The organism is Nostoc sp. (assembly GCF_036916985.1).
Lineage (GTDB): Bacteria > Cyanobacteriota > Cyanobacteriia > Cyanobacteriales > Nostocaceae > Nostoc.
Genome location: NZ_JBALFD010000095.1, coordinates 115,343 through 173,013, shown reverse-complemented (window position 1 = coordinate 173,013; position 57,671 = coordinate 115,343). Strand labels below are relative to the sequence as shown.

The 57,671-nt window shown below is 42.0% G+C and carries 46 protein-coding genes and 1 pseudogene (2 of these 47 running past the window's edge); 26 read left to right on the top strand and 21 right to left on the bottom strand.

All coding sequences use genetic code 11. From position 1 onward, the window contains the following. On the top strand, positions 1-616 hold the 3' portion of the coding sequence (gene modB, locus V7L07_RS30935; protein ID WP_335063201.1) for a molybdate ABC transporter permease subunit. It extends 1,208 nt beyond the left edge of the window; the window shows 616 of its 1,824 coding nt (coding positions 1,209-1,824); its start codon lies beyond the left edge, outside the window; the stop codon is at positions 614-616. 415 nt (positions 617-1,031) lie between these two features. On the opposite strand, the gene V7L07_RS30930 is transcribed toward modB, so the two are convergent. The 3 genes from V7L07_RS30930 to V7L07_RS30920 all read right to left on the bottom strand — a co-directional run bounded on the left by V7L07_RS30930 (position 1,032) and on the right by V7L07_RS30920 (position 4,254). Beyond that, complete coding sequence (locus V7L07_RS30930) at positions 1,032-1,697, bottom strand: hypothetical protein (protein ID WP_335063199.1); 666 nt, start codon at positions 1,695-1,697, stop codon at positions 1,032-1,034. Between the two features lie 542 nt (positions 1,698-2,239). Beyond that, positions 2,240-2,602 (bottom strand): four-helix bundle copper-binding protein, encoded by a 363-nt coding sequence (locus V7L07_RS30925; RefSeq protein ID WP_335063207.1) that lies wholly within the window; start codon positions 2,600-2,602, stop codon positions 2,240-2,242. 464 nt (positions 2,603-3,066) lie between these two features. Next, entirely contained in the window at positions 3,067-4,254 is a 1,188-nt protein-coding gene (locus V7L07_RS30920; RefSeq protein WP_335063198.1) for a pyridoxal phosphate-dependent aminotransferase, read from the bottom strand. 366 nt (positions 4,255-4,620) lie between these two features. Between V7L07_RS30920 and V7L07_RS30915 the strand changes: the two genes are divergently transcribed. Beyond that, a complete protein-coding gene (locus V7L07_RS30915; protein ID WP_179067061.1) occupies positions 4,621-5,220 on the top strand; it encodes an MBL fold metallo-hydrolase in 600 nt (199 codons plus the stop codon). A gap of 373 nt (positions 5,221-5,593) precedes the next feature. On the opposite strand, the gene msrB is transcribed toward V7L07_RS30915, so the two are convergent. Beyond that, positions 5,594-6,088 (bottom strand): peptide-methionine (R)-S-oxide reductase MsrB, encoded by a 495-nt coding sequence (gene msrB, locus V7L07_RS30910; protein WP_179067060.1) that lies wholly within the window; start codon positions 6,086-6,088, stop codon positions 5,594-5,596. Positions 6,089-6,573: 485 nt separating this feature from the next. Continuing rightward, positions 6,574-7,107: an MgtC/SapB family protein gene (locus V7L07_RS30905; RefSeq protein WP_335063196.1), complete on the bottom strand. Its 534-nt coding sequence runs from the start codon at positions 7,105-7,107 to the stop codon at positions 6,574-6,576. A 443-nt stretch (positions 7,108-7,550) separates the two neighbouring features. On the opposite strand from V7L07_RS30905, the gene ssuD reads away from it, so the two are divergent. From ssuD to V7L07_RS30855, 10 genes are all read left to right on the top strand, one after another. Next, a complete protein-coding gene (ssuD, locus tag V7L07_RS30900) occupies positions 7,551-8,711 on the top strand; it encodes an FMNH2-dependent alkanesulfonate monooxygenase (RefSeq protein WP_335063195.1) in 1,161 nt (386 codons plus the stop codon). Positions 8,712-8,738: 27 nt separating this feature from the next. Continuing rightward, positions 8,739-9,377 (top strand): beta-class carbonic anhydrase, encoded by a 639-nt coding sequence (locus tag V7L07_RS30895; RefSeq protein WP_335063194.1) that lies wholly within the window; start codon positions 8,739-8,741, stop codon positions 9,375-9,377. Further along, on the top strand, positions 9,374-9,940 hold the full coding sequence (gene ssuE, locus V7L07_RS30890; RefSeq protein WP_335063192.1) for an NADPH-dependent FMN reductase: 567 nt from the start codon (positions 9,374-9,376) through the stop codon (positions 9,938-9,940). Before V7L07_RS30895 ends, ssuE begins: the two co-directional genes overlap by 4 nt. Before the next feature lie 763 nt (positions 9,941-10,703). Further along, complete coding sequence (locus V7L07_RS30885; RefSeq protein ID WP_335063190.1) at positions 10,704-12,017, top strand: FAD-binding oxidoreductase; 1,314 nt, start codon at positions 10,704-10,706, stop codon at positions 12,015-12,017. 63 nt (positions 12,018-12,080) lie between these two features. Next, the gene (locus V7L07_RS30880) at positions 12,081-13,436 is read left to right on the top strand and encodes a (Fe-S)-binding protein (RefSeq protein WP_335063188.1); all 1,356 of its coding nucleotides are present in this window, start codon (positions 12,081-12,083) and stop codon (positions 13,434-13,436) included. Positions 13,437-13,621: 185 nt separating this feature from the next. Then, positions 13,622-14,917 (top strand): P-loop NTPase fold protein, encoded by a 1,296-nt coding sequence (locus V7L07_RS30875; RefSeq protein WP_335063187.1) that lies wholly within the window; start codon positions 13,622-13,624, stop codon positions 14,915-14,917. Next, positions 14,914-19,806, top strand: coding sequence for an nSTAND1 domain-containing NTPase (locus V7L07_RS30870; RefSeq protein ID WP_335063185.1), 4,893 nt, complete (start codon positions 14,914-14,916; stop codon positions 19,804-19,806). The genes V7L07_RS30875 and V7L07_RS30870 overlap by 4 nt, the downstream gene beginning before the upstream one ends. 351 nt (positions 19,807-20,157) lie before the next feature. Then, entirely contained in the window at positions 20,158-20,403 is a 246-nt protein-coding gene (locus tag V7L07_RS30865; protein ID WP_335063184.1) for a ribbon-helix-helix domain-containing protein, read from the top strand. After that, on the top strand, positions 20,382-20,753 hold the full coding sequence (locus V7L07_RS30860; RefSeq protein ID WP_335063183.1) for a type II toxin-antitoxin system PemK/MazF family toxin: 372 nt from the start codon (positions 20,382-20,384) through the stop codon (positions 20,751-20,753). Before V7L07_RS30865 ends, V7L07_RS30860 begins: the two co-directional genes overlap by 22 nt. A gap of 189 nt (positions 20,754-20,942) precedes the next feature. Next, the gene (locus V7L07_RS30855) at positions 20,943-21,611 is read left to right on the top strand and encodes an HAD family hydrolase (protein WP_335063181.1); all 669 of its coding nucleotides are present in this window, start codon (positions 20,943-20,945) and stop codon (positions 21,609-21,611) included. Positions 21,612-21,982: 371 nt separating this feature from the next. On the opposite strand, the gene V7L07_RS30850 is transcribed toward V7L07_RS30855, so the two are convergent. After that, positions 21,983-22,420 carry a DUF6918 family protein gene (locus tag V7L07_RS30850; protein WP_335063179.1) on the bottom strand — a complete coding sequence of 146 codons (438 nt, stop codon included), beginning with the start codon at positions 22,418-22,420 and terminating at the stop codon, positions 21,983-21,985. A 111-nt stretch (positions 22,421-22,531) separates the two neighbouring features. Between V7L07_RS30850 and V7L07_RS30845 the strand changes: the two genes are divergently transcribed. After that, the gene (locus V7L07_RS30845; protein ID WP_335063178.1) at positions 22,532-22,759 is read left to right on the top strand and encodes a hypothetical protein; all 228 of its coding nucleotides are present in this window, start codon (positions 22,532-22,534) and stop codon (positions 22,757-22,759) included. 103 nt (positions 22,760-22,862) lie between these two features. On the opposite strand, the gene V7L07_RS30840 is transcribed toward V7L07_RS30845, so the two are convergent. Beyond that, entirely contained in the window at positions 22,863-26,207 is a 3,345-nt protein-coding gene (locus V7L07_RS30840) for an efflux RND transporter permease subunit (RefSeq protein ID WP_335063176.1), read from the bottom strand. Between the two features lie 388 nt (positions 26,208-26,595). Beyond that, on the bottom strand, positions 26,596-27,267 hold the full coding sequence (locus V7L07_RS30835; protein ID WP_335063174.1) for a DUF1997 domain-containing protein: 672 nt from the start codon (positions 27,265-27,267) through the stop codon (positions 26,596-26,598). Between the two features lie 178 nt (positions 27,268-27,445). On the opposite strand from V7L07_RS30835, the gene V7L07_RS30830 reads away from it, so the two are divergent. Together V7L07_RS30830 and V7L07_RS30825 are read left to right on the top strand one after the other, a co-directional pair. After that, positions 27,446-28,102, top strand: a complete 657-nt coding sequence (locus V7L07_RS30830; protein ID WP_335063173.1) for an NAD(P)H-binding protein — start codon at positions 27,446-27,448, stop codon at positions 28,100-28,102. Between the two features lie 398 nt (positions 28,103-28,500). Further along, positions 28,501-29,142 carry a glycoside hydrolase family 24 protein gene (locus tag V7L07_RS30825; RefSeq protein WP_335063171.1) on the top strand — a complete coding sequence of 214 codons (642 nt, stop codon included), beginning with the start codon at positions 28,501-28,503 and terminating at the stop codon, positions 29,140-29,142. Positions 29,143-29,380: 238 nt separating this feature from the next. Here V7L07_RS30825 and menH read toward each other — a convergent pair whose 3' ends face one another. The 3 genes from menH to V7L07_RS30810 all read right to left on the bottom strand — a co-directional run bounded on the left by menH (position 29,381) and on the right by V7L07_RS30810 (position 31,528). Continuing rightward, positions 29,381-30,199, bottom strand: a complete 819-nt coding sequence (menH, locus tag V7L07_RS30820) for a 2-succinyl-6-hydroxy-2,4-cyclohexadiene-1-carboxylate synthase (protein ID WP_335063205.1) — start codon at positions 30,197-30,199, stop codon at positions 29,381-29,383. 142 nt (positions 30,200-30,341) lie between these two features. After that, positions 30,342-30,743, bottom strand: a complete 402-nt coding sequence (locus tag V7L07_RS30815) for a metal-sensitive transcriptional regulator (protein WP_335063170.1) — start codon at positions 30,741-30,743, stop codon at positions 30,342-30,344. Positions 30,744-31,309: 566 nt separating this feature from the next. Next, complete coding sequence (locus tag V7L07_RS30810; protein WP_335063169.1) at positions 31,310-31,528, bottom strand: hypothetical protein; 219 nt, start codon at positions 31,526-31,528, stop codon at positions 31,310-31,312. Between the two features lie 25 nt (positions 31,529-31,553). Here V7L07_RS30810 and V7L07_RS30805 point away from each other — a divergent pair, with 25 nt between their 5' ends. Continuing rightward, positions 31,554-32,357 carry a PEP-CTERM sorting domain-containing protein gene (locus tag V7L07_RS30805; protein WP_335063167.1) on the top strand — a complete coding sequence of 268 codons (804 nt, stop codon included), beginning with the start codon at positions 31,554-31,556 and terminating at the stop codon, positions 32,355-32,357. Positions 32,358-32,549: 192 nt separating this feature from the next. Here the strand turns inward: V7L07_RS30805 and ebsA are convergent, their stop codons facing one another. Beyond that, entirely contained in the window at positions 32,550-32,924 is a 375-nt protein-coding gene (gene ebsA / locus V7L07_RS30800) for a type IV pilus biogenesis protein EbsA (protein ID WP_104905290.1), read from the bottom strand. A 647-nt stretch (positions 32,925-33,571) separates the two neighbouring features. Here ebsA and V7L07_RS30795 point away from each other — a divergent pair. Continuing rightward, a complete protein-coding gene (locus V7L07_RS30795) occupies positions 33,572-34,978 on the top strand; it encodes a glycosyltransferase (RefSeq protein ID WP_335063165.1) in 1,407 nt (468 codons plus the stop codon). A 94-nt stretch (positions 34,979-35,072) separates the two neighbouring features. On the opposite strand, the gene dnaX is transcribed toward V7L07_RS30795, so the two are convergent. The 4 genes from dnaX to V7L07_RS30775 all read right to left on the bottom strand — a co-directional run bounded on the left by dnaX (position 35,073) and on the right by V7L07_RS30775 (position 42,370). Beyond that, positions 35,073-38,066 (bottom strand): DNA polymerase III subunit gamma/tau, encoded by a 2,994-nt coding sequence (gene dnaX, locus V7L07_RS30790; RefSeq protein WP_335063163.1) that lies wholly within the window; start codon positions 38,064-38,066, stop codon positions 35,073-35,075. 528 nt (positions 38,067-38,594) lie between these two features. Further along, entirely contained in the window at positions 38,595-38,900 is a 306-nt protein-coding gene (locus V7L07_RS30785) for a hypothetical protein (RefSeq protein ID WP_334776756.1), read from the bottom strand. Positions 38,901-39,178: 278 nt separating this feature from the next. Beyond that, on the bottom strand, positions 39,179-41,425 hold the full coding sequence (locus tag V7L07_RS30780; RefSeq protein WP_335063162.1) for a CHASE2 domain-containing protein: 2,247 nt from the start codon (positions 41,423-41,425) through the stop codon (positions 39,179-39,181). 192 nt (positions 41,426-41,617) lie between these two features. Beyond that, positions 41,618-42,370, bottom strand: coding sequence for a DUF928 domain-containing protein (locus V7L07_RS30775; RefSeq protein WP_335063160.1), 753 nt, complete (start codon positions 42,368-42,370; stop codon positions 41,618-41,620). Between the two features lie 465 nt (positions 42,371-42,835). On the opposite strand from V7L07_RS30775, the pseudogene V7L07_RS30770 reads away from it, so the two are divergent. Together V7L07_RS30770 and aroA are read left to right on the top strand one after the other, a co-directional pair. Then, positions 42,836-43,499 (top strand): annotated as a pseudogene (locus tag V7L07_RS30770) (RNA-guided endonuclease InsQ/TnpB family protein); the annotation flags it as partial. A 183-nt stretch (positions 43,500-43,682) separates the two neighbouring features. Continuing rightward, entirely contained in the window at positions 43,683-44,963 is a 1,281-nt protein-coding gene (gene aroA / locus V7L07_RS30765) for a 3-phosphoshikimate 1-carboxyvinyltransferase (RefSeq protein ID WP_335063159.1), read from the top strand. Between the two features lie 56 nt (positions 44,964-45,019). On the opposite strand, the gene V7L07_RS30760 is transcribed toward aroA, so the two are convergent. Continuing rightward, the gene (locus V7L07_RS30760) at positions 45,020-47,146 is read right to left on the bottom strand and encodes an ATP-binding protein (protein ID WP_335063158.1); all 2,127 of its coding nucleotides are present in this window, start codon (positions 47,144-47,146) and stop codon (positions 45,020-45,022) included. A gap of 293 nt (positions 47,147-47,439) precedes the next feature. Between V7L07_RS30760 and V7L07_RS30755 the strand changes: the two genes are divergently transcribed. The 3 genes from V7L07_RS30755 (at position 47,440) to V7L07_RS30745 (ending at position 49,993) form a co-directional block, all read left to right on the top strand. Continuing rightward, positions 47,440-48,180: a RibD family protein gene (locus V7L07_RS30755; RefSeq protein WP_335063156.1), complete on the top strand. Its 741-nt coding sequence runs from the start codon at positions 47,440-47,442 to the stop codon at positions 48,178-48,180. Between the two features lie 160 nt (positions 48,181-48,340). Then, positions 48,341-49,519 carry a GNAT family N-acetyltransferase gene (locus tag V7L07_RS30750; protein ID WP_335063155.1) on the top strand — a complete coding sequence of 393 codons (1,179 nt, stop codon included), beginning with the start codon at positions 48,341-48,343 and terminating at the stop codon, positions 49,517-49,519. 90 nt (positions 49,520-49,609) lie between these two features. Beyond that, positions 49,610-49,993, top strand: coding sequence for a DUF4346 domain-containing protein (locus tag V7L07_RS30745; RefSeq protein WP_335063153.1), 384 nt, complete (start codon positions 49,610-49,612; stop codon positions 49,991-49,993). Positions 49,994-50,081: 88 nt separating this feature from the next. Here V7L07_RS30745 and psb32 read toward each other — a convergent pair whose 3' ends face one another. Together psb32 and V7L07_RS30735 are read right to left on the bottom strand one after the other, a co-directional pair. Then, a complete protein-coding gene (psb32, locus tag V7L07_RS30740; RefSeq protein WP_335063151.1) occupies positions 50,082-50,822 on the bottom strand; it encodes a photosystem II repair protein Psb32 in 741 nt (246 codons plus the stop codon). 347 nt (positions 50,823-51,169) lie between these two features. Next, positions 51,170-51,310: a hypothetical protein gene (locus V7L07_RS30735; RefSeq protein WP_335063150.1), complete on the bottom strand. Its 141-nt coding sequence runs from the start codon at positions 51,308-51,310 to the stop codon at positions 51,170-51,172. A gap of 232 nt (positions 51,311-51,542) precedes the next feature. On the opposite strand from V7L07_RS30735, the gene surE reads away from it, so the two are divergent. Together surE and V7L07_RS30725 are read left to right on the top strand one after the other, a co-directional pair. Further along, positions 51,543-52,223, top strand: a complete 681-nt coding sequence (gene surE, locus V7L07_RS30730; protein ID WP_335063148.1) for a 5'/3'-nucleotidase SurE — start codon at positions 51,543-51,545, stop codon at positions 52,221-52,223. Between the two features lie 134 nt (positions 52,224-52,357). Further along, on the top strand, positions 52,358-52,981 hold the full coding sequence (locus V7L07_RS30725) for a hypothetical protein (RefSeq protein WP_179067129.1): 624 nt from the start codon (positions 52,358-52,360) through the stop codon (positions 52,979-52,981). A gap of 210 nt (positions 52,982-53,191) precedes the next feature. Here the strand turns inward: V7L07_RS30725 and V7L07_RS30720 are convergent, their stop codons facing one another. After that, positions 53,192-53,485, bottom strand: a complete 294-nt coding sequence (locus tag V7L07_RS30720; protein WP_335063147.1) for a hypothetical protein — start codon at positions 53,483-53,485, stop codon at positions 53,192-53,194. Between V7L07_RS30720 and V7L07_RS30715 the strand changes: the two genes are divergently transcribed. Beyond that, the gene (locus V7L07_RS30715; protein ID WP_335063146.1) at positions 53,485-54,153 is read left to right on the top strand and encodes a PAP/fibrillin family protein; all 669 of its coding nucleotides are present in this window, start codon (positions 53,485-53,487) and stop codon (positions 54,151-54,153) included. The two genes, V7L07_RS30720 and V7L07_RS30715, sit on opposite strands and share 1 nt — an antisense overlap. On the opposite strand, the gene V7L07_RS30710 is transcribed toward V7L07_RS30715, so the two are convergent. Next, positions 54,141-54,566 carry a hypothetical protein gene (locus tag V7L07_RS30710; protein ID WP_335063145.1) on the bottom strand — a complete coding sequence of 142 codons (426 nt, stop codon included), beginning with the start codon at positions 54,564-54,566 and terminating at the stop codon, positions 54,141-54,143. The genes V7L07_RS30715 and V7L07_RS30710 overlap by 13 nt on opposite strands. Positions 54,567-54,979: 413 nt before the next feature. Between V7L07_RS30710 and V7L07_RS30705 the strand changes: the two genes are divergently transcribed. Continuing rightward, on the top strand, positions 54,980-57,671 hold the 5' portion of the coding sequence (locus V7L07_RS30705; RefSeq protein ID WP_335063144.1) for a two-partner secretion domain-containing protein. The gene runs 1,478 nt beyond the window's last position; 2,692 of the gene's 4,170 nt are visible here — the first part of the coding sequence; the start codon lies at positions 54,980-54,982; the stop codon falls past the right edge of the window.

Below are 57,671 nucleotides of genomic sequence, written 5' to 3'. Positions count from 1 at the left end.
ACCGGAAGCATTACTTTTAGACGAGCCGTTTTCGGCACTTGATACCCATCTGCGTAGTCAATTAGAAGAGCAAATGACAGAAACTCTAGGTGACTACCAAGGCGTGACTTTATTTGTCACCCATAATATGGAAGAAGCTTATCGGATTTGCCCAAACCTGTTGGTATTGGAGCATGGTAGAGCCGTTCATTATGGTAGCAAATATGATATTTTCGAGCATCCTGCTACTGTGAGTGTTGCTCAACTCACTGGATGCAAAAACTTCTCCCGTGCTGTTTTCCAGTCATCTCAACAGATGGAAGCGATTGATTGGGGTTGTAGTCTCCAGGTCATAGAACCAATCAACAGCGAATTATCTCACGTCGGTATTCGTGCCCATCAGTTCATTTTTACCAACGACTCATCACAGGAAAATACCTTTCCCTGCTGGTTAGTGCGAACAAGTGAAACGCCCCATAGAATGACGTTGTTTCTCAAATTACATTCGGCTGGCAAGAATTCTCAAGATTATCATCTACAAGCTGAAGTCTTTAAAGAAAAATGGGCGACGATGAAAGACCAGCCTTTTCCTTGGTATGTGCGTTTAGATCCTCTACGGTTGATTTTGATGGCATAAACGCAGAGATGTATAGATAGAGGATTATCGGCAACAAAATAGGGAAAATTAAGAAAAGTTTGTGGTATCGTGCATTGTAAGCAATTTACCACAAACATTTTTAATAAATTCAATCCAAGCGTTGTGCGAGTCCAGGATTTTTCTGGTCAAAAGAAACAGGGGGCAGGGAGCAAGGGGGAAGACTGAGACGGAGTACTCCGACCCAGTTCAAGTGCCCTGGAAAGACGGGGCTTCTCTTCTCTACGAGAGGCTGCGCCCTAAGCGTAGCTATGCCGCAGGCTTTACGAGACGCTCCGCGAACGTACCCATGCTCCGCTTTACTTGGCGCAGAGTGTTGGGCTTGCTCCCCCTGCGAAGAAGCTCCCTTCCCCTCTGCCTCTTCGGTGATAGCTACGCTAGATATTTCCTAATTACTTTAATATCTGAATTGAAGGTATTGACCATCATATCCAAGATATTTTGCATTAGGAAAATTGCGTTCATGTGAGCCTAGATAATAGGTTTGGTTCAGTCTTAATTGTGGTGGCACAGGCCCTTGATAAGAAAGAGATATTCTATTAGCTTCAGCATTGCCAGTTAAGCCTTGAACAATGTAATGGTGGGGTGGTTGGTTATCATTAACAAAAGCTCCAGTCAGCAGAGTGCTACTAACATTAGATAACAACTCAGTGTTTCCCCAGTGAAACAGTGTGATATTAAAACTCTTACATCCTGAGAAAGTTACACAAGCGCTGCCTTCTAAAGTAATTCGCTTTTCGGCTACTCGCAAACATACATTCAAGTCCCATTTTGCTACAGAATAATTTCCTTTCAATGTTAAGCAGGGATGTGCTGGGCTAATTTCACCTGTGATGATAGTAATACCAGCAACCTTAAGTGTGATTGCAGCACTGGGAGTACTGAGATTAAGGTCATAGCATATTTGAAGTGGCCCAAAAATTGAAACACAGCCTGAAATGTCTGTGAGAGTACCAACATTTACAGGTGGTTGAATGTCAGTAGTAAGTTTCGGCTCTGTGGTCACGCTGGGATCGTAAGAGATATCAGAGAGAATATCTTCGGCGTATGAAGTAATAGACATAAAGACTCCTTTGTTTACGAATTATTTTTGAGATGTTTTTGGTTAATTAGAAGCTGAAATTTCATCTTCTAATTGATGGTTTTTAGCGCTAGACAACTACAAAATTGATAGGACAAATTGACCACATCAGACATATCTTGCATTTACAAGTCAGCCCGTTAGGTTGTTGCCTTGATTGTAGATGGATTGCTTAAAACCTTTGTAAAAGGTCTATTTGAGTCCTGTACTTATCCGTTTTTCAGGACACTTTTACTCTATTAGTTAAATTCAAGTATGTCGATGAGGATAACTTAAGTAAAGTTAAGGAGATAATCGAGTAGATATTTATATAAAAGTTAAGGTTAATTCTTTAATAGGTTGAAAAAATTAGTTTAGGAACTTCCAAATAAAAAAATAATCAATCGCTTTGGGGAGCCTTGGGAGAGATATTGCTACCTTGTCTACCTTGTCCACCTGCTCCTTACTTCAAGCGCCCAGACCCCAAAGAGTCTGAGCGCTTGAATATTAGGTTGCAGAGAAACTTCTGCTAGATTGTCGTGGAATTATGCGGGCATCATCTGCATACTTCTGCAAGACTCTGCACACTTACGGCAAGCGGCAGCACATTCCATCATTTTGGCGTCATCGCTCATCATCTCACACGCCATTGCAGTGCGATCGCACATTTCAGCACAAAGCATACAAGTGCGTTCCATGAACTCAGAACCGCTCATCATCATGTTCATGCACATCATGCACATTTCAGAGCAATCGCGCATCATGCTCATCATGCTCTTGTCCATGTGCTGACTACCTTTGCTCATGCAATGAGTCATGGTTTCCATGCACATTTTGTGACAGTCCATACAAACATCCATGCAAGTTTGCATTTCTGGAGTCATGGTTTCAGTCATCATCATCATCATCATCGGAAATACCTCCTGATTTTTTGATGTATATATAGTGTCCTGGAAAGGACTACTCATAACGTTAGTCCTATCCTTTTAAAGAGTCAATGGGGCTTTTAATCCAGAATTTTTAAGGCTACTATCCCGATATAATTACCGGAAATTTCAACTAATTCTACACTAGCTTGGTGTTGTTTTTCTGGGGACTACTATACATTAAGGCTTGGAAACCCCTGTTACAGAGTGGGGTTTAATTTGGCAAGTCAACTTTACATTGGGTATCGAAAGTTAGAGTTAAATCTAACTCGAAAATAATGTGATTTTTTTTAACAAATGAATGCCTAAATAAAGCATTCATTAACTTATATTAACTTGAAGATATAGCAGTCCTAAATCATTCGTAAACAATAAGATACCCGACTTCTTTGAGAAGTCGGGTATCTTAGTCTCTCGATTTTCTATCAGAGAGGAAAAGAAATATATTATATTGGCTGTAGATTTGATTGCAATTTTAGTAAGCGATCGCTGGCTGTTTGTAATGTCTCAGGTCTTTTGCTGAAGCAAAATCGGATTAACGAATGTCCTTTTTCTGGTTGACTGAAAAAGCTGGAACCAGGAACTACAGCAACACCAATATTTTTAATCAGATGGTAAGTGAATTCAACATCTGTTTTATAGCCAAATTTGGAAATATCCGCAAGAACGTAATAGGCTCCTTTGGGAACGAAATAGGGAATTCCAACCTGATCTAGAATTTGTAAAATACTGTCTCGCTTCTGGTGATAAAGTTTGGCTAGTTCTTCATAATAGGATGGTGGCAGTTGCATAGCAGCAACACCGGCTCGTTGCAATGGTGCAGGTGCGCCAACAGTGAGAAAATCATGGACTTTGCGAATCGCCCCTGTCAATTCGGGATTTGCCAAAATGTAGCCGACTCGCCATCCGGTAACGCTATAAGTTTTAGATAGACCGTTAATAGTAACGGTGCGTTCTTCCATACCGGGAAGAGTAGCGAGGGCAATATGTTGAGTGCCGTCATAGAGAATATGTTCGTAGATTTCATCAGTGAACGCTAAGACATCCCACTTTTGACAAAGTTCAGCAATTAGGGTGAGTTCTTCACGAGTGAAGACTTTACCTGTGGGATTGTGGGGTGTGTTGATAATAATCGCTTTAGTATTGGCATTGAAAGCTTGACGCAACTCTGCTTCATCAAATGTCCAATGAGGGGGATGGAGTGTCACGTAACGGGGTATAGCACCAGCTAAAATCGCATCAGGGCCGTAGTTTTCGTAATATGGCTCAAATACAATTACTTCATCGCCGGGATCAACTGTTGCTAGCATCACAGATGCCATTGCTTCTGTGGAACCACAGGTAACGGTGATTTGGGTTTCAGGATTAATATCTAAGCCGAGATACCAACGAACTTTGTTAGCGATCGCATGGCGAAATGGGCGATCGCCCCAAGTAATGGCATACTGGTTCACATCCGCCTCTATTGCTTGATAGGCTGCCTGTTTCAACTCCAAGGGACAGGGAAAATCAGGGAAACCCTGCGCCAAATTCACTGCATCGTGTTGCAGTGCCACCCGCGTCATTTCTCGAATCACTGACTCTGTAAACTGTTCTGCCTTCGCTGATATTTTTTGGCGGTTAATTTCACTCACCCCTATACCTCCGTTGATCTCTGTTGCAATTATGCGGGAATTTCTATAAACCAGATAAAAATCATAATATCGATAGATTTATCGTAGTATACTCAAATTCCAGATCCAGGGGAGAAATCAATTAAAAATGACGCTCTCTACGAGACGCTGCGCCTAGCTAAGAGTTGCCATGCCGTTCGCGTTAGCGTCTCTGAAAGAGAAGGCTTTACGCTGCGCTAACAAAATTAAAGAACTGTGCTGAGTGCTGAGTAAAACCCCCAGTCCCCAGTCCCCAATCCCCAGTCCCTAGTCCCCAATGCCCTTATTTCTATATACTAAATTATTGAGATTAATAGTCAATTATCGAAGTACTGATCCAGAATCATCATGAAATCTTTGCACCGTCCCGATCTGTATAGCTGGTCTAGTTTCAATCCGGCAAGAAATATTGATTTCAATGGGATTGCCTGGATTCGGCCAGATGGTAACATCTTGATTGACCCAGTAGCCCTATCAAACCATGATTGGAATCATCTGAAATCCCTCGGCGGTGTGGTTTGGATTGTGCTGACGAATTCCGAGCATATTAGAGCAAGTAAAGAAATAGCCGATCAAACTTATGCTAAGATAGCTGGGCCCATAGCAGAAAAAGATACTTTTCCCCTACCTTGCGATCGCTGGCTATCTGATGGTGAAGAATTTGTCCCAGGACTAGAAGTGATTGAACTCAATGGTTCTAAAACTCCTGGTGAATTGGCTCTATTACTAGAAGAAACAACTTTAATTACAGGGGATTTAGTCCGGGCACGTAAAGCCGGTAGCTTAACGATATTACCAGATGACAAGCTGCTGAATCGAGAAGAGGCTGTTGCTTCTGTTCGCAGGTTGGCTCAACTGAGTCGCGTAGAAGCAGTACTAGTGGGCGATGGTTGGCCAGTCTTTCGGGATGGACGCGATCGCTTGCAGGATCTTGTAGCGACGTTGTAAATAATTAGGGTAGCACAGTTAACTGTGCTACCCTAAAGGCGATTGTGCTTCAAATAGATTAAAAAGGTTGTCAAAAGAAAATCAAACAACACAGTATCATGGTAGTCAGTAGCATTTATATCTGATACTTTCTTTTTTGTTTTAAGAGAATATCAGATAAGCCACCTCCTGATTCCCTGATGGCAGAATGTTGAAGCTTTCACTAATTAACCTAGTTGGAGAACACTGATGTCGAAAGAAAGAAAAAGTAACAAAGAAGTTAAAAAACCTAAAAAAGATCCCAAAGACAAAAAACAGAAACAAGAACCAAGCAAATAGGATGATTTAGGTTAGTAAGTCCGATATTTAGGACAGTCTACGCCTAAGCAACTTATCAAGCAGGAACAAACTTCAGCGAAACTCCGTTCATGCAGTAGCGCTTGCCAGTCGGTGCAGGGCCATCATCAAAAACATGACCTAGATGACCACCACAGCGACTACAATGTACTTCAGTTCTGGTCATAAACAACGACCTATCTACAGTTACAGCGATCGCACCTTCAATTGGATTGAAAAAGCTAGGCCAGCCAGTACCACTGTTAAATTTGGTATCAGATGTAAACAGTGGTAATTCACACGCGGCGCAATAATAAGTGCCTTTGTCGTATTCCTTATCCAGTGGACTGGTGTAAGGGCGTTCAGTTCCATGTTTACGCAATACATTAAATTGTTCTGGCGTCAAAATCGTGCGCCATTCTGATTCTGGTTTAGTAACTTCAAATCCACTCTGAGAAGTTGTCATCGCTTGTGACCCCCAATTGATATACCTTGATAAAAATGCTGTGCCGACAATGACTGCACCAGCCTGTAAAAAATACCGTTTGTCCATATATCTATTATTTTCTATTTTCCGCTTCACTGGACAATCAACTCCAGTACGGAATTCCCTCCATGAATAACTATAATCAGCGATCGCTCTGAATTAATCCTGATAAACTGATTAAAATTAGCTAAGAAACAACAAATTATCCAATATTGTGGGGTGGGCATCTTGCCATTAGTGTCAACTTAAGGTAAAAACCCATTTGTCAACGATGGGTTTTGTGAGGAACGAAGTATAAAGGTGAACTTTTTCTAACTTTTATACGCAAGCTGGGAGTGATGCTAATAAACAAAGCATTAATAGTCCCTGAAAAAGTTCGTTTTTTGTCCCTTTCAAACCGAGTTTTTGAGCATAAATGCTTATTGACATAGGAAGTTTGAGCTAAACTTGACACCTATGGCAAGATGGCCACCCCACAAGAGTTAATTAAATATTTTTTTATTTGGAAGTCTCTAATACAAGTAGAGTTTTCCATTTGAGCGTAACGATAGTTAATCATCATCCTCATCAGAGGTGGTTGCTAGATCCTGAGTACTCCCCTGTTTACCCTGACTTGCCAGAAATACAAATGCGCGATTGAGGCGTTTTACCCCACTTAGGGTAATCAGAGTCAGTAAGCCTCCCAATAATCCCATTTGCCACAAACCACAGCCAATTGCAGCCCCCAACCCGGCCGCAGTCCAGACACAGGCGGCTGTAGTTAAGCCTTTTACTTTTGGCGTCGCCGATTTTCTCGGAGACTCTTGTAAAATTAATCCGGCTCCAAGAAATCCGATCCCAGTAGCGACACCTTGAATTGTACGGCTCAGTGCATTGGTAGCAGCATAGGGACTCTCGCCTTCAACCTGCAAAGGAATCATCACAAATAGTGCTGCTCCCATACTCACGAGCATAAATGTTCGCATTCCTGCCGGTCTACCCCCTTGCTGACGGTTAAATCCAATCAAGCAACCAACCAGGAGCGCCAAAGACAATCTAAACGCTATATGTGGCCAATCATTGGCAGCAATAAACATCGGCCCCATTGCCTTATTTCTCCTAGAGACAGAACGGAATTTTACGCCTATTGCCTGGATGGCTACCCACGTTCATGGCTGAAAACCTAACTACAGTAAATTAATAAGTTTGGCGTACATTAAGGTAAATTTAACAGAAGGTTATAGATAAGTAAACTAATATACACAAACCTGCAATTGGTGTATTCTTCCGAGAGACAGAAGGAATGGGGACTGGGGAGAAGAATTTTCCCTCCGCCCCCCGCACCCTGCCCCTACCTCTTTTCAATGCCCAATTCCCAATTTTTTCGATCGCTAGCTTCTTGAACACCGCCTAATATACATTGGTGTGATAGGAATACCGGAGTTTTTTAAAACTTCTTGCTTACTTAAGTAGAATATGTGATACTCTAAAGCTAGAAATAAAGCACGGTATTTCTATAGGCTTACCGTAGTTTATAAGGACAAGATTCATGCAGCTACTATGGTTCATCCCAACCCACGGTGACGGACGTTACCTTGGAACGGCTACAGGTGGACGGGCAGTAAGCTTTCCCTATCTGCGGCAGATAGCCCAAGCGGTGGATGACCTTGGTTATACAGGGGCATTGCTGCCCACTGGTCGTTCTTGCGAAGATGCTTGGATTATTGCGTCAACGTTGGTATCACTGACGCGACGGATGCGTTTTTTGGTGGCGATTCGTCCTGGTTTGGTATCGCCTGGAGTGGCAGCGCGGATGGCGGCAACTTTCGATCGCGTTTCTGAAGGACGCTTGCTGATAAATGTCGTGACAGGGGGCGATCCCGTGGAATTAGCGGGAGATGGCTTGCATTTAGATCACGATCAGCGCTATGAATTAACAGATGAATTTTTGACAGTATGGCGAGCGATCGCTAGTGGTGAACAAGCTAATTTCCAAGGCGAATATTTCAACATTCAGGATGGGAAACTATTGTTTCCAGCTGTTCAGAAGCCGCATCCGCCTTTATGGTTTGGCGGTTCCTCTCCTGTTGCTCAAAAAATTGCTGCTAAACATGTAGATGTTTATCTAACTTGGGGCGAACCACCAGCGCAAGTAGCCGAGAAGATTGCATCAGTTCGCAGACTTGCAGAAGCAGAAGGCCGGACTTTGCGGTTTGGGATTCGCCTACATGTGATTGTGCGCGAAACCACAAGTGAAGCTTGGGATGCGGCGAATCAATTGATTAAATATGTAGATGACGAAGCGATCGCTAAAGCCCAAAAAGCTTATGCGCGGATGGATTCAGTTGGACAACAGCGGATGACTCAACTCCACCACGGTAATCGTGAAGCATTAGAAATCAGTCCAAATCTATGGGCGGGAGTCGGTTTAGTCCGGGGTGGTGCAGGAACAGCCTTAGTCGGCGATCCCGAAACTGTAGCAGCCAGAATATTGGAATATGCTGCTTTGGGTGTTGAGTCCTTTATCTTCTCTGGCTATCCCCATCTAGAGGAAGCTTATCGAGTTGCAGAACTGCTATTTCCCCACCTGCCATTAGAGAATCTGCCTACAGTGGAGAAGCAACATGTCTTAAGTCCATTTGGTGAGATTGTGGCGAATGAAGATTTCCCTAAGCAAAAGCCTCAAGAAAGAGCAACGTCCATATCCTAGTAAATAAGAACTAGGAGATTACCAACCATGCTGCACCAACAAATTGACCAAAAAATTTCAGAAAAAGAAACTTGGGCATTGCGTCGTCAATTGGGAATACCTAACAACAAACGCTTGTGGGTGCTAGCTTGCATGGATGAACGTTTACCTGTGGAGAAAGCATTAGGAATTGGTGAAGGAGATGCTCATATTTTCCGTAATGCTGGAGGCTTAGTTACAGATGATGCAATTCGGTCAGCGATGTTAACTACGCAGTTTTTTGGCACACAAGAAATCATCGTCATTAATCATACCGAATGTGGCATGATGACAGCATCAGGAGACTTTCTCAGTGAGGTATTGCGAAATCAAGGTATTGACGTGGATCAAGTTACTATCGATCCTGCTTTGCCAGAATTGAAGCTACCAAAAGGTGTTTTTTCCAAATGGATCAAAACGTTTACCGATGTAGATGAAATCTGCACACAGCAGGTGGAATTACTGCGTAATTCTCCTTTAATTCCCCAGGATGTAGTTATTCATGGCTACATCTGGGAAGTTGAAAGTATGAGTTTGCGCCGTCCCTACAAACGTCTGAGTGAGAAGGTCAACACAGCATCAGCTATGCAGACTAAAACCACAAAACATACTCAACCCGTTTTAGAAATTGGGAGTTTAATTGAATGACAAATATTTTAGCGATCGCTGGTAGTCCTACCCATCCATCTAGAACTTACGGTCTTGTCGAATACACTGCCAAGCTTTTACAACAACAAGGCCTGCATGTAGACATTATTTCAGTTCGAGATTTACCTGCTGAAGATTTAGTTTTTGGACGTTACGACAGCCCAGCTTTAGAACAGCCAAAAGCTTTATTAGCAAAGGCAGATGGTGTGATTATTGCCACCCCCATTTACAAAGCTGCTTATACAGGAGTGCTAAAAACATTTCTAGATTTGCTGCCACAAAAATCATTAACAGGTAAACCTGTGTTACCAATAGCTTTGGGTGGAACGATCGCTCATTTATTGGCAATTGAATACGCCCTAAAACCTGTATTATCTGAATTAGGAGCGCGGCATATCCTAGCTACAGTTTATGCGGTAGACAAACAAATTCAACGACAAGCTGATAATAGTGTCTTGTTAGATGAGGAAATTGAGCAAAGACTCAAAGACGTTCTCAAGGAATTTGTGAAAGCCGCAGCTTATGATGCCGCAGCGCCTCAAGAATTGGTTCATGCCAATTAAATAATCAAGTTTATACCTCCGTTTGCTTGTAGCAGAGGGGTAATTTTTACCCATCTGTTACTTTTTTTAAAAGTTAATCAGAGAAACATGAATCAACATAAATTTATTCTCAATAACTACAATTAAATAGCAATATTCATCGCTTAAATTTATTAATTTTCCCATATTAAGATATTGTAAATATCCCAGATGTCTCCTAACTCTACCTGTAGTAGATGAGTAAATTTCACTTATCTACTACTTTTTTCCTAATATTTGAAAGCTTTCAAATATTATAGGTTGGATAAGACTAATACCTTACCCAACCGAAGCGCGATCGCTCTTAAAATGGACACTATATGATTCGTCCAACTTACGTTATTCAGCTTTAACAAAGCTCAACTTTCTATCACGATAGTCGGTAATTGTTAGCTTTTGATTGCTTAGGTGGTAGGACTTTGCTGAAGATAGTGTAGAAAAATATTCTTCTGCTTCTAGAGAGTTAAGATAGTTAATTAAGCATTTAATATAATTTTAATAATTTATTGGTTTTAATATTGTTGAACACTCGTTAACAACGTTAAAATTATAGACTGCTGCAAAAAGTTGATTGTAAATGAGTAACGATCGCTTGCAGAACAACTCTTCATTTAGCGATGATTACAAGCTGGCTTGCGCCGTAGGCATCGCTTTTTATATTGAAGCCACCGTATATTAATGGCAATGTGCTTTTTTGGTCAGGTTAGCCAGTAAATTAGAAGTAGGGCGTAAAAAAATAAACTCAATGAAAGCAATGTCTAACGACAGGCCGCAAGCCGTCTGCGCTACTGATTTTGCATCTATCGTCGGCGAAGAGAATGCTGTTTGTCTTTGGGAAAATATCGAACTTAGTCAGCAAAAACTTATCCAACAGGCTATAGCTTCTGAGAAGTTTCCCAGTTGTATTGTCTATCCTCGCACTCAAAAACAGCTAGCCGCAGTCATTGCCAAAGCTCACACAAATAACTGGCGTGTCCTCCCCTGTGGTAGTGGCAGTAAACTCAACTGGGGTGGTTTAGCCAAAGGTATTGATGTTGTAGTCAGTACAGAACGCATCAACCAACTGATAGAACACGCTGTTGGCGATTTGACTGTCACAGTAGAAGCTGGGATGAAATTCTCCGATTTGCAAGCACTTTTAGCAAAGTCGCGGCAATTTCTCGCTCTTGACCCCACAGCAGCAGATTCGGCAACCATTGGCGGTATTGTTGCCACAGGTGATACAGGTTCTCTGCGACAACGCTATGGTAGTGTGCGCGACCAGTTACTAGGTATTACCTTTGTGCGTGCTGATGGGGAAATTGCTAAAGCTGGGGGAAGAGTAGTTAAAAATGTCGCTGGATATGATTTGATGAAGTTGCTTACTGGGTCTTATGGCACATTAGGCTTTATTAGTCAACTAACTTTTCGTCTGTACCCGCTAGCAGAAGCATCGGGGACGGTGGTACTAACTGGAAAAGCTGAGGCTGTATCTCAAGCGGCTAATATCCTTCGGGGTTCGGCGTTAACACCAGTTCAGGCTGATTTGCTATCAAATAAATTGGTATCTAGTTTAGGGTTGGGTCAAGGACTAGGATTAATTGCTCGCTTTCAAAGTATTAGTGAAAGTGTTAAAGAACAGTCAAACCGAGTTTTGGAAGTTGGGCAAAAGTTGGGTTTAGATGGGACAATTTTTGCCGATGGTGAGGAAGCTAATCTATGGCAGAGATTGCAAGAACGAATACATACTTCTGCTACAGAATCGGTAATTACTTGCAAAATAGGAGTGTTACCTACTGCTGCTGTGGAGATTTTGACCCAGGTGGAGTTGGGTTTGATTCATATTAGTAGTGGTTTAGGGTTGTTACAATTAGAGAGTAAAAATCAAGTTTTGATAGTGCGCGATCGCACTCAAGCAAGTAGTGGTTTTTTAACAATTCTGTCAGCACCAGTGACGATTAAAGAACAAATAGATGTTTGGGGTTATACTGGCAACGCTTTGCCGTTGATGCGCCGTATTAAGGAACAGTTTGATAGTAAAAACATTTTAAGTCCTGGTCGGTTTGTGGGTGGAATTTAGTTTTAAGAAAACGAACCGCAGAGGCACAGAGAACGCCGAGATAGAGAGGGGAAAAAGAGAAATATGCAAGTTTCAGAAAATTCTGTTAATAATACGGCTAGTTTAAAGAATTTGAAGGGGTTTGATGAGAGTCATCCGCCTGACCCGAAGTTAATTGATAGTTGTGTACATTGTGGATTTTGTCTCTCGACTTGTCCCAGTTATCGGGTGCTGGGTAAGGAGATGGATTCTCCTAGAGGACGCATTTATTTAATGGATGCAATTAATGAGGGTGAAATTGCCCTCAATACGGCAACAGTAGAACATTTTGATTCTTGTTTGGGGTGTCTTGCTTGTGTAAGTACTTGTCCTTCTGGTGTGCAATATGACAAGTTAATTTCTGCAACTCGTCATCAAGTTGAACGGAATTATCCCCGCAGTTTATCAGACCAATTTTTTCGGAAATTGATCTTTTCTCTGTTTCCTTATCCCAATCTTTTACGGGTTTTACTAATTCCGTTATTAGTTTATCAAAAGTTGGGGTTTGCCAAATTATTTCGGACTACGGGCTTACTCAATAAAATATCGCCCCGTTTGGCAGCAATGGAATCAATTCTGCCAGAAATTACTCTCAAATCTTTTGAAGATAATTTTCCTACTATCATTCCTGCTAAAAGTGAAAAGCGCTACCGCGTTGGAGTAATTTTGGGTTGCGTCCAAAGACTATTTTTCTCCTCCGTAAACGAAGCAACAGTACGGGTTTTAACTGCGAATGGTTGTGAAGTTGTGATTCCGAAATCTCAAGGTTGCTGTGCGGCGCTTCCCGAACACCAAGGACAAACAGAACAGGCAAAAGCTTTAGCAAGGCAGATGATTGATAGTTTTGCCAAGACTGATGTAGATTTTGTAATTATCAACGCTGCTGGTTGCGGTCATACTTTAAAAGAATACGGGCATATTTTAGAAGATGACCCAGAATATCGGGAAAAAGCAAAGGATTTTGCCGCTAAAGTTAAAGATGCTCAAGAATTTTTGGCAACTGTTGGCTTAACAACAAAACTATCGCCGTTAGCCGATAAGCCTTTGAATTTAGTTTATCAAGATGCTTGTCATTTATTGCATGGACAAAAGATTAGCGTCCAACCGCGTCAGGTATTGCGACAAATTCCCGGGGTGAAGTTGAGAGAACCAATAGATGCAGCTTTGTGTTGTGGTAGTGCTGGAGTCTATAATATGCTGCAACCAGAAGTTTCTGAAGAATTGGGTCGGCAAAAAGTAGAGAATTTGTTGAATACTGGTGCTGAGTTAATTGCTTCTGCTAATCCTGGGTGTACTTTGCAGATTACTAAACATTTGCAGTTGCAAGGTAAGAAGATTTCAGTTATTCACCCGATGGAATTGTTAGATTATTCGATTCGCGGTGAGAAGTTGGAATTGTAGATATTTCTTGTGGGGTGGACATCTTGTCCGCCCTTACTTGTAGGCGGGTGAGACACCCACCCCACAAGAAAAGTTAGATATTTTAATCAGTCAATCTAAAGAAGTTTTTTCCGAAATAGCAGCTTTATCGTCTGTATAATCACTGAAATGGGCAAAAGCATCAGGCTGATTTCGGGTGATTTGTGATGAAACTAGATTTAGTTAGATTTTTTCAGGCTTGCAACCCCAGCAAAACTCTGGTTGTGAGCAAACCGGAAGATAGACAATATTATATTGATTTCTCTAAAGTGCGTGGTGCCAAGATTATTGAGGAATTAGGACGAACTATCACCCGCCTTGCACCGGAACAAGCTACTTGTCAATTATTTACAGGACATATCGGTTGCGGCAAATCCACTGAGTTACTACGGCTAAAAGCAGAGTTAGAACAGCAGGGATTTCATGTGGTTTATTTTGAGTCTAGCCAAAGCTTGGATATGGCTGATATTGATGTTACAGATATTTTATTAGCAGTAGCTCGTGAGGTGAGTCAAAGTCTGGAAGCAATAAAAATTAATCTCAAGCCTGGATACTTTCAAACTCTGTTTACTGAACTTGCTGAATTTTTGCAAACGCCGATAGAACTTGGGGGAGAGTTATCTGTAGGTATTGCCAAAATTACTGCCAAAACTAAAGATAGTCCCAAACTTCGTGGCCAACTGCGACAATATTTAGAACCGCGCACCAATGGCATTTTAGAATCAATTAACAAAGAATTGCTCAAGCCTGCTAGGGAAAAACTGGAGCAGCAAGGTAAAAAAGGACTGGTGGTAATTGTCGATAATCTCGACCGAGTTGATAATTCTTTTAAGCCTTCTGGTTATTACCAACCAGAATATCTCTTTGTGGAACGAGGTGAACAGTTAAACCAACTAAATTGTCACGTTGTTTATACCATTCCCCTAGTGTTGATTTTTTCCAATGCTTTAGGCAGGTTAACAAATCGCTTTGGAGTAGACCCTAAAGTTTTACCGATGGTTCCTGTACGGCTAAATGGTTCGGAATTTTCACAGGGAATTACACTACTACAACAAATGATTATGGCCAGGGCTTTTCCTGGTGTGAGTTGGGAACAAAGCCAGCATTTAATTACTGAAGTTTTTGATAGTCCTGATACTTTAGAAAGGCTGTGCTTAGTTAGCGGTGGTCATTTGCGAAATTTGCTGATGTTATTATTTCGCTGTCTTCAGCAAGAAGACCCACCCCTGTCGAAAGAGTGTGTAAATAGGGTGATTAAACAACGCTGCAATGAGCTAACTTTAGCAATTACTGCTGATGAATGGGAAGTACTGCGTGAAGTGGCGCAGCAGAAAAGCTTGAGAGGTCATGAAAGATACGAACTTTTGCTTCGCAGTATGTTTGTATTTGAATACCGCGATGAGAATGGTTCTTGGTTTGATATCAATCCGATTTTGGCAGAAGCTAGGGAATTCGGGTTATGAGTAATCAGCACGAGACAGAAAATTTAGCTACTGAAAATGAACGTTCATTGCAAACTCTGGTGCGAGCAATTAGCCTTTCTCAGGGAGAATTTTCGCTGATTTTGGTTCGATGTAACTATGCAGTTTTCCGTCAGGATATAGTACAACGCCTACATCAACTATCTACTGTTAAAATCCGTGAAATCACTTTACCTGTGTCAGTCAAAACTCTTTACACGTCTATAGGTGAAAAACTGGGAGATGAACAGCCACCAGCATTAATGGTTTTTGGTTTGGAATCTGTTAAAGATATTGATACAGTTCTAACTTCAACTAACCAAGTACGGGAGGAATTTAGAAAAAATTTCCCGTTCCCTGTGCTGTTATTAGTTAATGACCAAGTTTTGCAAAAACTAATCAGATTAGCGACAGATTTCGAGAATTGGGCAACAATAATTCATTTTGCGATCGCTACCACTAATTTAGTTCAATTTGTCAAGCAAACATCTGAGGAAGTTTTCGCCAAAGTTTTAGATGCTGGTGCAGGGAAATTTCTCGATAATTCTGCACTCAATCTGGGAATCGGTTCGCCGCACCGTGTAGAACTTGAGTTAGCACAAGCTGAACTCCAAAAACGGGGTGTGAAGTTAGACGCAGAATTAGAAGCCAGTTTAGAATTTGTCCTGGGTCGAGATGCGGTTTCGATGGAACTGTCACGACAGCATTATGAACGCAGTCTCGCACTTTCACAGCAGAGTTTTAACCTAGAGCAGGAAGGATGCGTCCTGCACAATTTAGGGTTATGGTGGCGTACCTACGCCATCCAGCATTTAGCAGAACAAGAAGCCGCTTGCTTACGCGCTAAAGATTATTATCATAAATGTCTGGAAGTCTTTGAGCGGGCACATCGTCCCGACTTGGTAGCAAAGTTTGTTAACACTTTGGGAGAAGTACTGCAAACGCTCCAGCAGTGGGATGAATTAGAAAAAGTTGCTCAAAAAGCTTTAACTCTATATCAAATTTATCCTGATTGGTTCAGAGAAGCAAGAGCTTATGGATTTATTGCTGAAGTAGCACTTGCTAAGTCTGCTTGGAATAAAGCCAAACAAGCCGCAGAAAAAGCGCTTGCTATTGTAGCTAAGAACCAATCGACCCAACCCAACGCTAATTTAGAATTGGTGCGTTATTATCATCAAGGCTGGTATTTATTCGCACTAGCCAGAGCGCGACAGCAGCTTAATAAAGTGCAAGATGCTTTAGCTAGCCTAGAAGCTGCAAGAAGAGAAACTAAACCTCAATACGATCCAGAGCTTTACATTCAGATATTGAAGAATTTGCAAGCTATTTATTATCAACAATGTCAATATCTTGCAGCTTTTCAGATTAAACAAGAGAAAATTAAAATTGAACATCAATATGGGTTTCGTGCTTTCATCGGAGCAGCTTATTTAATTCCTCAGTATGAGGTAATTAACCCAGCAATAGTGCAATTAGAAAAGCTCGTAAAGGTTGCTCAAGAAATTGCTGTTTCCAGTCGACAGCAAGATGTCAACCGACTGATGAAAAGAATGAGTCGCAATGACCATAAGTTGACTGTATTTCATGGTCAGTCAGGAACAGGTAAAAGTTCAATTTTGAATGGAGGATTAGTACCTACGCTGCAACTTCAACCAATTGATGCTCGTGATGTATTACCTATTGTCATGCGAGTTTATACAGATTGGACAGGTATATTGGCAAAGTGTTTCGCAGATAATGATAGATATAGTAATTCGATAGAATTCATCTGTGAAAATTTGCGAAAAAATGTCGAACGTAATCTGTTAACAGTTTTAATTTTCGACCAGTTTGAAGAATTCTTCTTTGTTTATGCAGATAAAAGTAAAAGACAGCCATTTTATAAGTTCTTGCGCCTCTGCTTAGATATTCCTTTTGTGAAGGTTATTCTTTGTTTGAGAGAAGATTATTTACATTATTTATTGGAGTGCGATCGCCTGTTTAATTTTACAGCAATTAATAACAATATTTTAGATAAGAATATTCGCTATTATTTGGGAAATTTCTCTTCAGTAGATGCTAAAGCTGTTGTGCAAAGTCTGACCGAGAAAACCAATTTTTACTTAGAGCCTGCGTTGATTGATCAATTGGTAGAAGATTTAGCAGACGAACTGGGCGAAGTACGCCCGATTGAGTTACAAATCGTCGGCGCGCAACTCCAAACAGATAAAATTACAACTTTAGATCAATATCATCATTCGGGAACAAAAGAAAAACTGGTCGAGCGATTTTTAGAAGAAGTTATTAAAGACTGTGGTGATGAAAACGAACTCTGTGCCAGAGTAGTTTTATATTTACTAACAGATGACAAAGGCACTCGTCCCTTAAAAACTGCCGATAATTTAGCGGAAGATTTAAAAACAGCAGATATTGTCTTAGAAAAAGAACAACTAAATCTAGTCTTAGAGATTTTAGTGGGTTCTGGGCTGGTGTTAAATATTCCTGAAGACCCTGCTAACCTGTATCAATTGGTTCATGACTATCTAGTATCTTTTATCCGGCAGTCACAACAAGCAAGAGAATTAGAAGAACGGAAAAAGGAGAAACAAAAACGACAACAGGCTGAAGAAAAACTAAATATTTTTTTAAAACGCCAACGAAACTTGGCGATCGCGGGAAGTGCTATGATGACCCTCTTGGCAACCGTATCAGTGATATTTGGGTTCCAAGCAGAGTATCAAAGAAAACAATCAGAAAAAAACCGAATAATAGCCATTAGTAAAACTTCCGAAGCACTTTTTACCTCACACCAGACATTTGATGCGCTCAAAGAAGGCATCCGTGCTGGAATATTACTGAAAAAATTGCCTTTTGCACAAAGCAATAGTCAACTTCGCAACCAAGTTCTAGGGGCACTACAACAGTCAGTTTACTGGATAGTAGAGCGCGATCGCTTAGAAGGACACCGGGATCTGATCTGGAGTGTGACTTTCTCCCATGATGGAAAGTTGATGGCCTCAGCTAGTTATGACAACACTATAAAACTCTGGAATCAGGACGGTAGAGAGCAAAATACGCTCAAGGGACATAAAGATAAAGTCCTCAGTGTAAGTTTTTCACCTAACGATCAGACAATTGTCTCAGGTGATTTCCAGGGCATCATCAAATTTTGGAAGCGGGACGGCACTCCAATAAGAGAAATCAACACACACAGCAAGGGAGTTTATGGGATCGATTTCTCGCATGATGGCCAGACAATTGCCACAGGAAGTCGGGACGGCACACTCAAACTTTGGAAGCCAGACGGTACTTTATTCAAAACCCTAGCAGCCCATAAAGATGGAGTTAATAGTGTCGCTTTCTCACCAGACGGTAAGATGATTGCTACTGGTGGTCGGGACAAAACTGTGAAACTCTGGACATCTAATGGTAAGCTTCTTCACACTCTAAAACGCAATCAGGACTTTGTTTGGGATCTAGCTTGGTCAACCGATAGCCAGACAATTACTGCTGCTGCTGGTGGTGCTGCTGCTACTGGTGACGACAACAGAGTAAAAATCTGGAACCGAGACGGCACTTTATTAACAGATTTTAAAGCACATAAAGATGGAATCAATAGTGTGGCTTTCTCACCCGACGGTAAGATGATTGCCACAGCTAGTGATGACAAGACTGTAAAGCTTTGGAAGCCTGATGGTACTTTACTCACAACTTTATCAGGGCATACCAATGGGATTTATGCTGTCAGATTCTCACCTGACTGTAAGACTCTAGTTTCTGCCAGTGCTGACAGTACAATGAAACTTTGGCAAGTTGGTAGTATCAGCTGCTCACGCAACGCTAAAATTCCTGCTTCTGCTAGCGTTGACAGCACGATGAAGATTCAGTTTGGTAGTGGTGTGGTAAGTATCCTAAACGCTCATGGTGATAGAGTTAATCAGGTACATTTCTCACCTGATGACAAAATAATTGCCTCAGCCAGCCGTGACAAGACAGTGAAACTCTGGAGGCGCGATGGTACTTTGGACAAAACTCTTGACGGGCATAGCGATAACGTTAGTTTCTCACCTGATCGTAAGACAATTGCTACCGCTAGTGATAATAATACAGTGAAACTCTGGAAGAGCGATGGTAAATTCCTCAGAACCCTTTTTCAGAACAGCGATAAGATATACGACTTGAATTTCTCGCCCAACGGTAAGTTTATTGCTTTGGGTAGCAGGGATAACAAAGTAATAATATTGCGGCCAGATAGTATCAAGCGTCAGATTCTCGACAAGCATGATGACTGGGTAAGGGCTGTAGCTTGGTCGTCAGACAGTCAGATGCTTGCTTCAGCTAGTGATGACAACACGGTAAAACTTTGGAAGCAGGACAATAAAGGAGAGTTTTATAAATATGAAACTCTCGCAGGGGAAAACGGGCATAAAAGTTGGGTTTTGAGCGTTAGCTTCTCACCTAGTGGTGACATGATTGCCACGAGCAGTAATGATAAGACGGTGATACTTTGGAAGCAGGACGATAAGGGCAAGTTTCGCTGGTACAAAAAGCTGGAAGGGCTTAAAGGGCATACTGATGAGGTTAATAGTGTGACTTTTTCACCCAACGGTAATATGATTGCCACAGCTAGTGATGACAAGACTGTAAAACTCTGGACACGCGATGGTAATTTAATCACTACTTTGACTGGGCATAACGATTACTTATTAAGCGCGACTTTCTCAGCCGATGGCAAGACTCTAGCCTTGGGCAGTGCTGATGGGGCTATAATTCTCTGGAATTTGGATGAGCTAAATCATCTCAATAATCTAGATAGCTTACTGGGGCGTGGTTGTGATTGGTTACATGATTATCTGAAGAATAACCCGAATGTGAGTGAGAGCGATCGCCATCTCTGCGACGATATCAAGTAAGATCCAAGCGATGTCTTGCGACAAGCCGCTTCTCTACGTTCGCGCAGCCTGTCACAGACTGACGCTTTGCGAATGCGTCTACGCACTTTCTAGAATTATCTCAGGCGATGCCTACGACTATAAACTAACGTGAGTTCGATGAACCTCTCCCTCCCAACCTCCCTCTCCGAAACGGAAAGGGAGGAGCAACGAAAAATTAAGCTTTTTGCTCCCCTCTCCGACACGGAGAGGGGCTGGGGGAGAGGTCAAATAAGACTTGTCGAACTCACGTTAAACTACGCTCTTTTAACACAAATATACACACCTTAGATGTGTATAATAAAGCTGATAGGCAAAACAGAGCAGAAAATTATGCATCGCCGGATTAACATCACCTTGCCAGATGAGACAATTGAACTAATCGATCGAGTTATTGAAAAAGGCGATCGCAGTAGATTCATCAACGAAGCTGTGCAATATTATATTGCTCAGAAAACCTTAGCCAATCTTAGAGAACAGTTAAAAGAGGGAGCCATCCAACGCGCAGAACGTGATTTGGGTTTAGTAGAAGAGTGGTTTGACTTGGAAGAAGAATTGTGGCACAGAAACGAAAAGTAAATTACCCCAAACGTGGTGAAGTATACTTAGTCAATTTCGATCCAACTATTGGTGCAGAGATAAAAAAAACACGCCCAGCTTTAATCTTGCAAAATGATGTTTCTAACGAACATAGTCCAATCACAGTTGTAGCTGCCATCACCTCAAAGTTTGCAGAACCTTTGTATCCCACTGAAGTGCTGATTAAAGTACCAGAAGGCGGTTTAGAGGATGATTCGGTTGTACTTGTCAATCAGATTCGCTCAATTGACAAGCAAAGGCTGATTAAACGTTTGGGAATTCTGCACCCAGAAACGATCGCACAGGTAGATCGAGCAATTCAAATCAGCCTTGGTTTAGTGAAGCTTTGAGGCGATGTCTAGCGACAAGCCTCAACTCTTGGAGACGCTTTGCGAATGCGTCTACGCACCTACTAAAATTATCTCAGGTGATCGCCATCTCTTTTTTCTCTAACCCCCTTCTCCTCTCATGGGATGATGAAGTAAACTATTTGCCATGCCATCATCAGCTATGAAACAAAACGTCAGCAGAGGTTTTTCATGGCATTAGAAGGGGTGATTTTAGATATTGATGGAACACTGGTTTTAAGCAATGATGTTCATGCAAATTCCTGGGTAGAGGCATTTGCAGCTTATGACTTAGAAGTGCCATTTGAAACAGTTCGACCACTTATGGGCATGGGTGGAGATCAACTGATTCCCAAAGTAGTGCCAGAATTAAATGGTGAAGAAGGAACTGGCAAAGCGATCGCTCAACTACGCAAAGAACTATTACTTGATAAATATATACCACAAATTACTGCTGCCAATGGGAGCAGAAAATTAATATTAAAGATGCAAGAATCGGGATTGCATCTGGTTGTCGCTAGTTCAGCCAGTTCTCAAGAACTCGATATCATGCTCAAAATTGCCCAAGTAGATGATTTGCTAACGGAAATAACTACATCCGATGATGCTGAAGCATCTAAACCTGCTCCTGACATTGTAGAAGCAGCCTTGAACAAAGGGCAAATGACACCGGATAAAGTAGTGATGCTAGGAGATTCGCCCTACGATATTGAGTCTGCCGGCAAAGCAGGGGTAGCTGTGATTGGTTTGCGCTGCGGTGGCTTTAGCGATGAACAACTGTCGGGAGCGATCGCAATTTACAACGATCCAGAAGATTTGCTACAGCACTATGACTCTTCTATTCTGGGTACAAATGCTTAAATACTAAAAGGGTAAGCGATCGCACTTCTACCACAACTATACAAACTTGAGATATTTACAATACAATTGCCATGCCAGACAACGCAGAAAATTAGGCAGAACTAATTGATTGAGTAATAAATAAAGGTGATTATCTAGAGAAGATGGTATGCGATCGCAGTCGATTAATTAATGAAGCTGTGCAATATCATACATTACTCAGAAAGACTTAATCAATTTCAGAGAACAGTTAAAAAAGGAACCATCCAACGGGCGGAACGCGATTTAGGGTTGGTGAAGTTTTGAGGCGATGTTTGAAGACAAGCGGAAGAAGCTTCTACGCTTGCCACGTTTCTAAAAGACGCGATTAATCGCGTCTCTACTTCTCTTGCTCAGACCTTAGTGTAATTATTGATTACATTGGCTAAATCTGGCACTGCTTCTTCTACGTGTCTTTTGGCTGAACCGCGAAGTTTTTCATAGGTTCCTCGCACTATTGGGCGCTTTGCGCTCTTGACTCTCGCATCGGTGACACTCAGTAGCGCGTCTGCCGTATCAGAGCGATTCACACTCAGATATTCAATTGGGTCGCCTTTCTCTATACCTTTACTCCAGATAGGATCAAGTGCTGTGAAGCATTGCGGCAATATCTGCTCAACTACATAGGGGATGTACCCTGGTTTAATCCCCTTCAAAGCAGCAAAGGCAGTTTTCAAAGCGATGCCGCTCATACCTGACTTAGATGCAAGCTGTCCTTCAATCATGTTGCAACAGTCCTCTATGACCATAGCCTTTTTGGTCGGATTCAAAAGTCCGTCGCTAAGTCCCATTTCACTCTTCCTTATCTCAGTACTTAATTCTATTCGACTAATTCTTTTAGCAAGCAGGAAATTACAGAAAATGGTATCAGAGTTAGAGGATCTTATGGATACAAGCCTTCTATGCACAAAATCCATTGGTGTCAGCAAGAGGAAAAGGTGCAGGGGGCGGGGGGCAGGGGGCAGGGGGCAGGAGTTATTTCTCCTTCATCTCCATCACTCACTACTCAGCACTCACTACTCAGCACTTACTCTCAGCACTCACTCTCAGCACTCAGCACTCAGCACTCACTCTCAGCACTCACTCTCAGCACTCACTACTCAGCACTCACTAGCACTTTCAGGGCTTGAAACCCAGATAGCAGGGGAAATGAGTGAATTTTTCTCCCCTGCTCCCTGCCTCTTTGGTCAAAACTAGTCATTTTGCTAGAGAGACTTGACTTAAAAGCAAAAGTTAGGTTATCCCATCTTGCTGAGACCTAAGTTGTGCCTCTGTTTGACTTGAGCTTGCGGGTAGAGCTTCATGTCTTGATCCCGAAGCTCCATTTGGAGAACCTGGAGGGTTTGAGCCTCCCGATCGCTTCCGAGAAAATATAGCCTGAGCCAAGCTCTTAACCAAAATATACAGAATTGGCACTAAGAACAAACTCAAGAACGTCGAAAGCATCAGCCCCCCAAAGAGTGCTGTTCCTAAAGACCAACGGCTGCTGGCTCCAGCTCCCTGAGAGATCACCAAGGGCAAAAATCCTAACAGTGCTGCAAAGGAAGTCATTAAAATCGGTCGCAGACGTTCTTCCCCCGCTTTCACTGCCGCTCGTGTGTAGCTCATGCCCTGCTCATGCAGTTGATTGGCAAATTCCACGACTAAAATCGCGTTCTTGGCAGCTAGACCAATCAAAGTCACCAGACCTACCTGGCAATAGATATCATCCACAACTTTCGGGAAGAGGCTACCTGCCATGAAAATATTGGAACGTAACCAAATCGCTGTCATCGCTCCCAAGACTGCCAAAGGAACTGTCAGCAAAATAATGATCGGGTCAACGTAGCTTTCATACTGAGCCGCTAGCACCAGAAAGACAATAACGAAGGCGAAGGCGAAAATCAAGCCAGTAGATCCCCCAGATGTCTTTTCCTGGAGATAAGTCCCTGTCCACTCATAACCAAACCCTTGAGGTAAGACCTCTGCTGCTAGTTTCTCCATTGCTTGAATCGCCTGTCCAGAACTAGCACCGGGAGCAGGAGAACCCTGGACTTTGATTGACCTGTACAAGTTATAATGGGAAATGGTTTTCGGCCCCACAAAGGGAGTAATTTTCACCAGATTGCTTAACGGAATCATCGCCCCACTTGCAGAGCGAACATAGAGCTTGCCAATATCCTCTGGATTAGAGCGGAAAATCCCATCTGCTTGGACATAGACTCGATACTGTCGCTGTCCCTGCACAAAGTCATTCACATATTGCGACCCCAAATAACTTTGCAGTGCCCCAAAAATGGCGTTGAGTTCGACATTGAGAGCTTTGGCTTGGTTGCGGTTCACTTGGATGTCAAATTGGGGAGTATCTGCGGTGAACTGAGTGAAGACTCGTTGTAAAGCAGGGTTTTTATTTGCTGCCCCAATGAACTTTTGAGCAGTATCAAGCAGAGTTTGAATTGGCGCACTTCCGGTTTTATCTTGAATGATAAACTCAAAACCACCCGTACTACTTAACCCTCTAACTGGCGGAGCATTCACAGCGATCGCTCTAGCATCTGTAATTGTAGAGAGCTTTTTGTTCATCCTCTGAAGTATTCCATAGACAGACTCAGATTCTTTAGGTCTCTCTTTCCAGGGTTTCAGGTTAGCAAAGGCAATGCCTAAATTAGAAGCATTGCCATCGAAACCAAAACCACTGATCATAAAACTAGCTTGAACTTCGGGAAGCGATGTTACTTCCTTGACAACCCGATCCATAACAGATTCGGTGTATTTTAAAGAAACCCCATCAGGCCCCTGGACAACTACAAAGAAGTAACCCTGATCTTCCTCTGGAATAAATCCAGTCGGCACTGCTTTGTACATCAAAACTGTTGCTAGTAAACCAGTGATAAAAACCCCAATTACAATTGGCTTGATATGGGTAAGGTAGCTCACAAACCCGATATAGCGGCGCGTAAACCAACTAAAGCCCCGATTAAACAGCGTAAAAAACCATCCCAAAGGGCCGCGTGGAGTCTGAGCCGGGCGCATGAGGATGGCTGCCATACTTGGAGAGAAAGTTAAAGCATTGAAGGTCGAAATGGCAATAGAGCAAGCAACGGTTAACCCAAATTGTTTGTAGACAATCCCAGTTGTGCCCGGAATAAATGTAACTGGAATGAATACTGCCATGAGTACAAGTGAAGTGGCAATGACTGCCCCAGTCAACTCTTTCATGGCTTCCATCGCAGCTTCCAAGGGCTTCAAGCCCTGCTCCAGTTTGACTGCAACTGCCTCCACCACAATAATCGCATCATCCACAACGAGACCGATCGCGAGGACGAAACCAAATAAGGTCAGTGTATTAATCTGAAATCCTAAAACTAACAGAGCCGCACACGTCCCAACGAGGGAAACGGGGATCGCCACAGTGGGAATGATCGTGGTACGCCAGTCTTGCAAAAAGACAAAAATTACCAAGACCACCAGGATAATCGCTTCAACCAGAGTTTGTAGAACTTCTTCTAAAGAAATCTCTACAAATGGAGTAGTATCAAATGCCACCTGTCCTTTTAGTCCAGGTGGAAAACTCTTCTCTAGTATTTTGATCTGGTTTTCAACAGCATGGGCAACTTTTAGGGCATTACTACCGGGAAGTTGATATATACCCAAACCTACGGCTGGCTTGGGAGTATTTCCTGGGATGGTGAATTTGGCATCAGCAAGATAGCTCTCTGCTCCCAGTTCAACTCGACCGACATCTCTGACCTTAACTAGGGTGCTATTAGGAGTGCTGGTACTATTAGTACTATTAGTGGTGTTATTAGTAGTGCCATTAGTGCCACTTTGACTTACCTTCAGTACCATATCCTCAAATTCAGCCGCATCTTTAAATCGACTGGTTGCCCGTAAAGCAAATTCAAAACTTTGATTATCTGGTGCTGGTTCCTTACCAATTGCCCCTGCACCCACCTGAATATTTTGTTCTTGCAGGGCGGCTGTCACATCTTGAGGAGTTAGTTGATGTTGGGCAAGCTTATTGGGATCAAGCCAGAGACGCATGGCATATTTGCGTTCTCCAAAAATCGTGGCTTTTCCTACACCAGGAAGCCGTTTGATCTGATCGAGAATATATAGATCGACATAGTTACTGATAAAAAGGTTGTTATACTCATTATTCTCTGAGTAAAACCCGTAGACCAGAAGGAGACTGCTTGATGCTGTTTCAACGGTGACACCTGTTTGTTGAACAACATTTGGCAATTGAGGTGAAGCAAGCCCTTCTTTATTTTGAACGTTTACTTGAGCAATATCGCTATTGACATTAGTCGGGAAGGAGACAGTTATATTGCTGGAACCATCATTACCCGTATTAGAAGATATATAGGATACATCTTTAACACCATTAATTTGTCGCTCAATGATGTTGGTGACAGTACTTTCTGTTGTTTGAGCATCTGCACCAGTATTGTTAGAACTAACGGTGATTTGCACCGGAGCGAGGTCTGGTAGCTGAGAAATGGGAAGAATCGGAATACAGATGCTTCCCAGCAGCAAAATGATGAACGTGCAGACCGTCGTCAGTACTGGACGTCTGATGAAGGTATTGACAAACATAAATCAAGAAATAAAGGAAAAGTTTAAGACTGGTTAGTAAGGTAGTAGCTTTTTATTAATATAAGGATTTATTAAGGTTTAGTGTTGGCGATCGCACAAAATTGGTAATTGTAGTATTGATATAATACACCGAACCCCAAGGAGTTAAAGCTATTCTTTAACTCTTTGGGGTTCTTTAGGAATGAAAGATAATTTACAGAATGATGATATCAGGAGTCACACATAGTTGCTTGAGATTAACTCTGCCAAGATGGTTTCAAGCCCTGAAAGTGCTAGTGAGTGCTGAGAGTGAGTGCTGAGTGCTGAGAGTGAGTGCTGAGTAGTGAGTGATGGAGATGAACGAGATATAACTCCTGCTCCCTGCCCCCTGCTCCCTGCCCCCTTCCCTTCACCGCTTTTGCTTGGAATTGGCAGCAAAGGGTATTTCTAAAGATTTATGAAAATCTTGCTGAACTTTGCGAGTTAAACGACGGGAGACTTGACGGACGATTTGATTAAGTAGGCGATCGCCTGTAGATTGAACTATAGACTTGGGTAATCGCTGAATAAACCGGGGAAAGTGAAGATAAACTATCAAATCTAATTCCCATTCAACTCTTGTAACCTCACCAATACTAGTAGAAACATCGGTTTTTAACTGTAGAGATGCCCGATAGTCTACGTCATAACCAGGCGGTTGGTAGTTAGGAATAGGGATTGTACGGATGCGGTAAATACCCTCCTCAGGGGGCAGTAATTCCAAACCAATTTTTGGTTCTACTTCATAACCAAAAGAACCAAAACGACCAATCACTAAAGCATACCCATTTTCCCCAAGTGATTGTACCTTCATGGGTTCAGCACAGCGCGAAAACCATGAAGAGTGGGCGTTGAGATATTCAGCAACCTTCTCGACTGGGGCAGCCATTTCCATACAATCTTGATAACGACCGTAAAATTTTGTGAGCGTCGCTACATTTGTTTCTGTTAAAGTGTCCTTGGTTTCTTCTGGGGTGGACACCACAGGTAAAACTGCTTCTGTTATTTCCCAGGATTTATATTCGCCTTGTCTTGAAAGCATAAATGCATTACTGTATATTTTGGCGTTGGTCTATATTAATGATTCCCCACACTCCTGGGTCATTTCGCATTCATATCCAATTTTGACCGAAACCTCATTAATCTACCATCAACTCCATAGAATTACTAAAATAAAGAACTGAACAAGCACACAATAGTTTCCCAGGATAGCATTTCTCATGAAAGCATTTGTAGCAGGGGCAACAGGTGAAACAGGTCGCCGGATTGTGCAAGAATTGATCGCCCGGAACATTCCCGTCATCGCTCTAGTGCGGGATATAGAAAAAGCTAGGGGTATTCTGTCTCCTGAAGCCGAATTGGTAGTAGGTGACGTGTTACAACCAGAAAGTTTAACTGCTGCATTGGGAGATAGCACAGTTTTGTTAGTTGCTACTGGGGCAAAACCGAGCTTTGACCCCACTGGCCCCTATAAAGTTGATTTTGAAGGGACTAAAAATTTAGTAGATGCTGCAAAAGCAAAGGGAATTGAGCATTTTGTCTTAGTTTCTTCTTTGTGTACTTCTCAGCTTTTCCATCCACTGAACTTGTTTTGGCTGATTTTGTTGTGGAAAAAACAAGCCGAAGAGTATATCCAGAAAAGTGGTCTTACTTATACAATTGTGCGACCTGGAGGGTTGAAGAATGAAGATAACTCCGACCAGATCGTAATGCAGAGTGCAGATACGCTGTTTGATGGTAGCATCCCCAGACAGAAAGTCGCCCAAGTTGCTATTGAGGCACTGTTTGAAGCAGATGCACGTAATAAAATTGTCGAAATTGTTGCCAAACCGGAAGCAGCCTCAAAAAGCTTTAAGGAGCTATTTCAACAATGTTGATATCTTAGAAGATTCTATTCCCCAAAATGATCGGCTCACATCTTCACAGAAAAGCAATTGTCAATTAGCTTATCTAAATTGACCATCCCTTGATTCCATTCCCTAAAGCGATCGCTCTCTCGTTTACAACAGACAAGCGATCGCCTCACGTTTATGCACCTCATTGCCGCGCATATATAATAGTATTTATGCTCTTTTTTACTAATTCCTAAAAAGCAGGAGCAAATTGGGAATAATAACTAACAATCAGGTGTGAACTTTGTCAGAATGAGTTCGTCGATGATTTTTGTTAGCAAAGAGAGCGAATTTGAAGGAGTCACACTCTGAAAGGCTTTGAATTCAAAGGTGTTGAAAAACTTATTGGCCCAATAGCCGCGCTTCTCGGCTTTGTATATTTGTTGCAATGGTATATTGGAGACTTGCGATCGCCTTCCGATCCCATCTTTGAAAATAAACAGCCGCCTTTGGTCATGAAACAGGGCGACCCCTATATCCGCGCCTTAATGCGAACCATCTCGGCGAGTGAGGCTAGTGGGAACCGTCCCTATTCGCTGTTATACGGTGGACAGCAAGTCAACGACCTCAGCCGACATCCTGAGATATGCGTCACAATTGTCACAGGCCCCAACACAGGTAATTGTTCTACCGCTGCTGGCAGATATCAAATTATTAACGTTACTTGGTATCGTTTAGCCCCCCGTTATCACCCAAAACCAATGCAGATGATGTTTTGGACTGCTTATAGTTTTGAAGCGGAATATCAAGATGTAGTAATTTACCGTTGGTTAAGTGATTCTAAAGTTTGGGGAGTTGATATTTCTCAACTGTTGCGCCAGGGAAAGTTAAATGATGTTTTGCGGCGACTCTCTCCCACTTGGACAAGTCTGGGATATGGCTTAGAAACTAATTCTGTTAGTAGTTCTTTACCTAAGGTTTATCAGAAAATGTTGCAAGAGGAATTAACGGCAGCAAAGCAACCAACTCCCCCAAATTTGACACCATCACCAACTCCTTCTAGCAAAGCAGTAAAGAAGCAGTGAAATTATCGTAATCAAACAGAATTCAGGAGTCAGAATTCAGTTGGGTATTCTGTATAACTGGTGGATAGCGCAGCGTAAAGCCTTCTCTTCTCCTTTGGAGACGCTAACGCGAACGAGAGGCTTGTCTGCGACACGCTATTCGCGAACGCCAACGGCATAGCAACGCTATGAGCGAGTCTACGATAGCGAGTATTTTCGAGTTGCGTCTTGATTCTGACTTCTGAATTCTTATTCAATTTTAACTTAATGTGGACAAAAAACTTTTGATATTTTCCACAAAGGCTAGGGGATTTTCAAAGTGAATATTATGTCCAGCACTACTAATTATTTTTATCTGGGCTAATTTACATATTTTAGCCATTTCTATATTAATAGATATAAATTTTTTATCATATTCACCAGTTAGTAAAAGCATGGGAATTTTATTACTTTTTAGATTTTTCCATAAAGAAGGTTGGCATCCAGTACCCATAAAGCGTAGTGATTTAGCTAATTCCTGTGGATTGTTCTGCAACCGACTTTCTAGCATGCGATCGTATTCTGGATGATTTTTTATGTAACCAAAAATCGGCTGATTGTACCAATTTGATAAAAAAGCTGCAAGATCACTTTTCTCAAGGCTTATTGTTAAATTTTTCGCTATTTGCTTATCAAGCTTAATGCGTTCTAATCGTTCTGCTTCTGTTAGTAAACCTGGGGAAGCTGACTCTAACACAATTTTATGAAAACGTTCGGGAAAATGCAAGGCAAGGTATAAAGCCAATCTTCCACCCATTGAATAACCAACTAAAAAGCATTTGGCAATTTTTAACTCATCCAATAAATTGATTAAAGCATGAGCGGTATTTGGCATTGTATAGTATTCTTCCTCGCCAAAAACCTGGGTTTTACCATGTCCAGGGAGATCAAGGGTTAAATAAGAAAATTCATTAGATAGTAATTTTATGGCTTGATCAAATTCATCTATGTTACCCATGAAGCCGTGCAGAAAAATAATGAGTGGTTTTTCTGGGTTGCTAATTAAAGAATAGTAAAATTGATAATTTTCTCTGACCATAGCTAGCGAAAAACCATCATTGTTGCATAGCATATTTTATTATGAGAGGGGTAAATATCACGATGCACTTATTGAATTTTGATGTGTCGCTGTTAGTGCATCATGAATTTTGGGAATGTATTTCACATTAATTTTCTAGTTCTTAAGGTAAAAACCGATCTAAAGCAGCTTTTAACTGTTTAATTTCAACATCAATATTACCTTCTTGTGCGGCTCTACCAATACACTCTGTTAAATGTTCATCCAAAACAATCCGCGCTACCCGATCCAATGCACCCCGCACTGCGGCAATTTGCAGTAAAACATCAGGACAAGGTGTACTTTGCTGCACCATTGCCTTAATACCACGAACATGTCCTTCTATGCGCGATAATCGATTGACAATTCGCCGTAAAGACTCTTCACTATGGATGTGAGGATGAGTCGACTCTCCAGTTCTATGAGTATGATCTGTATGCTCGTCGTCTGTATCGTGATGGTGAGAATGTTCTACTTGCTGGGATGTTGGCAAGGATTCCTTACCTAATCGGTTTGATCCATTCATGGTTTATCAAAGGACTTGTAATACTAAGATCCTAGCCTAGTACTCGACCAAAATTTCTGAATGGGGAATGGAGAGATGAGAAAGAGTTGAAATTTTGTTCATCTCTGCTATCTGTTGCTAGGATGCGTTGGAGGCTTTGTAGTAATTTGTTTCCATATTAAGCAGACGGGAGCCTAGTACCGCAAGGCGGAATTCAAAATGACGCTCTCTACGAGACGCTAAAAGCGTAGCTTGCTTCCCTGTAAGGGTACGCAGACTCGCTCATAGCGTTGCCATGCCAAAGGCTTTATGCTGCGCTAACAAAATTCAAAATCCAAAATTAATACAGCGTAAGCGTTTCATTGATTTTGAATGGATGGTTTATTTACGCCGTGTTGTACTATAGGACTCATATTTGATTTCTGAAAAACCAAATTGGCTAGAAGCTTGCCATACAAAGGTTTGTTTCTCAGTATAATTAGCAAGATTCAAGTATGATTCCTATAGTTCATCTGATGTGTTGTGGTAAGAGTGGAGATTTACTTACCTTTAAGATCAGATTTACGTGAATAAATCACAAAAAACGGCTAAAATTTAGAACTATTTAAACATCTTCTCGTAATAAAGCGAGATTCAAATTGAGTAATCAGGTGATTTTCGCCGACACGCTCCACAAAAGCAAGAATAAAAATAGCGATTGATAAGGCTTTTTTTGCCGATGAAACTTCCATCATAAGCTTGGGAATAATAAATCGTGCTGGAGAAAAATTTGCAATGAATCTCAGCAGATTAAGTGTATCTACCATCGGCAATTAAAGGAGCAATTTGTTAATGAAAGTGAGTTCATCAGGGATTAAGCTAGGGTTTGCAGTTGTTAGTAGTAGTTGTTTAGCAACAGTAGCGATCGCTTTCAGTAGCGCCAGTGCAATTGCGGCTCAATTCATCACAATTGAAAGCATCGGTACTTTATCAGGAACAATCGAACTTCCTAGAAATAATCCCAATTTCAATAACAGTATTACTCGTATTGATACGGATGACACTGGAACTTATTACCGGAATTTAGGTACTAAGAATAATCCTAATTATGTTCCTGTATACCAGTCAGACTATTTAAAGGTACAAACACGCTCTGATGGAAGTCTGCATTACTTTGTTGATTTTAAAGGTATTCCAATTGTCTCCTTTGATGGTGTTCTCACATCGCCAGTTCTCTCTGGTGGTCAGTTGACACCCTTCCTTTACCAGGGACAATTGACAGGAACTACATTTCAAGGAGTAGTTCAGGATGAATTTAATCTCACAAAGGCTTTCTACACTGGCACTGTCACCGACCCAGACACCGGAAAGCAGTATCAAGGCACTTTTGAAGTGAGTGGATATGGGGAGCGATATAGTAATCCCAATGGTAGTTTAACTCCCACAGTCTTTGATTTCCAGTCCGATATTCCAGGTTTGCCAACCATAACATCCTTGACCATAACTAACGCTACCTTGGCAAATTTGAGAATTAAAGTACCTATAGATGAAACTTCTATTCCAGAACCCACTAGCCTTCTCGGAAGCTTGATGCTAGCTGGTTTTGGTATTCTTTTGAAAAGAAGAAAAGACATCGAAACTAAGAAGATGTTTTGAAACTGGGAGGCTGTTATGAAGAGTGCTGAGTTCCGTTAGCGGTAGCGGGGCGTTTAGCCCGTGCTGAGTTAAAAGATCGCCCCTCATAGGCGGGGCTTTTACCATAGTGCAAAAGTACTGAGTACTCAACTTCAAAACTCAGCACTCAGCACTCAGCACTCAGCACTCAGTATGGTGTCCGGCTGAATTGAATCAATCATCTATACGCAATAGTTTGCGGTAAAACGGTTGTGAAAAATCGGTTACGCGATAACGTTTATAGTTGTCCATAAGTTCAATTAAAAAATTAATAAACTCGAAACTAGCCATCATCAGTTCATAACTTAGGTCAGCGTTGCCATCAAACTGAATTCGGCAACGAGTTAAGTCTGAGGGTAGGGTGGCAACATTCCAGGAGGCGACAAAGGGGACATGTTCACTGGCTTCTATCTTCCGATGTCCCTCCAAGACCCCTTTTTGATAAAGACTGATGGCGTAGGGTAAGAAATTGCGCCTAGCGCCCTGAACGTAAGGTAAGTAAACACTGGCTTGTTGTTGAGTGGCAGGCTGAAGTTGCTCAATAGACATTATTAAATATTCCTCAAGTTAGTTTGCAACTGGGGATATTAGTGGCTGTTAGTAGTATTCCCAAAAGACGTGTCTAAAGCACATGAGGGAGTCGGGAAGAAGCAAGGAGGCAGGGAGCAGGGAGCAAGGGAGAAGAATTTTCCCCTCCGCCCCCCGCACCCCGCCCCTCTGCCTCTTTGTCAATGCCCAATAAATGAAGTTCCTGCTAAGAAATATTAAAATTTCGGTTACAATGATGCTGCATTAACTGTTATCGAAGCTGGGAACGGTAACACTAAAAATCCCGACTGTAAAGTGGTGGATAATGTTATTGCAGTTTCTCCCAATAAAAAGCTGCTGCTACCTTGCTATTACTTTGCCTAAACTGGAGTTCTCTTTGGAGAAAGTCCGACTCTACAAGCTTCCTGCCGAACTGGCTATCAAAGGAATCAAGCCTCTGTCTAAGAGTAGCAAACGTGGTTAATGTCAAGTAATTACGCAGAGTGGCGGTGACAACAAAGGTAGTCCCAGTGGCTTTTGGCTTAGGGATAGCGGGTATTGCAGTTTGCCCATTCCGATTAATATCGGGAAAAGTAGCTTAGGGATATTTGTCCGTAAAATTACTAACTGTAGACAAATAGTGGTTTTTGAATCAAGCAACCTAATCTATGCCAGCGAATTCCTGGCCCGAAGAAGATTCTTATCAAGAGCTTGATCCGCTCAACTCCTTGTTATCTGACCTATCAGTAGATGAGGAGTCGGTGTTAGAGACAGATCCGGTGTCTCTACCATCCCGGTTTCAAGGTCGTAGAGGCAAAGCGGCTCTAGTCTTGACTATCGTCTGGAGTGGCACGATCGCTCTACATTTAGTTTCTTGGGCTTCCATTTTTATTCTAGGACTAACCACCATTCTAGGATTTCATGCTTTGGTGGTAGTGTTTACTAAATCCCGCCGTAACCCAAAAGAAATACAGGGAGATTTGCCTTCTGTCTCTGTGCTGGTGGCTGCGAAAAATGAGGAAGCGGTAATTGCGAAATTAGTCAAAAATCTTTGTAATCTGGAATATCCAGGTGGGCAGTACGAAATTTGGATAATTGACGATCACAGCAGTGATAGCACACCACATTTATTAGCAGAACTCGAACAGAAACACAACCAGCTGAAAGTACTAAGGCGTTCAGCAGAAGCTACTGGTGGCAAATCGGGGGCGTTGAATCAGGTATTGCCGCTGACAAAGGGCGATATCATCGCAGTATTTGATGCTGATGCTCAAGTGACACCAGATTTGCTGCAACAGGTAGTACCTTTATTTCAAAGAGAAAATGTGGGGGCGGTGCAGGTGCGAAAAGCGATCGCCAACGCTAAAGATAACTTTTGGACTAAGGGTCAAATGGCAGAAATGGCCCTTGATACCTGGTTTCAGCAACAACGGACTGCCCTTGGTGGCATTGGCGAACTGCGGGGCAATGGTCAATTTGTCCGCCGTTCCGCCTTAGAAAGCTGCGGTGGCTGGAATGAGGAAACCATTACCGATGATTTGGATTTGACAATCCGCTTACATTTGGAGAAATGGGATATTGAGTGTGTTTTCCATCCAGCGGTGCAAGAAGAAGGTGTGACAAGTGCGATCTCACTCTGGCATCAGCGCAACCGTTGGGCAGAAGGTGGTTATCAGCGCTATCTGGATTATTGGGATTTAATTCTCAAAAACCGCATGGGAACGCGCAAAAGCTGGGATTTGCTGATTTTTATGCTGATTATGTATATCTTGCCGACAGCAGCAATACCAGATTTATTAATGGCGATCGCTCGTCATCGTCCACCAATATTAAGTCCCATCACTGGTTTGTCTATTTCTATGTCGATGGTAGGGATGTTTACAGGTCTGAAACGAATACGTCAAGATCAAAAATTCCCACTTTCTACATATTTTATAATGCTCGTGCAAACCCTGCGTGGCAGTTTATATATGTTGCACTGGTTAGTCGTTATGAGCAGTACTACTGCCCGCATGTCGGTAAGACCAAAGCGGCTAAAATGGGTGAAAACTTTGCATACTGGGCATGGTGAATAGGGAATAGGGACTGGGGACTAGGGGAGATTTTTTTAATACATAATACCCAATCCCCAGTCCCCAATCCCCAATCCCCAATCCCCAATCCCTTTTATTAATCATCCACGTCTGCTTCTTCTACCCATTCTGGTGTAGTTACCGAATCGGAGAATTCTGGGAAATCATCTGCAAAACGGATAATTTGTCCATTGAAAAATTCTGCTACACGTTGAGCTGCGATCGCTACTTCATCAGGTTCCCAATCAGGTGCGGGTGTTTGTTTTGGGGGTGGAGGCAAAGTTTGCGCCCCATTTCCATTTACCCCATTTCTATTTACGCCGTTTCCATTTGCCCCATTGCCATTTATGCTATTTCCATTTTTTGCTGCTGTCGGTGCTGGTGGTGGAGTGGTTGGCTGTCGTACTGGCGCTGAAGACGGAACTTGCTGGTTGTAACTGGGTGTGGGTGGTTGCTGAGGGCGAGTAGAGTCTTTTGGGGGAGGATTTTTTTTGGCTGAGGTAGAGTTTGAAGAAATTCCTTTTTCTATATTTATCTGGATTTCACGCTGGAAAGTCTGCTGGAAAGCTGCCGTAATCATCGGTAGATAAGATTTTCCCTTGTCATACCATGCTTGTTTAATCGCAATTCGAGCCACAACACCGTCGAACTCTATAAGTTGGCTCATTTGACGCAACATTTCTTGCCTTGATTTTGGCTGGAGGTTAGCAAGCACCTGTTGCCAAACCTGAGTTAAGTCATAAGTTGCTTCCCCAATAACTTCTGAAGTTACTGGTTCAACGTTTGCAGGTGGCACAGGAACAGATATAGGTTCTGGGGTTGGTGGTGAAACTGAGTTAGCAGCAGAATTGTGATTTGTTTGCTGTTCAACTGGGGGAGATGAAATGACGGGCTGATTTTGGGCAGCCGCTTGATGATGGTTTGCAGAATTATGATTTGTTTGCGGTTCAGTTAGAGGTACAGAAGAGACAGGCTGATTTTGGGCAACTGCTTGATGATGGTTTGCAGAATTATGATTTGTTTGCGGTTCAGTTAGAGGTACAGAAGAGACGGGCTGATTTTGGGCAATTGCTGGAAGATAATTTGGAGATACAACAGGTGTATTAACTCGTGGCGCGACACTTGGGGCTTGTGGCTGAATATTCGTCGCACTGGGTAACAATCCTAGTAATGTTACCTCTAACCACAAACGCGGCTGGGTGGTATTTTTAATTTGCACTTCAGCTTCTCGCAAGTGTTTCTGTCCCGCCAAAATCCCGCTCATATCGAAGTATTGAGCAAACTCAACCAGCGCTGTCCAGGTTTGCTGAGTACAAGCAACCAAATCGTGACGGTTGGGTGCTGTTTTAGCTATGAGTAAATCGCGGTAAAAAGCGGCGAGATTTTGCAAAATAGTTAGGGGTTCTCGACCACGATCTAGGATGTAGTGAGTACAGTCTAGAACAGCTTCCGGTTTATCTTGAGCGATCGCATTTAAAAGACTCAGCAAGTCCTGTTCGCTTACTGTTCCAACTAAATCCCAAACTCGCTCTGGTGTCACTTCACCCGCTAACAAACCCAATTGGTCAAGTAGACTTTCAGCATCCCGTAACCCTCCCTGAGCAAGTTGGGCTACCAGGGTGACAGCATCATGTGAAATATGAATGTTTTCAAAAGATGCGATCGCACTTAAATGCTTCACCATCGCCTCTAACTGAATGCGTCTAAAATCAAACCTTTGACAGCGTGAAATAATCGTTGGTAACACCCGTTGCGGGTCTGTTGTCGCCAATACAAAAACCACGTGTCTCGGTGGTTCCTCTAGTGTCTTAAGTAGCGCATTGAAGGCTTGAGTACTGAGCATGTGGCAATTGTGTACCAAAAGCCCATTTGCTACAAAGTTATGATTATCTGCTACTTCAATATCATAGACTCGCTCAGTCCCAGCGAGGTGAACAGATTCGACAGTCTCCAAACTTGTAATCCATTGAGGGGATGGAATATTGTTTAAGGTCTGCCAGCCATTTTCTACTGGTGCTTGCACCCATCTGGATGTAGTAGTATGTCTTGCCTGTACTACTCCTGGTGTAAAATTTTGTTGCAACTGAATATCCCATTGCTGTAAGCCAACTGGCGATGAGTTGATTCTCTCCACCAGAGAATCCTTCTGTATGCAATTCGTGTCCTTTTTTATATGGATGTTTTTCCCAGCGAGACTGGATGCTAATGATTCCTCGGCCTTTTTTTTGTAAAAAGGTTGGGATATCAAGCTTTTCACCACACCCGCAAGCACAGAAAGGTCGGAGTAATTCGGCTTGTTTAAGGATAGATTCCAGGTCGTATAATTTTTGCCCAGATGTATTGCCTTTAAACTGGTGTCCGCCAACAAATCTCCGGGTGCGTCCATCGATACCAAATTTGTAAATGAGGATGCCACATCCACATTCACAGGCGATAGTATCTTCACTCCTTCTCTTACGTCCTTTGCTGGCAGCCATCCCTGGTTTGTCCTAATTAAATGATTACCCGTACATCTAATTTCTCGGTTAGTTGTCTTGATAACGAAGGTTTGACGTTCTCCTTGATCTAACCACCTGACAACTTTTTTGAATTCCCATTTACCTGATGAGTCGTTGTAACTCAGAACCCTCTCGCCTTTAATTTTGGGATCATCGATTCTGTTAAGTCCGTTATCAGTCAATACCAGAGAATCTCCAGTTAGGCATTCGTCGATTACATAAACCTTGTAGCGACACTGCACAGGAGCAAACTGGGCTTTTTCAATCAACTCGCGGATATTATCGACACCAGTATTACTAGCGGCATCGATTTCAATTACATCTAGGGCGTAGCCCTTGGTGATCCCCTGACAAACTTCACACACACCACAAGGTTCAGCCGTGGGCTTATCACCTTTGAGACAATTGAGGGATTTAGCCAGAATCCGGGCACTAGAAGTTTTCCCCGTACCTCTTGGCCCAGTGAATAAATAGGCGGGGGCGATTTTGGATGTGCCGATCGCGTTCGTGAGGGTGGTGGCGATCGCCTCTTGTCCCACCAGTTCAGCAAAACTTTTGGGGCGATATTTGTGGTGCAGGGGTTCATAAGACATAGAAATATAGACTTCAATGCCTTTCAACGTTAATTAGTAGCACCGAGTCGAGTTTAGGATTCAATTATTTTAATCTCGTACCTGCTTTATTTATCGATGTTGCCATAACTCTTGCACTCAACTCATGCCGTATATTTTGGCACTCAGGAAAGCAAGAAACTAGAGCTGATCCTCTACTATGATTTCAACATCTATGTATGAGAATTATAGCATATCATTTAGTACATTTGTTCTAGTTTAGATTGAAGGCTAGGGACTAAGGCGCGTTTTCAAACTATAGCCACAACAAAATTGAAAAAGGGACTGGGGATTAGGGACTGGGGACTGGGAAAATTGTTCGGGGATTCATACCACTACCCAAGTTTTGTTCGCGCAGCGTTCGCACGAGAAGAAAACTCTTCCTAGCCCCCAATCCCCAGCCCCTAGTCCCCAGTCCGCGACATATTGATGCGATTTATCAACACACCCTGACTACGATCGCCTATTTTAGAAAACAGCGAGTTTGAAAACACCTCTCGGACTTATCTGCTAGCTAACAAAATCTTTGTGAGCAGTGACAAGCATCTGAGCTTGTCTTAAAACGTTTCCGAATAAATAAATAGGAATCTGCCAAGCTGCAACAGTAACTTCTTTAACAATATCCTGTACACTAATTGCAATTAATTCATGCTCTGGCGGCTCTCCCTCAACTGTACCAGACCAAGTAAAAGCTAATAAAAAATCATCGTCTCCAGGCAAGGATGCAATCAAACATTCTTCAGGTGTTGGCTGGCAAATAATTCCGTGATCGTTTGCAAGTTCTACTAGTCTTTGAAATTTGTTTACGTTCGTCATTTGTCTTTTAGATGTGATTCAATTTCAGTTTTAAAAGAAATCATATTTTGAACTCCACAACTCAACTTAGTTGCTTCATACCATAAATTACGAATTACGAATTATTAAGGAGTTATTGGAGTTGGTCAGGCTTAAGTTCAGAATCATACTGCGATCGCCTGGTTTTATCAGCAACATTTGTTACTTTTTTAAAAAATCTCAACTACCTACTTTTTCGGTTTACCCCACTTATATACATCTCTGTTTGTTAGCGTTTCAATATGATTGATACTCTCGTCTCAACCAAGCTGACGCAGTGTATTTAAAATTGCGATCGCTTTTGGCGGAACAGCTGTAAACCGAAGCAGATAAAGCTGCTCGTCAATATTAGATTGTTGGATCACCTTGGCATAGATATATTCTTCTGTGGACATTTCTGCTTCAATCAATAACTTGAGTTTGAGATTGCTCAAAAGATGTAAAGAATGTGGCGATGTCTGCTGACAAGACGCTGGGCGTCTACGCAGCTGCGCCCCTTTTTTTGAAAGGCTAATCAAGTTCCCTATAAATACTGTTCCTACGGCATATTTTCCCTGTAAAATGGTGTATTCTACAGGTACTTCTTGATTGAGAATGACTATTTCTTCATCATCTTCAGGCAAGAATAAATTATATTTACCGCCAATGCCACGAATTTCACAAATTGTCACAGGATGCTTTATTCCTTTGGGTTCTATTTGTAGTTGTCCAGCAATTTGGAGGTCAATATTGGCATCTTTACAGGTATTTTCAGAAATTAAAATCTGTCCTCCCACTGTATAAGACTCAATTCGGGCAGCCAAATTAACATGGCTGCCAATAACTGTATATTGAGCGCGTTTTTGAGAACCAACATTTCCTGCCACAGCTTCGCCTGTATTAATCCCAATTCCCATTTCGAGGATTGGAAAATTCATTTGCTGATTTTGTTTGTTTACTTGCTCCATTGCTAACTGCATGGCAATAGCACAGGCGATTGCTCGTTGGGAATCATCTTTGCGACTAATTGGCGCACCAAAGATCACAAAAATACCATCACCCATAAATTCATTAATTGTGCCTTTATACTGATTAATCACATCTGTCATTGTTCCCAAATAAAGATTCAAAATCTTTACTACTTCTTCCGGGGACAATTGTTCAGAAATAGCTGAGAATCCTCTTAAATCAGATACGAGAACCGTAACTTTTCGGCGTTCTCCCCCTAGCTTTAAGCCAGAAGGAGTTTCGAGGATATTGGCGACGATTTCATCAGTGAGATAGCGACCGAGGGTTTTTCGCATCTCGGTAGCGCTTTGAGCAATATACTGAGTGAGTGCGATCGCAGAACCTACAAATGCCAGCAATGAAGGTACAACAGGAATCCACCAACCAACAATAAACGCTAGAAAACTGCCACCAACTAAACCACCACCCGCCAGAAAAACACTAACAGCCATCAGGGTTTTCTGGTTGCTACTGTGGCGTTGTAGCCAACATAAGCTAGCACCAATAATTGACCAAATCAAAATCAATAGCCATTCTAGCGGGTCAGGTAAACACTTGATCGGTGGACGACCTTCTATTGCTGCACTTAAAATTTGACTAATCACATTAGCATGAATTGTTACACCCGCCATTCGTTCCGGGTCAGTCAATACATTACTGCTGTAAGGCGTATAGAATAAATCCTTTAAACTCTCGGCGGTAGCACCAATTAATACCACCTTGTCTCGCATTAAATCTCGTGGGATGCGGTTCTCTTGCACTTCTGTAAGAGAGACTTTAGTAAACTGCTGTATTCGTCCTCGGTAGTTCAACAGTACTTGATAACTCCCGGCATCTGCTCGGACATAACCTCCATCATTAGGTTCAAAAATCGGGAAAACACCCCGATTTAACTGCAAGTAATTAGAATTATTGGCTGATGGCTTTGCGGTAATACCTTCAGGTTTCAAGTACAACAATGCTAGTTTTAACCCAAAGCTTTCTAGAATCTCGTTATTATTTAAATTTACGTACAATAATGCTCGTCGAATTTTGCCATCTCCATCTATGGGTAAATCATTCGACCCAACTTGATGAAGTTTCTTGAGTTCTGGAGAGGAATCAACCGCCGAACTATCAATAGTATCAGAGACTTTTTGGACTCCAATCAAATTAGGAGTAGACTTAAATACCTGAAGTAATTCTTGATGACCGGGATTGACAGGTAAATCACGATAAATATCTAAACCGATCGCTCTGGGTTTTTGTTGTTTGATTTTCTCTAACAAACTGGCAAGTTTTCCATCAGACATAGGCCACTGACCCTGCTTGCGGATATCTGCCTCATTAATCTCAACTATGACAATGCGGGTATCAGCCGATTCTCGTGGACGGAGGAGAAAAAATTGATCCAGTGCAGCTAATTCCAACAATTGCAGTAATCCAGTCAAGCGTATTGCAATTACCAGGGCTGTAATATTAGGAACAGCAAGTAAAACACCACGCCATTGCCAGATTTGCGGTTTCAGCTTTGCCCACATAATATTTAGTGCTGAGTGCTGAGTGCTGAGTTAGGAGTTAGGAGTTGGGAGTTGGGAGTTAGGAATTCTCCCTCAGCCCAATGCCGCTCAAGAGTGCTGTTAGGGGATAGCTAAGGTTTAAGCCCGTGCTGAGTAAAGAAGTGAGATTCCCCACTCAGCACTCGGAACTCGGAACTGTTTTGCCCCATGCCCTTATTTCCTAGATGTGCAACAATCGATCAATGGTTCAAAAGCGATCGCACTCAAACCAACTGACTTGAAAAATTGTCTCCAATCCAGCCTCGCCTTAAAATTATTCGGCTCAGTCTCGCGTAACTTCACCAAACTAGTCAGCGCTTCATGCCAAATCCCTGCTTCTGCATAGATGCTGGGCAACTTATGCAAATTTGCCTTTGTTAAAGACTCCGACAAACCTAATTCTGGTTGAGTGCGTTCCACCCAACCATCTACAGTGGGGTTTTCACTAGAGTCTTGAGTATTACAAGCAATTGTTAGATACCAATGATAAGTCTTACCTACAGCGAGTGCAGGGGCAGTATCAGGAAGTTTGAAGTTAATAATTCCCGGTTTATCTGGAAGTGTAAAAGATGTTTCATAAAATACGTTCTCGTCTTTATCCAAGAGCAGAAACTTGGCTGTTTTGACTGGAGATGGAGGTACATACCAGAAAAATGTTGGATGTTCAGCAAATGTCAACCCTAATTTATCTGGAGGGATTAAGGGAGTTATTAGTTTTTTGCCTGTTAGGCAAGAACTACCACGGGTAGAACCACCAGCACTTGCAGGAGGTTTTCCCCGCTGTGGCGGCTTAAATGTCTGACTAATTTGCCAAGTTTTATTGGGATGGTAGGACTGAGCCTGTACTTCTGCTGTTAATGCAGAAAACAAAGACAAAGGCAAGGAAAAGGTTACAAAATATAATATATATGGTTTAATCCATTTCATATTAAAAATATCTGGGTGCTAGATTAGTCGGGTGAATAAATAAAGTATTCCCAAAAGCAGAGCCAGATTTTTCACTTACAGCAGTTTTCATGTATTTGAACCACATCTGTCGTAAGGGCACAGTGAAACGGGCGGTTAGAAACCGCGTCTACACAAACAAAAGCTACCGATCCTGGGTTTCAAAACCTTGATTTGACCTTAGTCCGCGGAGGCGGACAATGCCCATTGGTGTCAACTTAACGCGAAACCGCTCGTCCGCCGGGAATTGAAATTCCCGCCTCATAGCTAAAGTCATCTGAAGATAACTAAATATCGCCAAAAATCTCCAGTCTACTTCAGTAGACTTAAGCTAAAAGCCCAAGGAATTTATTCTCTGGCGGGCGACGAAGCCAACAGTTAAGCTATTTTTGGCAAAAGTAGACACCAATGGACAATGCCAGTGTAGCCGCGAATTCCATTCGCGAGGGTAAAACTATTGGTATTGATGTTGGCTTGAACCATTTCTACACCGATAGTAATGGGAAAACAGTTGCAAATCCTCGCCACTTGCGTAAAAGCGAGAAGTCTTTGAGACGTTTGCAACGTCGTTTCTCTAAAACCAAAAAAGGTTCTCAGAACAGGGCTAGGTTTAGAAATAAATTAGCCCGTAAGCACCTAAAGGTAAGTCGCCAGCGTAAAGACTTTGCTGTGAAATTAGCAAGGTGCGTAGTGATGTCTAACGACATTGTGGCGTATGAAGACTTGAAGGTGCGAAATATGGTGAGGAACCATCACTTAGCCAAGTCAATTAGTGACGCAGCGTGGACTCAATTCCGGCAATGGGTTGAGTACTTTGGTAAGGTGTTTGGTGTGGCAACTGTTGCAGTTCCACCCCATAATACGAGTCAAAATTGTTCTAATTGTGGTCAGGTTGTCAAAAAATCTCTTAGCACTAGAACTCATTCATGTCTCCATTGCGAAACGGTGTTAGACCGTGACCATAACGCAGCGCGGAACATACTTGAGATGGGACTCCGTACCGTGGGGCACACGGGAACGTTAACGTCTGAACGACCTCTACTTGGGTGATGCAAATCCTCCAAGCAAGCCGACTCGTGGAAGCAGAAAACCTAAGAAGGCAACTTCTTAGAATCCACGCCATTTATGGCTGGGGTGGATGTCAATTCCATATAGCTTAAGATTGGCAGGTATCTGAATCAACTGTTTGTCACTTGTAGAGAGCGTCATTTTGAATTAATTTCCCCCTGCTCCTTATAGCTCAAGATATGGGAATATATAAGGTTGTAGCTAACCGCCTACGTAGAGGTCTAAAGTGGATACCATTGAAATTCCTGCTCTAAATCGGCCAGTGGATGCCACGGTAGAAATTCCTGGTTCTAAAAGTCTTACCAATCGGGCGTTGCTTGTCGCTGCTTTGGCGCAAGGTGACTCCATTTTGGAAAATGCCTTATTTAGTGAAGACAGCAAGTATTTTGCTAAATGTTTAGAGCAATTGAGTATTCCCATAACTCTGAATCCTCATCTGGCTCAGATTCAGATTGTCGGAAGGGGAGGTGATATTCCAGCTAAACAGGCAGATTTATTTGTGGGTTTATCAGGTACTACAGCACGATTTATTTCGGCGCTGGTGGCGCTGGGTAATGGCGAATATCGGCTAGATGGCGTTCCCCGAATGCGAGAACGACCGATGGGTGATATGCTGACGGTGCTGGAAACAGGTGGAGCCACTGTTAACTTTGAGGGAAACTCCGGGTTTATGCCCTACACCCTCTATAGTCAGGGATTCGCTGGCGGAAATTTTCGCTTGAAAGCCAACCAAACAAGTCAGCAACTTTCGGCATTGCTGATGATTGCACCTTACGCTCAACAGGATACGATTTTTGAGGTTGAGGGTACACTGGTTTCTCAGTCTTATATCAAAATGACCTGTAGCCTCATGGCCGATTTTGGCGTAGAGGTGATTCAAATTGGCGAGAATCAATTTCAGATTGAAGCAGGTCAACGTTACCAAGCTCGACATTACACAATAGAACCCGATGCGTCAAATGCTTCTTACTTTTTTGCCGCCGCCGCCGTCACGGGTGGACGGGTGCGCGTCAAACATTTGACCAAACAATCCTGTCAGGGTGATATTCTCTGGCTGAATGTTTTAGAGCAGATGGGTTGCCAAATTAAGGATTCAGATGATTACACTGAAGTGACAGGGCCGAAGCAATTGCAAGGCATCGATATTGATATGAATGATATATCGGATTTGGTGCAAACATTAGCTGCGATCGCCCCCTTTGCCAGTTCACCAATCACTATTCGTAACGTAGAACATATTCGATATAAGGAAACCGATCGGATTCAAGCTGTTGTCACAGAATTGCGTCGGTTAGGGGTTAAAGTGGAAGAATTCGCCGATCAACTGAGAATTGAGCCTAGTCCCATTACCCCAGCGGCGATTGAAACCTATCACGATCATCGAATGGCGATGGCTTTTGCTGTCACTGGTTTAAAGGTTCCAGGGATTGTAATTAAAGATCCTGGTTGTACAGCAAAGACTTTTCCAGATTATTTTACCCGATTCTTTCAAATGTTAGAACAATAACGATTTCTTCCCCTACTCCCTACTCCCTACTCCCTACTCCCGCCCCGAAGGGGTAGTCAACTTTCGGAAGTCACATTCGCACAAACTCCTCTTTTTGGTAGACTTACCAGGATAGTTTGCAACGGTGAAAGACGAATCTCGCAAGTCTCATTACCAATTAGTACCAGGGACTTTGGTAACATCTCTTTGTCTAGCTCTATTTTCACAGGCTTATTGCTCCCCAAAGAAGAACTTTCCCCATCCTGTAGACTAGGGTAGCGGCTTGCTTTTGCCCCGTCATTCCCAGAGGAGAATCCCGAATCCTCTACATTTCCTTCTTTGTTAAGAGCCGCTAACAGTGAGATATCAATCAAAGGTAAGGTAATTTTCAGTGTTGTACCTTGATGAAGTCCTGCACTTTCAAGAGTAATGCTGCCTCCCATGAGTTCGATTAAGTTTCGTGAAATTGCTAGTCCCAGTCCAGTGCCTTCAAACTGACGCGTGGTTGTGCCATTCACCATCACAAAGGGACGAAATAGTTTATGCTGTTGGGTTGGATCGATGCCTATACCTGTATCTTTGACGGCGACTACCACGTGAGATTGACCACTACTATGTTGAATTTCTGTAGTAATGGTGATACTTCCTGTGTCGGTGAACTTAGTAGCATTACCGATAACATTAATCAGCACTTGTTTTAGTTTTGGCGCATCTGCTTTTATTGGTATAACTTGAGAATCTAACTCACATTTCAATTGCAAGCCTTTTTGCTGAACATTCACTGATTGTAAATTAATCACCTCTAACAATATTTGTCGGAGGTCAAGGGGTGTGGAGACGACTGAAAGCTTACCTGCTTCGATTTTAGAAATGTCGAGTAAATCATTAATAATACCTAGCAAATGAATCGTTGTTTCATCTGCACGTTTGAGAAACTCCATTTCTTCTTCTCGGTCATCACATAAGCCATCTTCAACCAAGCGAATACAGTTAATAATAATATTTAATGGGTTTCTCAATTCATGAGAAGTCGTAGCCAAAAACTGGCTTTTAATTTGGTTAGCGGTTTTTGCTTCTTTCCAAGCCATTTCTAGTTCTTCTGAACCAGCTTTGAGCCGTTCTACCATTTGGTCTAAGGCTTGGGCCAGTTGATTGAATTCCCGAATTTGAAAATTGTGCGGCACTGGTTGTGCAGCGTGGTGAGAGTGAATATTGAGAGCGTAATCTCGCAATTCTTCTACAGGACGTGCCAAGTAAGGAGCTAAATATAGAGATGCTAACAAGCTTGCACCAATCAAACCAACTGTCAAAACGATGAGAATTAATTTGATTTCTTCTAAACCAAAAAGCGCATTTTCAACACTTGTAACAGCTAAGACTACCCATTTTTCCTGCTGCTGTTGACTAAGTGGATTGGCAATAGCTGTATAGCCAGCTACTAATTCTTTCCCATCTGTAAAAGACAAATTTATTGAATCATTTCGCCCAGCGATCGCATTTTTAATTATGCTTTTGAGTTGAGAAGCATAAGGGTGCTGATTTATATTAGTTCCCACCCAGTCTGTGAATGGGTGTGCCAAAATTGTGCCATCTTCAGCAATCACTACCATCGCACCTGTGAGCGATCCAGGTGGATTTCTGGTTTGTTGGTACAATGCAGACTGAATACTTAAGCTGTAAAGTAAATTTCTTGGGCTATCGGAAACTGGTGCAGATAAAACTACTTGCAGTTGATTTTGTGTGTTTCTTTTTCCAGTCATTCCTGCCTTTCGTGGCAAGATTGATTTGACATCAATTCCGTCACTTGGCAAAGGTAATATCAATTCTCCAATAGCTTGATCTCCACAGCTACTAGCAATTATTTTCTGGTTTAGCAGATTCGTTAATTGGACGCATTCAATACTGGCTGGAAGTTGTTGCCTTAACTGCGTGAGAATTTCTTGTTCTTGTATGGGCGAACCCGACGGAATAACTGTTGTTTTACTTACACTCAGTAAATTAGCTTTTAAGATTGCGATCGCATCTCCAATTCTCTCACCTTTACTGATGGCGCTTTCGGTTAAATTTTGACGCGCAGTTCCCAATATGCTAGAACGTGCCTTATTTAAGGCAACAATCTCGCCTACAAGTAAAACTGGAACGAACAGCAGCAATATTCTCGTTACTAAAATTCGGCGAAAGGAAGATTGGCGGGAATTAGTCATCGAGTGTCTCACTTTGCATCTGCAAACCACAACAGCAAAGATATGTAATTAGACCAGCTAGATGAGACATTTTATTAAATTATCAGAATTTTATTTTCAATGTTTAAAAATAACAAATTGCTATAATCCAAAAAGAAACGTGAGATACCAAAACTTGTATATGCTAGATGGAAAAGTGATTTGTGCTGCATATAAATACAGTGGTGAAATTGTAAAACAGTAGCTTGCAGGCATGGTTTTTTTGATAATTTATACACGACTAAAGAAAATATTAAAACTATCAAATCAAGTTAATGTTGCAACATCGTCCTCATACTACAGTTGTTTTAGCAATGAGTGTAGATGGTAAGATAGCAGATTTTAAGCGATCGCCTGCTCGATTTGGCTCAAGGGTTGATAAAGCACACTTAGAAAAACAAATCGCTGCCTCTGATGCCGTTCTATTCGGTGCTGGTACTCTGGGCGCTTATGGAACAACACTTACAGTATCAGATCCAACTCTAGTGCAACTTCGGGCCCAAGCAGGGAAGCCTCCGCAGCCAGTTCATATAGTGACTACACGTTCTGCAAACCTTAATCCGGAAATTCACTTTTTTCAGCAACCAGTTAGACGTTGGCTACTCACGACAACAGCAGGAGCGGTTTCATGGAAAGGACGTTTACAGACGCTTTCCTCAACTCTGGGAAACGGAGTAGAGGAGTACCCTTCAGAATTTGAGCAAATTCTGGTTTTTGAAACATCAACGCGAGAAATTGATATGCCCGCAGCTTTGAAGCATCTAGCCTCTCTACATATAACACGCTTGGTGGTCTTAGGTGGAGGTAAATTAGTCGCTTCCTTACTGGAATTAGACTTAATTGATGAATTATGGTTGACTGTTTGTCCGCTGATTTTAGGTGGTAATACCGCACCCACACCTGTAGATGGGAAAGGATTTTTACCCAATTTAGCTCCCAAGTTGCAACTTCTAGAAGTTAATACAGTTGAGCAAGAAGTGTTTTTGCACTATCGCCTGCAACGACCCGCAGATTAGATTACGCTAAGTTAAGTTATTGATTGGGCATGGGGCAATTCAATTTTAGATTTTGGGTTGACAATTTTGGATTAAATTTCTTCAATCTAAAATCCAAAATCTAAAATCTAAAATTCTTATTCCCCTACTCCCTACTCCCTACTCCCTACTCTTCTAAAAAGTGGAACAACCTAAGCCTCGCTATTCTGTCGTTTGGACGAACAAAATCGCTGAAGTACCCCAAAATGCCTGGAATGCTTTGGCAATGCCACTCAAAACGCCATTTTTAGAATGGGAGTGGCTGAACAATATCGAAACCTCCCAGAGTGCTACGGCTAAAACTGGTTGGTTGCCGAATCATTTGACATTGTGGCGAGATCGAACGCTGATTGCTGCTGCGCCACTTTATCTTAAAGGACATAGTTCTGGTGAGTTTGTTTTCGATCACCAATGGGCAGAGTTAGCCGATCGCATCGGAGTCCAGTATTACCCAAAATTGCTGGGAATGACACCATTTACTCCGGCTGAAGGCTATCGGTTTTTAATCGCCCCAGGAGAAGATGAGGATGAAATTACAGCGATAATGGTACATGAGATTGACACTTTTTGCTCCAAAAATGGAATTTCTGGGTGTCATTTTCTCTATGTCGATCCCCAATGGCGTCCTATCCTGGAACGGCATGGTTTTACAACTTGGCTACACCACAGTTACATCTGGGAAAATGCAGGCTTTAAAACTTTTGATGACTACTTGAAGGTATTTAACGCCAATCAGCGCCGCAATATCAAGCGGGAACGCAAAGCTGTAGAAAAAGCAGGTTTACGATTACAACCACTGACTGGTGATGAAATCCCTCAGTCTTTGTTTCCCTTGATGCACCGTTTCTATGCTGACACCTGTGATAAGTTTGGTTGGTGGGGTAGTAAGTATCTCACACAGCGCTTTTTTGAGCAGCTACACTCAGATTATCGCCATCGAGTCTTGTTTGTTGCTGCATATAGCGAGGAAGATAACTCTCATCCTTTAGGAATGTCTTTTTGTTTGTTTAAAGATGACAAACTTTATGGACGCTATTGGGGAAGTTTTCAAGAAATAGATTGCTTACATTTTGATGTTTGTTATTATGCGCCAATTGAGTGGGCGATCGCTAACAATATCCAAATTTTTGACCCTGGCGCGGGTGGACGACATAAAAAACGCCGTGGTTTCCCTGCTATGCCCAACCACAGTTTGCACCGATTTTACAATAATCGGTTAGGAAAAATTTTACTTCCCTATATTAAGGAAGTGAATCAACTCGAACAGCAGCAGATTGAAGCAATTAATGCAGAGTTGCCATTTAGTAACCGAGATTCTTAAAAGTTTACCAAGGCAGACGGTAAACGACGAATTACACTTGATATAGAGTATAAAAATCTTGAAGAAAGAAAATTTCTTTTTATAACGCTTATGGATTTAATAGTTGAAGATTTAGCCGCAATTGATGATAAACTTTCCCAGCGTCATATTGACCTCGATCCCGGTGGATATTTTATTATTTACTTGGATCGAGATACAGGGTTAATTTATGCCAAGCATTTTACAAATGTAATTGACGATCGCGGTTTAGCTGTCGATCCCGAAACGGGAAAGGTAATTCCGGCGCGAGAAAAGGTAGAACGAACTCATACCACAGTCTTTAACGCGAGGACGGCAAAAGAACTCTGCGTGAAGATTTTTGAAGAAACTCAGCCCCCTCCTGTAACTCAATTAAATCATGCAGCTTATTTGGGTCGAGAATTTGTCCGGGCTGAGGTGGCTTTAGTTACAGGGCAAGAGTATGTTCAAGATTAAGCCAATTTTAGATTTTAGATTTTAGATTTTAGATTTTTCTTCAATCCAAAATCCAAAATTCAAAATCTAAAATCGAACAACTCTCCCACTACCCATCAGATGATGGCTGATTTATCTGATAGATATAGTAAGTCGCCATTGGGATAACGGTGGCGGCAATTAACAATCCTACTACCCAAGCAGTAGCATTACCTTGGTCGGTTTCTTCTGCTTTCTTGAATGTGCCTCCAACAGGTACATTGTCAGTTATTTTAGGTGGCCCTGGATCGGCTTTACCGGAGAGGACGGCGACAAGGCGATCGCTTGCATCGAGAAATGCCTGGTTGTATTTGTTACCATTGCGTAATGGCACACTTACGGTTTCAGTCGCTACACTCTCGGCAATAGCGTCAGTGAGTAAAGGTTTAACTTCATCCCCAGTCAGAATGGCAGTACCATTGGTAACTGTGTCAATCACCAATAAGGTTTGATTCCCTTGGGCTTCTTTTGTGGGGAACCATTTTTCAAACAGTTCTTTAGTAAAGCTTTCTGGTGTTTCACCGTAGTCGAGGCGGCGAACAGTAACAATTCTGACTTCCTTATTTGTTTGCTTTGCCAAATCCTCAAAAGCGCTGCTAATTTTACCTTCATTCAGACGGCTGATAACTTCACCTTGATCCAAAACCCAGGTGTCATTCCCTGCTGTGAGGTTGGGTATTTGATACACGCCTGTGGCTAAAGCAGGTGTGGCAAACAGTGAGGCTGCTAAAATAATAACCGTCACCAAAGGTAGAATTAGCTGAATGAGGTGTTTTCGACTGCTAAATAATTGTTTGAAAAGCTGTTTCATTGTGTGATTCCTAAGACAGACTTGCACCAAAAATACTACAGAACCACTGCAAAAATCACCTCTTTCCCGATTTTCTCCAGTATGAATTTTCTACTACTTCTAGCAGATAGCAGGTAAGTGAGGTACAAATTTTAAGCACAAAGCCATATATCAAGAGGCTTTCAACCCTGTTCCCTGCTGTATATTACACGAGATTTTTTGATTGCACAAACTTGTTCTGGGGGCGGCTGCAAGCATTAACTTGAGGCTAACACTCTTGCTAGTCACAAGAAATACCGCCCATTTTGGGAATTAACCCAAATGCTTAGGGCGGAATTTGCAAACCATCTAGAAATCATATCCTACGATCAATATTTTTGGCAGAATCCAGTATATTTTTTCATATCTGCAAGTAGCTTTTCCTGCTTTACCCATTGATGGGTGATGTAGCGATCGCTGGTTTTTATGCAATATATTCTGAGCTTACCCAAGAAACGATATATCTGCATTTTTCTGATATTTTAGCTAAATGCATATCAATAATATACATAGGACTCCCATTCGATTTTTGAATAAAACTCGGTACATCTCTATTTCCTATTCCCTCTCTCTACAAATGATTCAGAAATCAAATCGGGTTGCCATACATGACCGAAAAGGACTCATGATACAGAGCAACTAAATTTATTTATGGGGATCATTAATTTTGAATTTTGAATTTTGAATTCGGAGCGAAGCGACGTGACTATCATACTAACTAACGACGACGGCATTGATGCCCCCGGTATCCAAGCTCTACTTAAAGCTGTAAACGGCATAAATACTATTATCGCGGCTCCTGCCGAGCATCAGTCTGGCTGTGGACATCAAGTTACTACCACTCGTGCTATCAACCTCCAGCGACGTTCTGAGACTGAATATGCGATCGCCGGTACTCCTGCTGATTGTGTGAGAATTGCCATAACACAAATCCACGCAGATGTCAAATTTGTACTTTCAGGTATCAACGCTGGGGGTAACTTGGGAGTCGATGCCTATATTTCTGGCACAGTGGCCGCCGTGCGGGAAGCGGCAATGCACGGTATTCCTGGAGTTGCAATTTCCCAGTATCGTAAAGCCAAGCAGAGTTTTGATTGGGATCTGGCCGCCAAATTGACAGCTGAAGTTTTAGCGGACTTACTCAAGTGTCCTCTAGAACCAGGAAGCTTTTGGAATGTGAACTTGCCGCATCTGCAACCAGGAGAACCAGATCCGAATGTGGTGTTTTGCCAACCCTGTACTAAACCTTTGCCCGTGAACTATCGAATTGAAGGCGATGATTTTTATTATGTAGGGGAATATGGCAAACGCGATCGCACTCCTGGTAGCGATGTGGATGTCTGTTTTTCTGGCAATATCGCGGTGACACAGTTAAGGGTTTGATAATTAATCTTACGGCTATTGGTTGGTGCGATCGCGATCGCAAGCAAAATTACTGATGCAGTCAAAATTTTTCAGGTTTTGAAATCTGGTAAAGTTTCAGTGGTACTTAAGACTAATTAAAAAAAGGAGAAAATATGCAGTTTCTCAAAATAATTCTTGTCGCTCTTGTGTTGATGCTAAACCTGGTAATTGCTCAACCCTCTTGGGCAAGCAAGGATTTTACTAAGGGGGCTGACTATACCGAGGTAACTCAGGCGCTCAATCAACTTCTAACTGTAAAAGATACACCTGAGCAAGCTGGCTATACACCTGAGCAGTTCCAGCAGCGATTGGCGCAATTACAATCTCAGAAAAATATCATAGAAACAGCTAGAAAGCGGGCGCAGTGCCGTAATGAAACTGGAAAAACTTTGGCTGTCTATGCCAACAAACCAAAAAAATCTCCAACCCAACTCTACTTTCTGGGTGCAGGAACAATCACCGATGATGATTGGGATTGCGATGGCATTTATTTACCCGCAGGTTCTCAAGTGGTTCTAGGCCCAAATGCTCAACCACAAGAACTCACTGAACCAATCGCCATCCAGTTCGTTGATGGCACACAGTCTCTCGCTAGAACCAATCCAGCCACAGGTGCCATTGAATTGAATGTTGAACCTGCCAAAGTATTCAAGGCGGGTGAGAGTACCTGGTTACTTCCCACTTATTCCCAAGCAGACATCGATACGCAAATTCCTACCCCACAACTCATTGACTAATCTCATTTAGATACTTCAACTTTTATGCGGTAAGTGCATAAAAGTTGAATTGAATTACAGCAGTTTTCATGTATTTGAACCACATCTGTCGTCAGGGCACAGCATTGCTCATTGGTGTCAACTTCTTAGTGACTCGTGCCAAAATAAAGTACCAGTTGAAAACCCTGAATCCATCATAAAACGGTAAAACCTGATTGGTATATCAGTACATTATTTAATTGCAAGTCCCTTAACGTGAAACCGCTTGTCCGTCGGGAATTGAAATTCCCGTCTCATAGCTAAAGTCATCTGAAGATGACTAAATATCGCCAAAAATCTCCAGTCTACTTCAGTAGACTTAAAACTATTAGCCAGGGAATTTATTCCCTGGCGGGCGACGAAGCCAACAGTTAAGCTATTTTTGGCAATGACACCAATGAGCATTGCTCTGCCCCTACCGCGTGGTCTATTTACCTGAAAATAGCTGTAAAGTAATAAAATACGTAAATTAAAATATTCAACCATTGAACAATCAACTTTTAATTAAGGAAAAATTACAAGCCAGCCTTGAGAATATTCCAACTAAGAGCAATGGTTCTCCCATTACCGACTTGCAGATAGACAAAACCTTAGCCGAAGAAATTGAACAATTGACGACTGAACTGGAGAGCGTCAATCCCAATCTCAATCCTCTTCTCTACGCTACCTCTTTACTCGAAGGAGCTTGGCAACTTCAATACTCCACTGCAAGAGAAATCCGTTCTTTAGTTTCCCTCCCATTGGGATTAAAGCTGGGTAAAGTTTATCAAGTGATTGATGTTGCAAATAAATTGTTTTTCAATCTAGCTAAGGTTAAACATCCTCTGGGGCTAGTATCGGGATATGTCAAAGTCACAGCTAGCTTTGAGCCAGCCAAAGAAGACTTAGAGCCTCCATCGAACAAACGCATCAACGTTTATTTTGACAAACGCTACCTATCGATTGAGAAGATTGTCGGCATTAATACCCCTCAACTCAACCTCTTTAAGGTTGTCCCTGCTAATAATCCTAATAATAGAACTGCCACACTAGATATTACTTACTTAGATGAAACCTTAAGAATTGGACGTGGAGGAGATGGAAGTTTATTCATTCTGAGTAAATGCAATGATTTCCCTGACTTCACCTCCTTAGCAAAAACCTACTCTACGTAGATAGCGATTGGACTACCATCTTCTGATTTTCCTATACATCCCATTCCTGAACGTAGCCCACAGGTTAGAGATACATCCCATTGTTCAGTAATATATTTACCTTTTTGCCATGCCAATTGGCGAACAGAGAAATTTTCCCCATCAGAGGCATTAACAAGTTGGGGATAACTCAGAATGAGGATTAAACAATAGCGTGACGAGCATAACTTAATATTGGCACTAGCATTATCGAAAGCACCCATTACAGTAGAAGTACAACGATATGTTTCACCTGCAATAACAATATTGCAAGTTGATGGATAAAGGGTTTTGGAGTAGATAAAATCAACCGCTCTTTCTGCTAATACAGGGTGAGCATTTAGGCTGAATAAACCTACGGATGCTACCAAGGATGTAATCATTCTTTTGAACATAATTTTTCTCCTAATTGGGGTTGTTCTCCATTTAATAAACCTAACTATGTAACTAAAAGTAAAATCGGTGAAAACCTTGCGATTGCTTCCCTCTACTTCATTGCATACCCTCCGGGAAGGCTTACGCCAACGCAATGACATAGTTATAAATTTTCTCACCCACCTAGTTATTGGTGATGGAACTAATTAGTATTCAGTAGTTTTACTGTTGCCGATCAATTTCACAATATCCGACATATTCATGCCACGCATCCACCTTTCCTGCTTGTTTGCGTGCAGTTTCATACCTGGAGAATGCACAAATGCGATCGCCTGATTGCAGAAAACTGCATAATTAACGAATATTCGCTTATTGATTATCCAAGGGTGCAGTTTTATTAGATACTCAAATAATCTATATAAAAGCGCACCCAATGACGATCAAATACCGATTAAACAAGTGTTTGCAGTTTGGATTTGCAGGGTTGCTGGGCTGCTTAAGTGTAAGTCTCCTCACTAGCAAAACCCAGGCACAGCAAAGTAATATCGTGCCTGATAACACACTTGGCACTGAGTCATCTAAAGTTATAGGCAACTTTCAGGGACAGCCCATAGAAGTAATTACAGGTGGTGCAACTCGCCAAATTAATCTGTTTCATAGCTTTCAAGAATTTAATATCAGCGAGGGACGTGGGGCATATTTCTTCAGTCCTAGCGCAGATATTCAGAATATTTTGGCACGGGTGACAGGTAGTAACCCTTCAGAAATTTTGGGGAGACTGGGCACATTTGGTAATTCTAGCCCGAATTTATTTTTGATAAATCCCAATGGGATTGTGTTTGGGAAAAATGCCAGTTTGGATGTGCAGGGTTCGTTTGTGGGGACGACTGCAAACGGAATACAGTTTGGCAATCAAGGGGTTTTTAGTGCCACAAATCCCCAAGCAGCGCCATTGTTAACTATTAATCCTTCAGTATTGCTGTTTAATCAAATCAAAGCTTCTGGTGGAATTATCAATCAATCCCAAACACCCGTAGCGATTAATCCCATCGGTGGATATCTTACGGGTTTGCAAGTTGCTGATGGTAAAAGTTTGCTGCTTGTTGGTGGAAATATCAATATTGATGGTGGTGGAATTCAGGCTTATGGCGGAAATGTTGAGTTAGCAGGTTTGGCTGCACCGGGAAATGTGGGATTGAATATTGCGGGTGATAATCTGGGTTTAGTTATACCTGAGAATGTGGAACGCGCCGATATTTCGCTGAGTAATGGTGCAGAAGTGAATATTCGCGGTGCAGGTGGCGGGAATATCAAAATTCAAGCTCGAAATGTAAATTTAGCAGGGCAAAGTAAACTAAAAGCGGGAATAGATATAGGTTTAGGTACTCCAAATAGTAAAGGTGGAGATATTAATATTAATGCCACAGGAGATACAACGTTAATAGATAAAGGTTTTATCGCTAACGTAGTGCAAGAAAAAGCATTTGGTCAAGCTGGCGATATCAATATTACGACTGGAACATTGACATTACAAAATGCTGGACAAATCAATGCTAGTCTCTATGGACAAGGTAATGCAGGAAATGTAAATATCAATGCTCAAGGTGCTGTTACTGTTGCAGGTCAAAAAGATGATTTAAATAGTGGAATTAGTAGCTTTGTATTCACAGGAGCAACAGGTAATGGTGGTAATATCAATATTAAATCTAGCTCTTTTACACTAAGTAATCATGCTTACCTTAATACTGATATTTTAGGACAAGGTAATGGTGGTAATATTCAAATCACGACAGGTACGCTAAAAGCTACCAATGGAGGCGATATTCATAGCATTATCTTTGGCAAAGGAAACGCTGGGAATATCAGCATTAATGCCCTTGATAATATAGTCTTCGATACTAAGAGCGATGTTAGTAGTAGTGTGTTCAATGAGGGGGTAGGTAACGGAGGAAATATTTACCTGAAAACAGGTTCACTCTCGTTAACTAATGGCAGTGAAGTATCAACAAGTCTCTATGGACAAGGTAATGCCGGAAATATTACCGTCGAAGCTTCTGATAATGTTAAGCTAGATGGCGTTTTTATCGACGCAGGTAAATTTGACCTTAATAACTTGGATTATGATTCGTTTAGTGGTTTGCAAAGCAACTTAAATATTGGAGGTGTCGGAAAAGCAGGAAACATTCAAGTTACAACAGGATCGCTTTCTGTTACTAATGGTGCCGAAATATCTAGCTTTACTGGTGGAGTCGGGAATGGAGGAAATATTACTATTAATGCCCGCGATAATGTCACATTTTCAGGTTTTGGAGGCAGAATGAAAGATGGCAGTACAGTATCAAGTTTTGGCATTAATAACGCGATAGGTAATGGTGGTGATATTCGCATCACTGCAAGTAATTTACTACTTAAAGATGGCGGCCGATTAAATGCTAGCAACGGCGGACAAGGAAATGGAGGTAATATCTTTCTTGATGTTGCCAATACTATTACTTTTGATGGAATTGGCGGTAATAATTTATCTAGCGGTGCCAATACGGAAGGATACAATGGTAACGCTGGAAATATTCAAATTGAAACAGGATCGCTGCTTTTCACAAATGGCGGTACAATATCTTCTTCACATAGCGGAGGAAAAGGTAATGGTGGAAATATCACCATCAATGCTCGTGATACAGTAACTTTTGATGGTGTCGTCAAGGGTGGAACTTTTGGTCTTGACAAAATTGGTATTAGCGGTTTATTTAGTTATTTGCTGAGTGGTGAAGGTAAAGGAGGTGACATCGAAATTACAACAGGGTCACTTTCCGTTACTAACGGTGCAGTCATTGCTGGAGACACAGATGGACAGGGAAATGCAGGTAATATCACCATCAACGCCCGCGATAAAGTTTCCGTCACCAACGGTGCAACCATTTCTGGAAACACACTTGGACAGGGAAATGGAGGCGATATCACCATCAACGCAGGCGATACAGTAACTTTTGATGGTGGGGAAAATGGTTTATTTACTCCCGTAGCCACTACTGCGCTAAACAATAGCAGCGGTAACGCTGGGAATATCCGCATTAATTCTAGAGGATTATTTGTCAAAAATGGTGCTAATATTTCCACTTTTAGTGATG

What these genes read in the sequence shown, in the direction of transcription:
- V7L07_RS30930 (WP_335063199.1), bottom strand. Translation starts at nt 1,697, where the DNA reads ATGTCTATTACTTCATACGCCGAAGATATTCTCTCTGATATCTCTTAC.
- V7L07_RS30925 (WP_335063207.1), bottom strand. Translation starts at nt 2,602, where the DNA reads ATGATGATGATGATGACTGAAACCATGACTCCAGAAATGCAAACTTGC.
- V7L07_RS30915 (WP_179067061.1), top strand. Translation starts at nt 4,621, where the DNA reads ATGAAATCTTTGCACCGTCCCGATCTGTATAGCTGGTCTAGTTTCAAT.
- msrB (WP_179067060.1), bottom strand. Translation starts at nt 6,088, where the DNA reads ATGGACAAACGGTATTTTTTACAGGCTGGTGCAGTCATTGTCGGCACA.
- V7L07_RS30905 (WP_335063196.1), bottom strand. Translation starts at nt 7,107, where the DNA reads ATGGGGCCGATGTTTATTGCTGCCAATGATTGGCCACATATAGCGTTT.
- ssuD (WP_335063195.1), top strand. Translation starts at nt 7,551, where the DNA reads ATGCAGCTACTATGGTTCATCCCAACCCACGGTGACGGACGTTACCTT.
- V7L07_RS30895 (WP_335063194.1), top strand. Translation starts at nt 8,739, where the DNA reads ATGCTGCACCAACAAATTGACCAAAAAATTTCAGAAAAAGAAACTTGG.
- ssuE (WP_335063192.1), top strand. Translation starts at nt 9,374, where the DNA reads ATGACAAATATTTTAGCGATCGCTGGTAGTCCTACCCATCCATCTAGA.
- V7L07_RS30885 (WP_335063190.1), top strand. Translation starts at nt 10,704, where the DNA reads ATGAAAGCAATGTCTAACGACAGGCCGCAAGCCGTCTGCGCTACTGAT.
- V7L07_RS30880 (WP_335063188.1), top strand. Translation starts at nt 12,081, where the DNA reads ATGCAAGTTTCAGAAAATTCTGTTAATAATACGGCTAGTTTAAAGAAT.
- V7L07_RS30875 (WP_335063187.1), top strand. Translation starts at nt 13,622, where the DNA reads ATGAAACTAGATTTAGTTAGATTTTTTCAGGCTTGCAACCCCAGCAAA.
- V7L07_RS30870 (WP_335063185.1), top strand. Translation starts at nt 14,914, where the DNA reads ATGAGTAATCAGCACGAGACAGAAAATTTAGCTACTGAAAATGAACGT.
- V7L07_RS30865 (WP_335063184.1), top strand. Translation starts at nt 20,158, where the DNA reads ATGCATCGCCGGATTAACATCACCTTGCCAGATGAGACAATTGAACTA.
- V7L07_RS30855 (WP_335063181.1), top strand. Translation starts at nt 20,943, where the DNA reads ATGGCATTAGAAGGGGTGATTTTAGATATTGATGGAACACTGGTTTTA.
- V7L07_RS30850 (WP_335063179.1), bottom strand. Translation starts at nt 22,420, where the DNA reads ATGGGACTTAGCGACGGACTTTTGAATCCGACCAAAAAGGCTATGGTC.
- V7L07_RS30845 (WP_335063178.1), top strand. Translation starts at nt 22,532, where the DNA reads ATGCACAAAATCCATTGGTGTCAGCAAGAGGAAAAGGTGCAGGGGGCG.
- V7L07_RS30840 (WP_335063176.1), bottom strand. Translation starts at nt 26,207, where the DNA reads ATGTTTGTCAATACCTTCATCAGACGTCCAGTACTGACGACGGTCTGC.
- V7L07_RS30835 (WP_335063174.1), bottom strand. Translation starts at nt 27,267, where the DNA reads ATGCTTTCAAGACAAGGCGAATATAAATCCTGGGAAATAACAGAAGCA.
- V7L07_RS30830 (WP_335063173.1), top strand. Translation starts at nt 27,446, where the DNA reads ATGAAAGCATTTGTAGCAGGGGCAACAGGTGAAACAGGTCGCCGGATT.
- menH (WP_335063205.1), bottom strand. Translation starts at nt 30,199, where the DNA reads ATGGTCAGAGAAAATTATCAATTTTACTATTCTTTAATTAGCAACCCA.
- V7L07_RS30815 (WP_335063170.1), bottom strand. Translation starts at nt 30,743, where the DNA reads ATGAATGGATCAAACCGATTAGGTAAGGAATCCTTGCCAACATCCCAG.
- V7L07_RS30810 (WP_335063169.1), bottom strand. Translation starts at nt 31,528, where the DNA reads ATGGTAGATACACTTAATCTGCTGAGATTCATTGCAAATTTTTCTCCA.
- V7L07_RS30805 (WP_335063167.1), top strand. Translation starts at nt 31,554, where the DNA reads ATGAAAGTGAGTTCATCAGGGATTAAGCTAGGGTTTGCAGTTGTTAGT.
- ebsA (WP_104905290.1), bottom strand. Translation starts at nt 32,924, where the DNA reads ATGTCTATTGAGCAACTTCAGCCTGCCACTCAACAACAAGCCAGTGTT.
- V7L07_RS30795 (WP_335063165.1), top strand. Translation starts at nt 33,572, where the DNA reads ATGCCAGCGAATTCCTGGCCCGAAGAAGATTCTTATCAAGAGCTTGAT.
- dnaX (WP_335063163.1), bottom strand. Translation starts at nt 38,066, where the DNA reads ATGTCTTATGAACCCCTGCACCACAAATATCGCCCCAAAAGTTTTGCT.
- V7L07_RS30785 (WP_334776756.1), bottom strand. Translation starts at nt 38,900, where the DNA reads ATGACGAACGTAAACAAATTTCAAAGACTAGTAGAACTTGCAAACGAT.
- V7L07_RS30780 (WP_335063162.1), bottom strand. Translation starts at nt 41,425, where the DNA reads ATGTGGGCAAAGCTGAAACCGCAAATCTGGCAATGGCGTGGTGTTTTA.
- V7L07_RS30775 (WP_335063160.1), bottom strand. Translation starts at nt 42,370, where the DNA reads ATGAAATGGATTAAACCATATATATTATATTTTGTAACCTTTTCCTTG.
- V7L07_RS30760 (WP_335063158.1), bottom strand. Translation starts at nt 47,146, where the DNA reads ATGACTAATTCCCGCCAATCTTCCTTTCGCCGAATTTTAGTAACGAGA.
- V7L07_RS30755 (WP_335063156.1), top strand. Translation starts at nt 47,440, where the DNA reads ATGTTGCAACATCGTCCTCATACTACAGTTGTTTTAGCAATGAGTGTA.
- V7L07_RS30745 (WP_335063153.1), top strand. Translation starts at nt 49,610, where the DNA reads ATGGATTTAATAGTTGAAGATTTAGCCGCAATTGATGATAAACTTTCC.
- psb32 (WP_335063151.1), bottom strand. Translation starts at nt 50,822, where the DNA reads ATGAAACAGCTTTTCAAACAATTATTTAGCAGTCGAAAACACCTCATT.
- V7L07_RS30735 (WP_335063150.1), bottom strand. Translation starts at nt 51,310, where the DNA reads ATGCAGATATATCGTTTCTTGGGTAAGCTCAGAATATATTGCATAAAA.
- V7L07_RS30725 (WP_179067129.1), top strand. Translation starts at nt 52,358, where the DNA reads ATGCAGTTTCTCAAAATAATTCTTGTCGCTCTTGTGTTGATGCTAAAC.
- V7L07_RS30720 (WP_335063147.1), bottom strand. Translation starts at nt 53,485, where the DNA reads ATGGTTGAATATTTTAATTTACGTATTTTATTACTTTACAGCTATTTT.
- V7L07_RS30710 (WP_335063145.1), bottom strand. Translation starts at nt 54,566, where the DNA reads ATGTTCAAAAGAATGATTACATCCTTGGTAGCATCCGTAGGTTTATTC.